We start from the raw sequence: 50,939 nt of genomic DNA, 5'->3' as shown, positions 1-50,939 counted from the left end.
CTGCTGCGACGGCGTCTCGATCGGCATCCTCATGCGGGAGATTGCCGACGGTTATGCCGTGGCGCGCGGTAAGCATGCAGCCGAAGCCGGCGCGCCGACCCGCCGCTACGCCGATTTCGTGCAGTGGCAGAACCGCCGCGCGGCCGGGAAGGCACTGGCACCGGCGCGCGAGTACTGGCAACGGCAGTTCGCGCGGCCCGTGCCACCGCTGAACCTCCCCGCCGACGGCGCGTCATCGGCAGCCCAGCCGGCCGGCACGCTCCGTGTACCGATGCCGCCCGCGCTGCTGCAGGCACTCGACACGCAGGCAAGGCAACATCGGACAACGCGGTTCACATTGCTCGTCGCCACCTTCGCGGCCCTGCTTGGCCGCTATGCCGGCGAAGAGGACGTCGTCATCGGCACGCCTGTCGCCAACCGCCAGCATCCGGACTGGTTGTCCCTCGTCGGCTTTGTCGCCAACACCGTCGCGCTGCGTTTCGACTGTGCCGCGGACCAAGCCCTCCAGGCCTTTCTCGACAAGGCGGCCACCACGGTACGCGATGCGCTGGCGCATGCGGAACTGCCGTTCGAGCACGTATTGCGCACGGCCGAAAGACCTGGCGGCGGCGCACTGTTCCAAGCGATGTTCGCGATGCAACCCGCGTCCGTCGCCACCTTCACACTTGACGGCCTGACGGTTCGCGCATTGCCGCTCCCCGCATCGCAGACGAAGTTCGACCTCACGCTGCTCGTCGAGGACAGCGCCGACGGCGCGGCACTCCTGTTCGAATATCGCGCGGACAAATACGACCCGGCCTGGATAGCCGATCTGTCGCGCCGCTATCTGTTCAGGCTGGAAAGGCTCGGGGCCGATCTCGCGCTGCCGCTCGGCCAGCTCGCTCTCACCGATGAGGACGATCTGCGGCAATTGCGCCGTGCGTGGCACGGCAATCTCACGAACGTCGTGACGGACGACGCGTCCCCCCTCGCGGACCACCGTCCGGCGGCGCCCGTGCATGCGCTCGTCGCCTTGGCCGCCGCGCGTCATCCCGACGCCTTGGCCGTCTCGTCGCCCGACGGCGATCTGTGCTATCGGGAACTGGACGGGCTGGCAAACCGTTATGCACATTGCCTGATCGCGGCCGGCGTGCGGCCCGGAGACCGCCTCGGCGTCTGCCTGGCGCCATCGGCACGTTTTCTTGCCGTCGTTCTGGCCGCCGGCAAGGTCGGTGCGGCGTATCTGCCGATGGACCCTGGCTATCCCGCCGAACGCTTGCAGGCGATGATCGAGGACGCCACGCCACCGCTCGTGATCGTCGGCGAGGAAATGCCCGCGCTCGGGGGCGTATCGCAACGGGCACTCGCGCACCTGCACCGGGATGCCGCCGCGCATCCGTCAACCGCACCTGTCATGGACACGGGCGACATCGATCCGATGTCCCTGCCCTTCTATGTGATCTTCACCTCGGGCTCGACCGGTCGGCCGAAGGGCGCCGTCGTGACGCAGCGTAATTTCGTCAATCTGCTCCATTGGTATGCCAACACTTTCGACTTCCACGCATACACCCGGGTATTGCTGTTGAGCGCGCTGAGCTTTGATCTGACACAAAAGAATCTGTTCGCGCCGTTGCTGCATGGTGGCACGCTGGTGATCAAGAGCCGCCCGGACTTCGATGCGTCGTCCGTCGTGCAAGACATTGCACGACATCACATCAGCGTCGTCAACTGCACCCCCAGCATGTTCTATGCGATCGTCGAAGCCGACGCGGCAAACGGCTGGCATGGGATCGCGACGCTGCGGCATGCTTTTCTCGGTGGCGAGCCGATCGCCGTCGGGCCGCTGCGCGACTGGCTGCTCGCCGCGCCGCAACGTACCGAGATCGTCAACACCTACGGCCCAACCGAATGTGCAGACGTATGCGCATTCAAACGACTACCGACGTCGCTCGACCACTGGCCTGCCGTTGTACCGATCGGTCAGGCACTACCCGGCGTCCAGCTCGTCGCCGTGGACGACAAGGGTTGGCCAGTACCCGACGGCGTCGTCGGCGAGTTGCTTATCGGGGGTATCGGCGTGGGCGACGGCTACCTGGGCCGTCCCGAACTGACGGCGGAGCGTTTCTTCACGCCGCCGTTCGCCGAACCCGGCGAGCGTTTCTATTGGACCGGGGATCTCGTCCGGCGCCGAACAGACGGTGATTACCTTTTTCTCGGCCGGCGTGATCTGCAAACCAAATTGCGCGGGTTTCGGATCGAACTCGGCGAGATCGAGGCGCTCCTGGAATCGCAACCTGGCGTGGCGCGCGCAGCCGCGACCGTGCAGCGCGGGGCGGCTGGGGATGAACGACTGGTCGCCTTCGTCATTGCAGAGCCTCAGGCCAACATCGACATCGCGAGTCTACGCACCGCCGCCCGACAACGCCTGCCGGCGTTCGCGGTGCCGCAAGCGATCGCTTGCGTGGCGGCGCTCCCCTATACGCCCAGCGGCAAGCTTGATCGGCGTGCGCTGGCGGGACTCGAGGCTGGCGCCACCGAACAGGGCGACCCGACCCCGTTCGAAGCACCAGCGGGGCCCATCGAATCGCTGATCGCGCAGGTGTGGCGCGAACTGATCGGCGTGGAACGCATAAGCCGACATGACAGCTTCTTCGCGATCGGCGGGCATTCGTTGCTTGCCACCCGTGTCGTCACCCGGCTCGTCAACCAACACCGGCTTGCCGTGGACATCGGCGATGTCTTCTCCGCGCCGACGATCCACGCATTGGCAGCGCAGATCGCCTCACGGTCGGAGGTCGCCGTCGTCGATGGCACATCGCCCACCGAAGGGGCCGCAATCGTAAAACGCGCTGCCCAGGGTGCCCACCCGCTTTCTCCAGCGCAGCAACGCATGCTGTTCCTGGCCCGGCTCGAAGGCGCGAACGCCACCTACAACATGTCGGTCGCCCTGAGGATGTCGGGGCCGCTGGATATCGCGGCATTGGGACAAGCGCTCGACGCGCTGGTCGCCCGACACCCGGTGCTTGCGGTAACCTTCAGCACGCAAGGTGACCAGGTACGACAGATACCGCAACGGCCTGCGTTCCCCGCCCTGGTTGCCGAACCGGTAGCGGACGACGCGCTCGAGACGACGATCCAGGCCCTGGCGAACCAACCGTTCGACCTGACACGCGATGGGACGATGCGCATTGGTTTGCTGGCAACGGCCGCCGATGCCCACGTGCTCGTGATGTCTTTCCATCACATTGTTTGCGACGGCTGGTCCGCCGGAATCATCCAGGCGGAACTCGGCCGCCTGTATGACGCGGCACGCCAACACACGCCACCCGACCTGCCGGCGTTGCCGGTCAGCTATTTCGATTATGCGGACTGGCATCGGGAATGGCTGTCGTCGGACCGCCTCGCACGTCTCGATGTGTATTGGCTCGCAAAGCTTTCCGACCTGCCCGAGGTCTCGACGTTGCCGACCGATTACCGTCGGCCCGACGTTGCCGCGCATGCGGGCCGCACCGTGCCATTTGCGCTGCCGGACGCACTTGCCGCGCGCCTGGCCGGTGTCGCACGCGAACAAGGCGCGTCGCTTTTCATGTTGATGCTGGCAGCATTCCAGACCCTCGTGGCGCGACTGACGCAACGTGACGACGTAGTGGTGGGCACGCCTGTCGCCAATCGGCTTCGCCCTGAACTCGAAGGCCTCGTTGGTTTGTTCGTCAATACGCTGGTCATCCGTCAGACCGTAGACGACAGCCAGCCATTTACGACGCACCTCGCGGCCGCGAAACAGACACTGCTCGACGCCTACACACATCAGGACATGCCGTTCGAGCGGTTGGTGGAGCAACTGAATCCGCCACGCCACCTCGGCTACGCGCCGCTGTTTCAGATACTGTTCGTGATGGACACCGGTGCGCTCGACAGCGTCGAAATGTCCGGACTCACGGTGGAACGCATCGACGCACTGCCAGGCGCGGCGAAATACGATCTGAATGTCCATCTGCTCGAACGCGACGGCCGACTTTCAGGGTACGTCGAATACGACACGGCGCTTTTCGCGCCGTCGACGATCGCGCGCCTGATCGAGATGTATTGTTTCACGCTGGCACAGATCACCGAGGCGCCCGATCGCCCCGTGCATGCATTGTCCCTGCTGTCGCCCGCGCTTGCGGAGGAGCTTCCCGGACATGCTGCCTCGCAAACTCAGATGCTCGCTCCGCCGCGTGACGCGACGGTCGTACAACTCGTGAGGGAAAGCGCCGCACGCTGGCCCGATCGGCCGGCCGTGACACTGGACGGTGTGTCGCGCAGTTACGCCGAACTTCTGGCGGCGGCCGAGACGCTGGCGGGGGCACTATTGCAGGCAGACGCCCCACGCCAGGCACCGATTGGCATTCTCATGCATCGTTCGATCGAACGGACCGTTGCGCTGCTTGGCACGCTGGTGGCCGGCTGCGCCTATGTACCGCTCGACCCTGAATGGCCGGATGAACGCATCACGCAGATCATCGGCGCGATCGGCATCAACTTCCTGATTGTCGATTCGGGCGATCGCGTGGCGGCAATCGGCTTCACGGGGCATGTGATCGTGCCGTCGGGCGTCGACGGCGTGTTACGGGCCCACCGCGATCCCACGCCCGACGATCTCGCCTATGTCATCACGACCTCCGGTTCGACCGGCATACCGAAGAGCGTGGCCGTGCCGCACCGCGGCGTCGCGCACGATCTGGCGTTTCTGGTAAGCGCACGCGATGTCGTGCCGGACGACCGTGTCCTCCAGGTCACGAACTTCAACTTCGATCCGTCGGTGCGCGACCTGTTCGGTACCTGGAGCGCTGGCGCCACCGCCGTGCTACTGCCGGACGACGTGGCCCGCGACCCCGCCGCGCTGATGACGCGACTTGCGCAAGACGGCATCACGAAACTCTTCAGCATCACCCCGACGCTGCTGCGATCCCTGCTGACGGTGGCCGAGACGCGTGGCGCACCGGCCGGCATCCGCCTGGATACGTTGATGCCCTGCGGGGAGCGTTTAACCGCCGAGGACTGCTTGCGCGCCTGGTCGGTCTTTGGCGACACGCTGTCGATCGTCAACCAATACGGGCCGACGGAAGCAACGATGACATCGGCGAACCATGTGGTAGGCCACGACGACCTGCTCCGTCCCCGGATTCCGGTCGGCCGACCCAACCCGAATACGCTGGTCTGGATCCTGGATGCGCACCAACGGGAGGTCCCGGTCGGCACCTTCGGCGAGGTCTACATCGACGGCATCGGCATCACGCGCGGCTACGCGAACGATCCCGTGCGGACACGGGAGGCTTTCGTGCCCAATCCGTTCGCCACAGGGCGCGGCTATGGTCCCCTGCTATACCGGACCGGCGATGTGGGACGGCGACTCGACGACGGCAGTATCGATCTGATGGGACGCATCGATGCCCAGGTAAAAATCCGTGGTAATCGTGTCGAGCCCGGTGAGATCGAGGCCGCGCTGGGCCGCATTCCTGCCGTCGAGCATGCGGCGGTCAAGGTCTTCGAGGACGCCGACGGCCAGCCGCAGCTGGCTGCCTACGTCGTCCTGAAAACCTCCGTGGATGAGCCGGAATACATGCTCAGACGACATCTGGCGCGCGAACTGCCGGCGTATATGGTGCCCGTATCGCTGCAGGCCATCGCGGCGATGCCCACCACCATCACCGGCAAGATCGACCGTCAGCGCCTGCCCGCCCCTCGATTGCAGGCCGCGGTTCCCGTGAGCCGCCGCGCCACCACGCCGACCGAGGTGAAAGTCGCCGCGATCTGGGCGGAGATCCTCGTCGTGCCCGAGGTCGACACGCGGACCAATTTCTTCGAGCTTGGCGGCAATTCACTGCGACTGATCGCCGTGCAGGCAGGCGTTCTCACGCATTTTGGACTTGAACTGCCGGTAGTAGAACTGTTCCGCTACCCGACCGTCGAGCTGCTGGCGTCCCGGATTGACGCGCGATCGGGCACGCAGGCGGCCCCGCATGGCGCAGGGACAGAGGTGTTTTCTACATCGGCTCGCAGGCGAATCGAACAACGCAAACAGCGGCAATCCGGCGCGCACGCGCGCCGACAGCGGAGAAATAAAGATGCGTGATGCACTCGAGGGTATCGCGGTCGTGGGCCTGTCGGGGCGTTTTCCCGACGCCACGGATGCGGACACGTTATGGCGGAATGTGGTTGCCGGCAAGGAATCCATTCATCGCTTTTCCGACGCGGCATTGATGGCGGCGGGCATACCGCGGGAACTGCTCGACGCGCCGAATTACGTCAAGGCACGACCGCTGCTCGACGACGTCAAGCACTTCGATGCGACATGCTTCTCGATGACCGCACGCGAAGCGGAAATCACCGATCCCCAGCTGCGGCTGCTGATGGAATGTGCGCACGAAGCGCTCGAACAGGCAGGTTACGTCCCTGGCGACGACCGGACCGTCGGTGTGTATGCCGGTGTCCGTTTGAGCCGTTATCTGGAAGAACACCTGATACCGAACGCCGATGTCGTGCGGTCCGTCGGCATCGATTCGCTACAGATGATCAACCGCAAGGACTCGGCGGCCACACTGCTGGCTTACCGTCTCGATCTGACCGGCCCGGCCATCAGCCTCAACACCGCCTGTTCCACGGGACTGGTCGCCGTGCATCTCGGATGCAGCGCCTTGGCCAATCACGAATGCGACATGGTCCTGGCCGGCGCGGCCGCCATCCCTGCATTCGACCCGGAGGGCTATCTCCATACGGTCGGCGGCATCCTCTCGCCCGATGGACACTGCCGCCCCTTTGATCGCGCCGCCCAGGGCACGATCGATGGCGCAGGCGTCGGCATGGTCGCCTTGATGCGCATCGAGGATGCCATCGAACGCCGCGTCCCCGTGCTGGCCGTGATACGCGGCACATCGGTGAACAACGACGGTGGGGTCAAGATCGGCTACACGGCGCCCAGTGTCGATGGCCAGGCACGGGTGATCGCGGAAGCCATGGCGACCGCGGATGTGTCCGCCGACACCATCGGATACGTGGAGACGCACGGCACGGCAACACCGCTCGGTGATCCGATCGAGATCGCCGCACTGACACGCGCGTATCGGCTCGACACGGATCGCATCGGTTTTTGCGGTATCTCATCGCTCAAAAGCAATATCGGCCATCTCGGTGCGGCCGCGGGTATCGGCGGCCTGATCAAGGCGGTGCAGGCAGTACGTCACGGCGTTCTGCCTCCAAGCCTCCACTTCCACGAGGCCAATCCCGAATTGCACCTCGATGAAAGTCCTTTCTACGTGATTCGTGAACCGCTACCCTGGCCGGATGAGCATCATCCGCGTCGCGCAAGCGTCAGTTCCTTCGGTATCGGTGGCACGAACGCACATCTGATACTGGAGCAGGCACCCGATATCGCGGCCGACGAATCGACGGCCACGCCCCGGCATGCCTGGCTGCTGCCGTTCAGCGCAACGTCGACGGCCGGTCTTTTTGAATTCGCACGACGGCTGGGACGCGTCTGGTCGCACGAAGGCGACGCGCCGCCCCTCGCTGATGCGTCGTACACCCTGCAGCAGCGCCGCATGCACCGGCGTTATCGCGGTTTTGTCGTTGCCGGCGATGCCAACGAAGCAGCGAAAGCCTTTGGCGAGATCGCCGCATTCGAACGGCCACCGCAAGAAGCGCCCGATGTGTCACCTCCTGTCCTGTTTCAGTTCACTGGACAAGGTGCGCAGCGTATCGGCATGGGGCTTGCGGCAGCCGCAGCCGAACCGCGCCTGGCTGCGGCGCTTGACGAATGCGCGCAGTGGCTGCGTACCGACCACGGCATCGACCTGCGACGTCTTATCGCCGACGGCCGCGATCCGGGCTCTGACCTCACGCTGGACGACACAGCGGGCGCGCAACCCGCGCTGTTCGCGCTTGAATGGGCGCTTGGCCGCGTTTGGCTGAACGCCGGCGTGCGGCCTGTTGCATTCGTAGGCCACAGCCTTGGCGAGCTTGTCGCCGCCACGCTAGCGAACGTCATGAGCCTGCGCGACGCCTTGCGTCTTGTCGTTGCACGCGGCGCGGCGATGCAGCGCGCCCCCGCCGGCGCAATGCTCGCCGTCGTCCTCGACGAAACCGCGCTGTCCACGCTGCTCGCCTCCGGCACCGAAGAGGTAGGCAACTGCGTCATCTCCGCGGTCAACGGGCCGAAGGCGTGCGTGGTGTCCGGCAGCTTCGCCGGCATTGCGGCGCTGGAATCGCTGCTCGACCGCGAACATCTCACGTACCGGCGTCTCAACACCTCGCACGCGTTCCATTCGCCACTGATGGAGCCGGTCCTCGACACCTATCGCGCGGCTTTCGAGGGCATCACATTGCGCCTGCCGGACGTACCGATCTTCTCGACCGTCACGTCCCGGCCGCTCGACGATGCACAGGCAACGGACCCTGCCTATTGGGTTGGTCAATTGCGTGCCCCGGTGCAATACGCGCGGGCACTACAGGCGGCTCTCGCGACGGACGTGGCAACCGGTGCCGTGGTGCTGGAGCTGGGTCCCGGCCGAACGCTGAGCAGTGCGGCGCTCGGCATCGTCGGTCCACACCATGCCGTGTTATCGAGCCTCGGCGGCGTCGCCGACGAAGGCCGGGCATTGCTCGACACCGCGGGACGTCTATGGACCTTGGGCATTGATATCGATTGGGCTGCGTGGTCGGACGACCAAGACGCCAAGATGGCCTGGCTGCCGACCATGCCGTTCGACCGCCGGCGTGCCTGGATCGACCGTGCGCGGCCCGCCGCGTCAACATCCCATGCAGCGCCGCTTTCCGTATCGACGCCGGCAGATCCGGTCCCCTCTCCCATTCAACCGACCGATGAAGGATTCCCCATGAGTCACTCCCCCTCCGATTCCGGCACCGCGATGCTCGAAGACCAACTCAGCGCCATCTGGCGCGACGCACTTGGCGACCGTCCGATCGCGCGCAACGACAGCTTCTTCGACCTGGGTGGCAACTCGCTCCTGGCGCTGCAGGTCGTCGGACGGATCAACCAGACGTTTGGCGTCTCGATCAACCCGGCGGACATGTTGACCAAGCCCACCATTGCGGAACTGGCGGATGCGATCACCGACAAGCTGCTCGGCAAGACGGACGCCGCCAACCTCGACACGCTGCTCAACGACATGTCGCATCTGTCGGACGACGAAGTCCGCGAACTACTGAAGCAGGCTTGATCTTTCCCCCTTGACGCCTCGCCAGGAATATTGCGATGACAAATCTGCATGAGCGCATCAATCAATTGACCGATGCGCAGAAAGCCGCTTTGCGCGCCCGGCTGGCGCAGAAACGCGACGTCCGTCCCTCCGTCCGACCGCTCGATTTCAGCTTGCTGTTCTTCTCGTCCGACGGATCGGGACAGGCGGGCGGCAAATATGATCTGTTGATGAACGCGGCACGACTCGCCGATGAGGAAGGGTTCAGCGCCATCTGGACGCCGGAGCGGCATTTCCAGACGTTCGGCGGCCTGTATCCGAATCCCTCCGTGCTTGCCGCCGCGCTGGCGATGGTGACACACCGCATCCAGCTCCGCGCGGGCAGCGTGGTCGCGCCGTTGCACGACCCGGTTCGGATCGCCGAGGAATGGTCGGTCGTCGACAATCTTTCCGGCGGCCGCGTCGCACTGTCGTTCGCAAGCGGATGGCATCGTCAGGACTTCGCGTTCCGGCCGGAGGCGTTCGCTGGCAGGCGTGACACGCTGGAACCCGTGATCCAGACGGTGCAACGCCTCTGGGCGGGCGAGTCCGTGACAATGCCGGGCGTGGACGGCACGCCGACGGATATCCGGACGTTTCCCCGACCGGTCCAGCCGCACTTTTCATTCTGGTTGACCGGCGCATCCCGTGATACGTGGCGCAAGGCGGCGCGGCTCGGCGCGAATATCCTTTGCCTGATGGGACCTTCGCTTGGCGATCTGCGGGAAAAGATCGCGCTGTATCGCGAGACCCGGCAGGCAGCCGGACTCGACCCGGCCGCCGGCAAGATCACCGTCACCCTGCACACGTTCATCGACGATGATCTCGCCGCGGTGCGGCAACTGGTGCGCCCATCGCTTACCGAATATCTCGAAGACTATATTCGCCAGTTCCGCACCCTCATGCCTGCCGAGGAAGTTGCCCGGCTCGAAGGGGAAAAAGCCTCGATCCTCGATTTTGCATTCGAGCGCTACTTTCAGTTCAGTTCGTTGCTCGGCGATCGGGTCAAATGCACGGAAATGTTGAACCGGTTGACCGAGGCCGGCGTCGACGAAGTCGCCTGCCTTGTCGACTTCGGCCTGCCCGCCGACACCGTCATGTCGGGGCTGCGAAAGCTAGCGACGCTACGACGCGAATTCGCGGACGCCACCGAAGCCGCGCAGACACCGCTCACGGCACCCGCGGCATGACACGCACGCGGTGGTCGGCATGGCCCCGGACCATCCGGACAAGCCTGAACGACTACCCCTCACTCATCCTGTTTTCACCGATACACCGCCATGAACACTGACCGATTAGCCGATTTGTCCCCCGAGAAGAAAGCGCTGCTGTTGCAGCAACTGACCGCGTTGAAACGCGGCGCACCAGCGCCGGCCATCGTCCTTCGCGAGACGGTCACGCCGCATCTGTCTGTCGATCGCCGGCCACTGCTGTCGCTTTTCGCGGCGGGCGACATCCCGCCGGTGGACGCGGTCGCAGTGGGTTGTCTGTCGGATCGACTTCTTCGGCAGAATCCGCAATACGACACCAGCCATTTTACCCATGCGCTATGCCACGACCTGCCGATCTTCGCAAACGTGCGCACGCTTGAGGCCGGACGTATTGCATCGGTCATTCTTCCGCGCTTCTACTCGCAAATTTACCTGGACAAGTCCGACATCGTCCGGCTCGTACGCCAGTGTCAGTCGCTTGCGAAAGTGTTGGGCGCACGGTATGTGTCCTTGACCGGACTCATACCATCGGCAACCGATTATGGCTTGGCGATTCCCGAAGACGACACGCTGCCTCCCGTCACAACCGGCCATGCGACCACTACGTCGGCCGTCGTGCTTTCGGTGCGACGCTTGCTGGCCACCGCGGGCCGGCGTCTTGAGAATGAAACGCTCTCATTCATTGGCCTTGGGTCGATCGGTTCCTCCACGCTGCGGCTACTGCTATCCGTGCTTCCACATCCACGCCGGTTGATTCTCTGCGACGTCTACCAGAAACGCGAGTATGTCGAGCAATTGATGCGCGAGGTGCGCGACGAACTCCGATTCGAGGGTGAGCTATCGTTCCATCACGAGAGCCGCGGCGTGGCACCGCAAGCCTATGAAGCATCGTTGATCGTCGGCGCGACCAATGCGCCGGATGTCGTGGACGTCAGCCGGCTCCGACCCGGCACGTTGATCGTCGACGATTCCGATCCGCATTGCTTCAATCCGGAACAGGCGATCGCCCGGCTCGAGACGCAAGGCGATATCCTTTTTTCGGAAGGTGGGGCACTCGCGGCGCCGAAGCCTTTCGACCATCTTGCCTACATTCCAACCGAGTTCGCCAAGCAATTGGCCGTCGACACCGCACCGGGTACCGATCGCCGCATCACGGGATGCGTGTTGTCGAGCCTGCTCTCCGCCGCCTGCGACTACCCTTCTACACGCGGCGAAGTGCGGCTGGAGGATTCCCTGGCCCATTATCACGGCCTGCGCGATGCCCGCTTCGACGCGGCCCCATTGCATTGCGGTGCCTATACGCTTACGCAAAAACATGTCGACACGTTTGTTTCGAAGTACAGCGCCGATGCGCTCAGGCCCGCCTGATCCCGGCGCACCATGCAGAATCTCCTACCGCATCCATCACTCGCCGAAGTCGCCGCGTATGCCACCGACGCGCGCACCGTCTCGATCGCTCGTACCGCGGAAGGCACGCCGCATATTCGCGCGGGCGACTTCGAGTCGCTCGGCTATGGTCAGGGCCACGTCGCCGCGGACGATCACGCAACCGTGCTGTACGAACACCTGACGACGCTGCTCGGTGAACGTAGCCGCTACCATGGTCCGGACGAACGCCCCGGCGATGGCGCGAACCTGGACAGCGACATCGGCTACCGCGCCCTTGATTACAGAGGCCAGGCGCAGACGGCGCTGGCGCAAATGAGTCTGCATGCGAATGCCCTCGTCGATGGTTATGTGGCGGGTTTCAATCATCGCGTAACGGCGCTCGTCGAGGCCGGCGTGCCGGTTGCCCCGTGGCTCGGCGCACCACCGCGTCCGATTACCCGGCTCGACATCGCCGCGGTGCTGCTCGCGCTCGCCGACGAGGCGAGCGGTAGGCGCTTCGTTCAGGCCATAGCACTCGCACAACCGCCCGACGCGCGGACAGCTGACGGTACGAAGCCGGCCAGCGACCAGGCGCGCCCATCATCCGTCGCCGGTACACCCAACCTCCCCGGGTATGCTGATCTGCCGATCGGGAGTAATGCCTGGGCCGTCGGCGGCGATGCCACAGCAAGCGGTGAAAGCCTGTTGCTCGCCAATCCGCACTTCGGGTTTGCCGACGGATTGCGGCTTTACCAGGTCCATCTGACGATTCCGGGCGCATTCGACGTCGCCGGCGTGTCGATCCTGGGTTGTCCCACCGTCAATCTGGGTTTCAACGCGGCAATCGCGTGGACCCATACCGTATCGGCCGCGGACCGCTTCTTGTTCCATCGCTTGCGCCTCGTGCCCGGCGACGCGACGGCGTACCTATGGCAAGACGCACCCGAAGCCATGCAGCAACGCCAAATCGCGATTCCGGTTCGCGGGGAAGCCCACGCGTATATACGCCATGTCTGGTCGAGTCGACATGGTCTCGCGCTCCACGTGCCCGGCGCCGCGGAATGGACCGCTGAATCGGTGCTTTGCCTGAGTAATGCCAACGCGGGCAACCCGGAGGTGCTGGATCATTGGCTCGCCATCGGCGCGGCGCGTTCCCTGGATGACATCGCGCGAAGTTTCACGCGCTGGGCCGGCACCAGTTGGGTCAATATCGTGGCAATCGATGCCCATGGCGAGGCATGCTACATCGATGGAAGCAACATCCCCGAAGTCGGCGACGAAACACGCGCGGCGCTGTCCAATCGTGCCCATCCGCTCGCGCAAGCGCGGAAGCAGAACGGCTTCGCGGTATTGCCGGGCGACCTGTCGAGCCATACGGCGGCACATCGGCGTCCGAGAGCGATCAGCGAGCGCCCCCACCGTCGCACACGTGCCGTCATCGCTAACTTCAACAACCCATATCAGCGTGTGGATTGCGACCGTCCGCTCCCCGAACATCATCCGCTCTTCGGTGCTTTCGATGCGCCACTTTCGCCACGGGCGCGGCGCGGTTACCGTCAGACGGCATTGCTGCAGCGGCCCATCCGGCCGGCGGCCCTCGCTCGCCTTACGCTCGACAACCACGTGCAGATGGCCGATATGCTGCTCGACGACCTGCTCGCCCTCGGGGCCAGGGCACCGTCGATCATCACGGCGCGATCCGGCGTACGAATCGATTTGACTCACGCCTTGGCGGTCCTCCGCGACTGGGATCGCAAGGATGCGCTCGATGCGTCCGGCAGCCCGCTCTTTCGGGAATTCGTGCAGGCCTACCTGGAGGAAGGACAGGGCTATGCGCGCGGCTTCGATCCGACGGCACCGTTCGACACGCCAACCGGGTTGCCGATCTGGACCGAAGCAGACCCGGCACCGGCCCTCGTCGCACTCGCCACCGCGGTCGAGCGCCTTGCCCGTCACGGGTTCGAGCCGGCAGTCACGCTGCGCACGCTCCAGTATCGGGAACAAAGCGATGGGGGGCGCATGCCACTGGACGGTGGACCGAATTTGACGGGGGTCCTGAATGTCAGCCAGGTCGGCGCGATGACACCCCGCGAGCGTCTCGCCCAGTTACAGCGCGGCCGTGTGCCATTGCCATCCGGCCTTGGCCCGCATGGTTACGGTGTCAACTTCGGCACGACCTGGCTGGCAACGATGACCTTCGAGGCGGGCAAGCCGGTTGTACATAGCGTACTCCCGCAATCGCAGCGCAGCCGTCCCGGCACGTCGTGGAGCGACGGACACGTGGTCCCTCACCTGGGTTCTGCGGCAAGCCGATTTCCTTTCGATGTCACCGAGGTGTCGGCACGGACTGTCACCCATGTCGATTTAACAGTGCCCCATTAGCCATGCGCCGGATTCTCCGCTCGATCCCCGACGCGCGTTCTCACTGGACTTCCGACGCCACGTGTGATTCGCGTCGAACCCGCACCCTGCTCACCACGACGCCATGACCGACTTTTTCTCGATGTACCGCCACGGTTTTGTCCGTGCCGCCGTTGCTATTCCGCCCGTTGTCGTTGCCGACCCCGCCGCCAACGTCGCTGAAACGATCCGGCTCATGCAGGCGGCGGCGCTCGAGGGCGCACGCTTGACCGTGCTCCCGGAGCTCGGGCTGTCCGCCTATTCGAACGACGAACTGTTCTTCCAGCGCGCGCTGCTCGACGGCGTCCGCGACGCGATCGTCCGGTTACGAAACGCGACGGCGGAGATAGCTGGGCTCGTCATCGCGGGCGCGCCACTCGAATGGCGCGGACGGATCTACAACACCGCCGTGGTGTGTCATCGTGGCCAGATCCTTGGCGTGGTGCCCAAAACATATCTGCCGAACTACGGCGAGTTCTACGAAAAACGCTACTTTGCCTCGGGTGCCGGCCTGACCGGGGAAACGATGCGCCTTGGAGAGAGCGACGTACCCTTCGGGGTCGATCTGCTTTTTCATGCGAGCGACCATGCCGACTTCACACTCGGCATCGAAATATGTGAAGACCTGTGGTCCCCCATTCCGCCATCGGCGTATGCGGCGCACGCCGGCGCCACGGTCATCGCCAATCTGTCGGCCAGTAACATCACCGTCGGCAAAGCCGAATACCGACGATTGCACGTACGCTCGCACAGTGCCCGTTGCCAGGTTGCCTACCTTTACTCCGCGGCAGGACGTGGCGAGTCGACGACCGATCTCGCCTGGGATGGTCATGCGATCGTCTGCGAGAACGGCGACATACTTGCGGAGACGCCGCGATTCGCGGACGAAGCGCAATTGCTGATCTCGGACATCGACCTGCAGCGCATCTGCCAGGAGCGCCTGCGTATGCAGACGTCTGACGATTGCGCCCGCGCTACGGCCGTGCACCCGTACCGGACCATCTGCTTTTCACTACAACCGCCTACCGCGCCGACGGGCAAACTGCGACGTAGAAGTGACCGTTTCCCGTTTGTTCCAGCGGACCTCGCCATGCTCGATGCAAATTGCGAGGAAACGCTGATGATCCAGAGCCATGGCCTTGCGACGCGGCTAAGGGCGACGGGGCTGAAGCATGTTGTCGTCGGCGTGTCCGGCGGGCTCGACTCCACGTATGCCCTGCTGGTCTGCGCGTTGACGATGGATCGTCTCGGCCTGGACCGCGCCAATATTCTGGCCTATACGATGCCAGGCTATGCGACGAGCGGGCACACACTCGACAATGCGTGGGCACTGATGCGCGTGCTCGGCGTGCACGCATCGGAAATCGATATACGGCCGGTGTCGGACCGTACGCTCAAGGACATTGGTCATCCCGCGGCGGATGGCGAACCGCGTTACGACGTAACGTATGAGAACGTCCAGGCGGGCGCGCGCAGCGCTTATCTTTTCAGACTCGCGAACGCGAACCGTGCGCTGGTCATCGGTACGGGCGACCTGTCGGAACTGGCGCTTGGATGGTGTACCTACGGCGTAGGCGACCAGATGTCCCATTACAACCTCAACGGCTCGGTGCCTAAAACGCTGATTCAACACATGGTACGCTGGCTCGCCGACCGATGCCGATTTGGCGCGGATACATCGCGCATTCTGAAACGCATCGTGGAAACCGAAATTTCCCCCGAGTTGATACCGAGCGAATCCGGCGCACTCACGCAACGTACGGAAGATACGATCGGTCCTTACGCGCTTCAGGATTTCAACTTGTATTACGTGACGCGGTTTGGTTTCGCGCCGTCGAAAATCGCTTTCCTGGCCTGGCATGCGTGGCAAGATGCGCAATCTGGCGATTGGCCCGCACTTACGACGGCACATCCTTCGTATGACCTGGCGACGATCAAACACTGGTTGGGCGTATTCGTTCGACGCTTTTTCGAAGGCTCGCAGTTCAAGCGATCCGCACTGCCGAACGGCCCCAAGGTCGCCACCGGCAGCTCATTATCTCCACGAGGCGACTGGCGGGCGCCAAGTGACTCGGTGGCGAGTGCATGGCTCGCGGAACTGAACGCATCCGTGCCAGATGGTCCATAAGCAGGGAGGTGACGATGAATGGTGTGCCGCCTATCGAACGTGCCGCTGTCCACGGTGATTGATGCGTTGCCACTGTATTATCGTGGACAGATGCTGTCAGAACCTGCGGGAGGCGGTGCTTATAAGCAGATCCCTGGGTTCGCCACCGTTCATCGCGCGCAACTCGGCATTCAGGGGTGAATCAGCTTTACAGGGTGTTGATCGAAGACCTCGGTGAATGCAACGGGAGGACGACGATCACACACCACGGTCAATGCTTCCCTTAACGGGAACGTGTTCAAGTTGGCTTGTCGCCCGAATTTCTCGATGTCGACGAGCAAGACTGGCGTGCGCGCTTGCGCACGGAGGACGCCCCGCAACACGGACTCATGCTCTTCATAGTCCATCCACCCATGCTCGAGGTCGCAAGCGGCGATTCCCATGAAAACCGCATCGAAAAAGTATCGCCGTGTGTAGGCCAAGGTTTCATACCCCACCAACGCATTGTCTTTGCTCCGCAGTGTGCCGGGTGTGAGATTCAGTCTTGACACGCTCGGGCCTAGCAGCAGCGCAATATCGACACAATTCGTCGTGATCGTCAGGTTCCTCCCGACCAAACGTCGCGCAAACGCCATGGTCGTCGTACTTGAATCCAGAAAGATGGACATGCCGTCTTCGATTAGACCATCAGCCAGCTCACCAATCCGGGATTTGCCACGACTGTTGACCTTTCCTCGCTCGACTACCGGGCGATCCTGGTCCAATCGGGGCGGCACGGCGCCACCGTGAATGCGTCGCAATTTTCCAATGTGCTCCAGTTCTTTCAGATCTCGCCGGACCGTTTCTTCGGACACCCTCAACATTTTTGCAGTCAGCGTCACGGACACGCGACCGGTATTGCGTAATTGCGACAGGATTTCGTCGTGCCTGTGTTCCGCCATGAATACGTTTACTCGCGTTGCAAATCCGGTGCGTGGCGATATCGCGTCGCGCACTCGTAGTCATAGGCCATTGCCAGCAACGTCGCCTCGCTCCAGCGGTGGCCCACAAATATTAGGTTAAAAGGCGATCCATTATTATAATGCCCCGCCGGCACGGTCACGCCCGGCAAGCCCGCGATGTTGATCTCGCAGACCGTTGTTTCATGCAACGTTTCCTCGCTGTCGATCGACGGAACCTCATCACGCAACTGCGGAAAAATCAGCACATCAATCGCCTTCGCACGCATCACGCTTGTGAAAATTTCGAGATAGCGTTCACGTAACACATAAAACGCCTCGGTGACAGGCGGTGCGGAGGGATTGGACAGCGATTTCTGAAAATCGGGCAGATACGTGATGTACTCGAGGACCCCACCTGGTCCAAACGCGTTCTCGTGCCTTGTCGCTTCTGAAAAAGCAGCCCAGGATTTTAAACCGGCCCCGGCTCCCATCCGTTCAAGATATTTCTCCATATCGTGCGGAACGCATTCCATGCCACGTGGGTCGAAGTGATCGGTACCCTTCGCGGGCTCGCCAAGATCGGCAAATCCGCTGCCGGCGAATGGATCATCGACAACCACCGCGCCACGCGCCGCTAATTCACGCTGGGCGCGTTGGTAGAGCGCCATGGTTTCCGGCGACAACGCCCGGTTACGCCACCCGGGACCATAAAGCCCGACCCGCTTTCCAAGCAAGGCATCCTCACGCAGATGCGCGCTGTATCCGCCAGCCGGGCGCATGCCTGCAGCGGCGACCGTCTTAGGATCTTCCGGAGAATAACCGGCGATGACATCCAGCGCCAGCGCCGCATCACGTACACAGCGGGCGATGGGGCCTACGACGTCGCGCGTGCTGCCCGCCAGAGGCATGACGCCGGTGTTGGGCACCAACGCAAAAGTCGGTTTGATTCCCACGAGCCCCTGGGCAGAAGCCGGATTCTGAATCGACCCGCCCGTCTCTTCGGCAAGCCCCAATACCGCCATGCTGGTGCCAACCGCGGTGGCCGTGCCCGCACTGCTGCCACCGGGCATCAATCCGGCATGGGCGGCATTCAGTGTAGGGCCAGCCCAACTGTTGTTCGCATGGGTGCCCGTAGCACTTAAGATTGGTACATTGGTTTTCCCCAGAATGACACAGCCGGCTGCCCGCATGCGCGCCACGACGGGCGAATCCGTATCCGGCATCAAATCGATCCCGCCGGTCTTGCTATACAGCAAAGACCAGCCACCGGTGGTTGGGAACCCCTTCATGTCCATCGTGTCTTTGACCACGACGGGTACCCCGGCCAATGGGCCGAGCGGTTCGCCAGCCGCACGACGGCGATCGATTTCCCGCGCGTCACGCAGCGCGTCGGGATTCATGAATATGATTGCGTTATAGCGCGGATTGTATGTCTCTATGCGTGCCAAAAAAGCCTCGCATAGCGTTTCTGCCGTCAACGTGCCGTTGGCGAAGGCTTCCTGAACGTTTTCAACTGTCATTTCGACAACGTCGATCGCATCGAACGTCTTTGTCATGCGAGGCTCCTATATGGCGCGCTGATTCTGGAGGACGTCACGCGTGTTGGTCGATCCCAACGAACTCGTCAAGCAACGTGGGATCGTGCGCGACTTCAGGCGGCACTTCGCGCGTGATCGTGCCTTTCTGCAAAATAAGGATGCGATCCGATAATGCGGAGATAAAGTTGAGGTTTTGCTCGACCAACAGCACCATTAGTCTTCGTTGAACGGCCACCGCTTTTAGTGTATCGATCATCTCTTCTATGATGGATGGTTGAATGCCTTCCGTCGGTTCATCCAGCAAAACAATCCTCGGCTCCGCACAGAGGCAACGCGCTAGCGCAAGCAGTTGTTGCTCGCCGCCAGAAAGCGCGCCGCCAGGGCGATCCAGGTAAGCCTTCAGTCTCGGGAACAACGTCAAAATATCGTCGATCGTATCGTTCTCGTTCCGGCTGGATAACAAGCAGCCTACGCGGAGGTTCTCCATGACGCTGAGCGTGGGGAAAATCTCTCGGCCTTGGGGAACGTATCCGACGCCGGCCTTGGCTCTTGCCGTAGGCGATAGATGGGTAATCGTTTTGCCTTCAAACGAGACCGCGCCAGCAGTGGTGGGCAAATGGCCGGTCAAGGCCTTGAGCAACGTCGATTTGCCCATGCCGTTATGTCCGAGAATCCCGACTCGCTCCCCGACACCAACAGACAGGTTCACCTGACTGAGGATGGGTATGCGGCCATAGCCAGACCCGAGCCCCTGCACGTCGAGACCGGCCGCGGCACTTCCGCTGGCAGCGTGTGTCATGCCGCTTTCCTCCCCAAGTACACATCCCTGACCCGCTGATCCGACAACACGGTATCCACGGGCCCTTCAACCAGGACCTGTCCTTGTGCAAACACGGTAACCGTGCGCGCGATCATGCGGATAAATTGCATGTCGTGTTCCACAACGACAATGGCTTGCGTCTTATTGATCTCCTGAATCAGTTCGGCGGTGCGTAACACCTCCTCATTGTTCATCCCCGCCGCGGGTTCATCGAGCAAAATCAGTTCGGGTTCTTGCGCGAGTACGGTGGCGATTTCAACCCATTGCCTCTGTCCATGCGCGAGTTGACCGACGGTTCTTCCCGCGATCTTTTCCAATCGCAATCGTGTCAGCGTCTCATCGACGATCCGCTTTGCATGCGCGAGCGACTTACGTCGGCCGGCACCGATAAAGATGTTTTCCTGAACGGATAAACCATTAAATACGTTTGGCACCTGCGTCTTGATGCCGACACCCAATCGTGCAATCTGATGCGAGCTGCTGGCGGAGATGTCCGACGATCTAAAATGAATCGCCCCCTCGGAAGCACGTAACTGCCCGGTCAGTATTTTAAAAAACGTGCTTTTCCCCGCGCCATTCGGACCGATCAAGCAACGCAATTCGACTTCCCGCAGCGTGAAGTCCACGTTACGTACCGCAGTAACACCGCCAAATCGCATGGTCACGCCTTTTGCTTCGAGAAGCGGCCGTAGCGTCCCGGCATGATCGATCTGATGACTCACAGGCGCGACTCCTCGCTGATCTTTTTCACGGATCCGATACCGGATTGGCTGCTGGCATGTCTCCCACGCCAACGTCCGATCATCTCTTGAAAAACGGGTACCACGCCCTGCGGCACCAACAAGACGAATGCAACCAATACGATGCCCAGGCCCAGACTCGGATCTATCACATGCTGGGTACCGGCCAGGTTGATCAGATATTGAATGGCAACCGCGCCTAGAATAGGGCCTATCAGCGTCCCCAATCCGCCAATCAACACGGCAATGATGACCTGCGCGGACATTGTCAATGCAAAAACGGTGGGGCTGATGAAGCCGCCCCACGTCGCGAATAACGCGCCTGCCGCTCCCGCGATGGCAGCACCGATGACAAACGCCACGAGTTTGTATAGCCGCGGGTCATAACCGATGAGCATTGCGCGTGTCTCGTTCTCGCGAATCGCGATGACCACACGACCAAACCGGGACGCGAGCACGCCTTTCAGGAACACATAGACAATGATCACCGCACTCATCGCGACATACCAGATCCCATCTTGATCAAGCGGTTCATCCGGCTTTCCAGGCGGCGTAATCGGCGGGATTGCGGGAATACCGTTGAAGCCGCCTAATGCAACGCTGCCGATGTGATAGGCACTGCCGGATGTCGAGTTCATCAATTCAAACAAGATCACCGATACCGTCAACGTAATCACACCGATATAGGCATCGCTGATCCGCCCGTAGAACATGAAGTATCCGAGCAATGCCGCAAACAACATTGGAACGATCAAGGCAAGCAGGATGGCGCTAGTCGTGTCGCCGATGTTCATAGCCACCACTGCATAGGTGTACGCTCCGATGCCGAGAAACGCCGCCTGCCCGAATGACAGAATGCCAGCAAACCCCCACACAAAGCCTTGACTGAGGCCGAATACCGCCATGGCGGCGAACAGGGTCGCCTGCATCACGCCAAACTCGCTTATTGCCTTGGGCAGGAGAAATAGAATCGCAAGGCAGATCACGACAATCGCAGTCGCACCGCCCCCGGATCGTAGCGCTTTCATGAACTCCGCCTCAAGAAACGGCCAGTGATACCTTGCGGCAAGATGCGAATCAGCACGATCGCAGACGCCAATAACGCGATATCACCAATCACGGGTGTCGACAGGAAGGAGACAATTTCATTGATAAAGCCGAAAAGGCCAGCAGCCAGGCCGGTACCGGCAATAATCGCAGGACCACCGCCTAATACCGTAATGAAGGCCTTTGCAATATACGCCGCGCCCATGCCCGGAGACACCCCTGAGATGGGAGCGAGGATACCGCCTGCCAGCCCCGCCAGTGCGGCACCCATGCCAAAGGTCGCCATATACACAGCGGCAGGCCGAATCCCCAAGGATGCTGCCATCGACGGATTTTGCATCGTTGCTCTCAATATCAAACCGAATCGGGTCTTGCGAAGCAAAAACAGCATACCCACCATTACGAGGAGACAAACGACGATAATCACGACGTTGAACGCACTGGTGTGATATTGCCCTATCGAAAAGCTGCCGACTGGCATGGCAACCGACTTCACGACATTCCCGAAGATCGACGTGATCAAACCAATCAAGCCAAGACTGATGCCCCATGTAGCCAGCATGGTGTCCATCATCCGCCCATACAGGAACCGGATAACGGTACGCTCGAGAATCAACCCTATCGCGCCGACGACAATGGGCGGCAGCACCAGCATGGCAACCCAGATATTGACGCCATGCGCGCTCGCCACGACTGCGGTATAAGCCCCCAACATCATCAGTTCACCATGTGCGAGATTGATGATCTTCATCATCCCGTAGATCACGCCCAGGCCAATCGTAATGATGGCCAGCGTCGCAATGCCGGTCAGCACGTTGAAAGCGAGCAAGCCTGTGAGGTCCATGGACACGCCCCCGATCAGATTGACGGTGTGAATTGCTTGTTGGTCCGTGGATTCTTTATCAAATCACACTGTCCCCCGGTGTCGGACGGCGCCTGATTCGGGAAGGTTTGCAAAATGTCCCACGCCCGTGCTTTCGGTCGTGCGAGGTAGGTATTGCGGATCGTGGCGTGCGTGGCAGGGTCCAGCTTTACCGTTCCGCTTGGCCCCTCGATCGATATGCCTGACTCCAACGCGTCCACGACCTTATCGTGCGCGACGCTGCCCGCCTTCTTCACGCCGTCTGCCCACAGCATGATGCCCTCGTATGTCGCGGAATCAAGTTCGCCCAGATCGGTCAGATCCGCACCGTACTTCGCCTGCATGCCCTTCACAAAGGCATTGGCGGCAGGCGTGCCTAAATTATTGTAAAAGCCGTAACATGTAATGATGCCGTCGGTGATGCTTGGGTCCATCGTGGTGAGCTCGTCCCCGAGTCCGAACACCGTTGCGCCAACTGGGATTTTTGCCTTCATTCCGGCAGCGGCCCATTGCCGGTAAAAGCCGAGATGATTGGCGCCGACCAACGCGGAAAGCACCATGTCCGGTTTGGCCGCTTGAATCCGGCTGATCGCCGAAGAGAAATCGGTCACGTCCAACGGGAAAAAATCCGTGCCGGATACGGCGCCTCCGCCGTCCTTGATGAACTTCGTCATCCAGCTTGCAGTGATATGGCCGTAGTTGTAATCCGCCGCGACGATATAGACCTTCTTTCCCCAATGTTTCAATGCATAGTCGACAATGTGATCGACCGTTTGCGCTGGTGTGCTGCCAGTGCAGAATACATTGCGATCACAGACGCCGCCTTCATATTGCGTATTGTAAAAGTACAGTGTCTTGCTGCGATCGAAGATCGGGCGGATCGCTTCCCGGGATGCGGATGTGATACCGCCCTGGATCACATCCACTTTCTCTTGAAAGACCAGTTTTTGCGCGTATTGCGTATAAAGTTGGATGCTGCTTTGCGTATCGTACGCAATCAGTTGAATTTGCCGCCCGAGCAAACCGCCCGCAGCGTTGATCTGATTGACCGCGTATTCCGTGGCCTGGATCATCCGGCGCCCTTCAAGACCGAGCGGGCCGGTTCCGTCCAGCAGACTACCAAGCTTGATCGGCTCGGCCGCGAACGCGCTTTTTGTGAGATACGATCCTGCCAGTGCACCCACCGCTGCTGCCGCCCCCAGCTTCAATGCTTTACGGCGCGTTCCGAAATCAGCTGTCATCTATTTGCTCCCATGCAAATGTGTGATTTGACCGATTCAGTGTAGAACAGACAAAATTAAATCGGTCAAATATCAAAAATCCCACATTCCCACCGGATGACGTCTATCCAGACACTGTTTATTTTGCATCGAGCGATCTCGCGCCATGCCACGAACTGCCCGCCAGCGAAGAAACAGCAGGGAAAAAGATTGATGAAAATCCGGATATCGACACGGCCGCTCGTAACGCGAGACTAAATAAGCACTACCTTGTTTGAGCAACGCGGTATCGCGCTTTGTCAACAGCAAGCGGTCACGCCAGACGTGTCGTCGGGCGCTATTTGATCTCTGAGGATATGAAGGAAGGACGCAAACAGTGATTCAGCTTGGGGGGTGGGTGAACGGAAGCGCTTCGCTATTGAGCGACGCCGCTTAAAAATAAGGAGATGAACAACCTGGACAAAATAGGTCGACATTGGGGCTCGTGCGTCTTGAATTTGTGACCGTAGCAATGGTCAATTTCAAAGCAAATCCATTGCTATCGATGGCGTCCAGTCCGTGATGCGTGCATTGCTGATCGCTGGTTTACTCCAGTTCACGCAAGTTTTCGTGCAGCACTTCGACGCGCTGCAAGTGACTGCCGCCTCGATCAAGCAAGCGTTCCGCGACCAGCGAGCAAATCAGGTTGACCACGCATGTCATCCCCGACATGCTGTCGAACAGCATCAAACCATCTGTATGGCATCGTATCACCCAGCGCGCCAGCCGCGCCGGTCTCCCCGCGATCACGTCCGACATATAGAGAATCGGGACACCGGCTTCGGCCAGAGCGGCGGCGGTCAGGCCCACCGCCGAAACACGGCGACGCAAACCAATGACAACAGCGACATCCTTCTCGTTCAGATCCGCGAGGTACTCACCGACGGTATCCCCAGGCGCGGGCAATACCATCACATCCGAGCGCACCTGAATCAGTTCGCGACGGATCATCGTGGCGATCGTGTGGCTATGTCGATAGCCTATGATAGCCACGCGTCGCGCCTGCGCGATTGCATCGACTACCTCGTTGAGCACTTGCGTATCGAGCGAACGATAAGTGCTCGCCACGTTTTCAACTTCATGCTGCAAATGGGCCTGGATCACATCGTCGAGTCTTGAACCGGCCGTCTTGCGTCCCCTGTCCTGCAAATAGAGCGGCGAGCCACCGACCTGTGCCGCTCGCGCAATAGCCCTGGCATCTTCATAAGAGGCATAACCCAACTTTTGAAAGAAACGGGTTGCGGTCGCTTTCGATACCTGCGCGGTCGTCGCCAATTCCGTGGCGGTTTGCATCGCCAGTTGTCCAGGCGCGCTCAAAATGACATCCGCGAGACGCTGATCGATCTCGGAAAGTTCGTCATAGCACTCCGCAATCCGGCTTTCGATCGATGGCGGGGATCGCTTGTCTTTTTTTATCTGTGCTTTCGACATTTCCGTTCTTGACTACCTTGATTTCCGTGATGGTGCGATTTTGGCACCGAAAATGTGCATTCAGGTTGCCCTGCACGAAACAAGTGCGGACCAGGACCATCGCATCGGCTTCATTATAGACGCAGCATGGCGATGCGTGAAATCAACGTTTCTTGAAATCTATCTAAGAAACACATGTTTTTTAGCGTAAATATCAGAAACATCTATTTCAGATATTCCACTGGTACGGTTAATGCATTACATCCGGCATCGTTCACCTGTTCAAGGGAGTTCCACCGATGTCGAAGCGCCGCCTCTCCAGCATGGCCCTCGCCGCGTTGTTGCCATTCGCCGCGTTGATTCACACGATCTCGGCGAGCGCCGATACACTCGACGACATCAAGCGTCGCGGCACGATGACCGTAGGGATCGATCCGACTTTTTCGCCATACGAATACACCGATGCGAACAACAACATCGTCGGCTTTGATCCGGCCATACTGGCAGCGGTAGCGAAGCATCTCGGCGTGAAGATCGAATATCAGCGCATGGCATTCAGTGGGATTATTCCTGGCCTGCTCGCGCATTCGTTCGATATCGAGGGTTCGGCATTGAACGTGACCGCGGAACGCGCCAAGCGACTCGCTTACATTGTCCCCACCAGCAAGACCGTCAACGGCGCACTCGTACGTGCCGATTTCAATAAGATTCCAGCACAAGCCACCGTCGAATCGCTTGCCGGCCTCACCGCGGCAGTCAAGAGCGCCAGCGCGCCCGAGCAGATCATCAAGCAATTCAACGAAACGCTGAAAGCGAAAGGGCTCGCCCCCATCACGTTAGTCAGCGTGGACAGTGTGGATCAGACGATCGCCGCATTGATGACACGTCGCGTGGACTTTGTGTTCGACGACATGACCGTGCTCGCGGACGTCATCAAACATAATCCTGGCAAACTTAAATCCACAGGGGAACTCGGTCCGTCGCAATGGATCGCCTGGGCGACGCGGCCGGACGATGCGCGCCTGAACAAGGCCATCAGTGACGAAATCATCGCCATGAAAAAATCAGGCGAACTCACCCGTCTGCAAAAAACACATCTGGGCGTGAGCTTCGATACACCCACGTCCAACTTCGTTCCTCAGCAGTAAAAGCGAGCAACTCAACAGCAATGACCGATCCAGTTCTGAATATCACCGTTAAGGCGGGGCATGGCCGTACTTTCGAAGTGAAGGCGGGCCAACGATTGACCATCACCGATGTCGAAGGCCAGCAGGCCGCCGATTTCGTCGCCATCGTCGCCGGCGACCATCGCGAGAAGCTCTCGCCAACCCACACGCGTCGGCAGCTTCACACCCTGTTTTTCAATATCGGTGACGCATTGTATTCGTCGCTGGGACGCCCTCTATTGCGGGTCATCGAGGACACGGTCGGTGTTCACGACGCCAACGTCCCCGCGTGCGACGACACCCGCTTTACGGTTGATTTCAACGTGGCAGGACATCGCAACTGTCTCGACAACATGCACGCCGGACTTGCGCTATATGGATTAGCACCATTCGATGTCCCCGAACCGTTCAATCTGTTTCAGAACGGGCCAGTCACCGCCGACTGCCGCATGCAGGTCACCGATCCCACCAGCAAGCCGGGGGACCACATCACCTTCGACGTACTCGAAGACCTGGTGTGCGCAGTGTCGTCATGCCCGCAAGACATTATTCCGGGCAACGGCCTCAAGGTCACCGACATCGCCATTTCCATCTTGCCTGCGACCCGCGCCGTCGCCTGAACCGACACATTATGCTGCTTCTAAAAGATCCGGCCTCCCGCCCTGCACTGCCGCCGCAAACCGTCCTCGTACCGGCCGGGGAAAGCGGCGCTATCAACGTAAAAGCCGGTCAGATCCTGCGCATTGAAGCGAAAGCACCCGGTGCGGTCGCGTCCATGTTCGGATTCAGTCAGACCAACGACGACGTCTACCTGTCAGTTCATCACACGCGAGTGTTCAGTAATTCGTACGTGTTGCAGGCCGGCATGCGTCTCGTCAGCAATCGTCGCCGCGCCATGATGGTGCTGGGCAAGGATTCCAGCGGCAAGCACGACTTATTGCTCCCCGCATCCACGACCGCATATCTCGCCGAACAAGGCCATGCCGGACAGACAGGTTGCGTCGAGTCCGTCAAGGCGGTGATCGACGCACTCGGCCTCAAGCCGCCGAAGATACCTGACCCGATCAACCTCTTCATGCATGTCGCGCTGCATCGTGACGGCCGCATCGAACCGCTGCCGAACCCCACGCGCTCGGGAGATTTCATTGCATGCCGTGTCGTCACGGATATGATTTTTATCGTATCTGCCTGTTGCACTGGCATTTCAGGTAACGACACCCCTGGCGCGATCGCACTTTCGGCTGCGGAAGAACTCGACGAACTCTGATCTCAGGAGGGCGCCGCAATGGGCCTCGACCCGCAAGTGATCCACAGCCTGCCTACGCTGATCGACGGCTGGTTGCTGACCGTGGAACTGACGCTATTCGGCGTGACGGGCAGCGTTCTGTTCGGCCATCTCGCCCTGGCGATGCAACTGACGCGTATCGCACCGTTGCGCTGGGCCGCCCGCCTCTACATCAGCTTTATGCGGGGGACCCCGGCGCTCGTGCAACTTTTCATCCTGTTCTTCACGCTGCCCCTTATTGGTCTGGGCGGTCGACCGATGTTGGCAGCGGCGCTAACTCTCGGACTGAACAGTGGCGCTTACACCGCCGAAATCCTCCGAGGAAATCTCCGGATCGTCACGACCGGTCATTATGAAGCGGCGATCGCACTCGGCATGGCGCCCTGGCGTATCGCATTACGCATTGCGCTGCCGCAGGTGCTGAGGGCGAGCCTGCCGGCGCTGATCAACGAATTCACGATCCTCCTGAAAACCACGCCGCTGGCGTCGGTCGTGGCGGTGACCGAACTCACGTATGCGGGACAAATGGTGATCGCCCGCACCTATACGTCGACGCAAGTGATGTTGATCGTCAGCGTTGGCTATCTAGCGGTCGCGCTTCCGGTGATCTACGCCGCGCGACGCATTCAGCAGAAGCCGCGCATGGCGCACGCCACGCCTATTGCTACGGGAGCGACACGATGAGGTTCGACCTCGACGTTCTCTCCGGACATTGGAGCGACCTCGCACAAGGATTTGGGGGCACACTCTGGCTCTGCGCGGCCGGGGCGGTAATGTCCAGCCTGCTCGGTGGGTTGCTGACCATGGGTCAGCGGTGCGGCGCACCATGGCTTGTAACATTGATTCGCGGCTATACGGCGTTGACGCTGGGTTTGCCCTTGCTCGTATTACTGTATGTGACGTTCTTCGTCTTGCCGGACTTTGGCGTGCTGTTGCCTGCTCCGCTGGTTGGCACCGCCACGCTCGCGATCTATTATGGCCCATACGTCGCGGAAGTCATGCATGCGGCTATCGACGCCGTGCCTGCGGGCAGCATTGAGGCAGGGATTGCAATCGGCATGTCGCCGGCAAAAATCACGCGACGCATCATTGCGCCCCAAGCGCTGCCGCTCTTACTTCCCACGTTGACCGGGCTGTTAATCGGTCTGCTCAAGGATTCCGCACTGCTGTCCGTGATCTCGGTGCATGAGTTCATGTTCGCAGCGAAGGCCGTCGTGTCCGACACCTATGCGCCACTGGAAGTCTACTTCGTCGTCGCGCTGGTCTACTGGGCCGCGACGTCTGTCATCCACCTCTTGACCCGCCATTGGGAACGCCGCCTCGACAGCACCCAACGAGTCGCCTTGTCCCGGTGAACAGCATGAACCTATCCGGCACCACCGTGCCCGTAGCATTGAAGGCAACCGGCATCGTCAAATCGTTTGGTCCGAACCGCATTCTGGATGGTATCGATTTGACCGTACGCCGTGGCGAAACCGTCTGCGTCCTCGGCCCATCCGGCTCCGGGAAATCGACACTGCTGCGCTGTATGAATTGGCTGTCTCCGCCCGACGAGGGCGGCATCTGGATCGGCGATGAGCGAATCGGTTTGCGTGAAAACGCGAACGGGTCGACCACGCCGCGCCCCGACCACGAGATACGCGCGCAGCGCAGCCGTATCGGCATGGTGTTTCAAAGCTTCAATCTCTGGCCGCACATGACTGTGCTTGAGAACGTAAAGGAAGGCCTGCTATCGGTCAAGCGGATGAACAGCCTTGCCGCAGGTGAACGTGCTGTGGAGGCCCTGCGGCAAGTGGGTTTGACTGGCAAGCATACCGCGATGCCCGCCAACCTGTCGGGCGGACAGCAGCAACGCGTGGCGATCGCTCGCACCCTTGCGATGGCACCGGAAGTGATCCTCTTCGACGAGCCTACCAGCGCGCTCGACCCGGAACTCGTCGGCGAAGTACTCGCGGTAATGCGCGGTCTCGCCGCAAAGAACACCACGATGATTGTCGTCACGCATGAGATAGGTTTCGCACGCGATGCTGCAGATCGCGTGATCTTCATGGATGGCGGTTGCATCGTCGAACAGGGTCCGCCTGCAGAAGTACTCGATGCGCCTTCGTCGCCCCGCCTGCAGCAATTTCTCACTCGCTTCAACCAGGAATCCAAATGTCCATGAACGACACGAATCAACAGACGTCGACCGTTCCCGCCGGTCACGGCAAGGCGGTTCGACTGAAGACAGGTCAAGCTGTACGCATCGTCAACACACATGGTACCCAGGTAGTGGATTGTTGGGCCTGGAATGCGTATGACCTCAACGAATACATGTGCATGGAGACCACACGCGTATGGAATCAACGGCTGAACCCGATCCTCGGCGACAGCTTCGTGACCAATCAACGTCATCCTGTGCTGACTCTGGTCGAGGATACGACACCAGGCGTTCACGACACCTTCATGGCTGCCTGTGATCGCAAGCGGTATGAACTGCTAGGCGTACGTGGCTATCACCGGAACTGCTGCGACAACATGTTCGAAGGCATGTTCGAACTCGGCGTGACCCCTCCGCGCCCGAACCTTGCGTCCTTCAACATTTTCATGAATATTCGTGTGCAACCAGACGGCATTACCCTGCTTACCTTGCCTACCGTGACGAAGGCCGGCGAATACATTACATTGCGCGCGGAAATGGATTGTTTCGTCGCGTTTTCCGCCTGTCCGCAAGATATCGTCAAGATTCAGGGCCAGGGCGACAATACGCCCAAACCCGTGGAAATTACGATACTGGAGAACATCGGGTCAGACCTGCCAGGTACACAGTCGTGGGTGCCGTCCTGCTAAGATGTTTAAGACGTTTACGCTCTCCTGGCATGGCCTGGAGGTGGCGGCCAGGTGCCGGCGCTAGAAGCTTTCGCCAGCAACGATCAATGCGCGTTTATTACGGCGCGCCCGTCCACTTTTGTCGCCAGTCCCCAACCACAGAGGATCCTGAACTTCTAGTCTTATTCGCAGGAGCACGCGCGGCTTCGCCATAGGTTGATCCGGCGATCGGCATATTCGATCACTTTCCCTATAGAAATGGTATTGAATTGCCGAACGCTTTGGATTATCGCAATCACGGCGGCGACTGCAACTTGATAAATAGCGCACGTGCATGATGCTTTGTTGTAGAGATTCGATTACGCCGAAACGACTTATTAACAGGTGATCGTAGATGGCTAAAGCTGGCGCTGGCAGTGGTGCAAAATTTCGGCGTTGGTGAAAAATCATATGATTCTTGCTATCTTTAATGAGCATATCTGATATTTTTTGCCTATTGCTCATTAATCTCTATTCACTGGCAGCACGCGTAAAGCCCTATCACTCGCGCTATTTAAGGCCTTGAATCAACACTCGCATGACCAATCATGTAATCCGAGAAGCGTTCAGAGTAAAAACAGTTAATTACAATAATCTTTCATAGAAATTACTTTCTCTGACGATAGACACTCATCTCTAATTGGCGTCAGATAGCCAAGCGCACGACGCATCGATAGTCATATTTCGTCAATCGGAAAATAGTTCATTGAAAAATACAATAACCATTTTTTACCGATTTACTAAATTTTAAAAACGCCCTGCCGCTAAACGACAAACAAACGTTCGACTACTCGTCAGGAGCGAATAAAATGAAAGGATTGAAAGTATCGTCCCGACTTGCTTTAGGCTTTGGGCTCGTTCTTGCGCTCTTGGCCCTGCTTTCCGCATTAGGCTTCTATTCAGAAAAAACGTTATATACCAAGCTAGACGAAATTGCGCGCATCAACAATACAGAAGGAAGACTGGCAAACGCTCTCAAATCAACGGTGCGTGATCGCGCGATCGCAATCCGAAACGTAGCGTTACTCACCGATCAGTCTCAAATCACGCAACAAATAGCGCGCATCGCGGCACAAGACAAGACCTATCAGGATACGTATGACAAGCTCGGACAAATATTCGCCCAGGAATCAGGCACTACGGAGCGAGAACATAGGCTCTTCGCCCAGCTAAAGATAGACGAAGGCGCCACCAAACCGATTTGGGTCAACGCCATCAACCTCGCCCAGGCAAACGACCAGGCGGGCGCGACCGAGGTGTTGATCAAGCAAGCTTGGCAAAAAACGTCGGACTGGATATCTCGCCTAGATGAACTTGCCAATTTTGAAGACGAGCTCAATGAACAAGCTGCCGCCGAGGCAGCGGCGACCTATGCGACGATCAACAGCGTAACGTGGGCGGTCATCGCACTCGCAATGGCAATTGGCGTCGTGGCCGCTATTTTGATTACTCGAAGCATCTTGCGACAGTTAGGGGGGGAGCCAGCCGACGCGCAAACGGTCGCCCGCGAAATTGCAGGTGGCAATCTTATGGTTGAAATGCATCTAACCGAGGGTGACACAGGTAGCCTGATGGCATCACTCGAATCCATGCGGAGGAATCTAAGCGAAATCGTCACCGGTATCAAAGTCTCGGCGGAATCCATTTCCGTCGCCGCGGGCGAGATCGCGCAAGGTAACGTCGATCTGTCACAGCGGACCGAAGAACAAGCAGCTTCTCTGGAAGAAACGGCTGCGAGCATGGAAGAACTCACTTCCACTGTCCGCCAGAATACGGATAATGCGCGCCAAGGCAGCACATTGGCGGCGACAGCGTCACAAATAGCCGCCGCGGGTGGCGAAGCTGTCCAAAAGGTAGTATCAACCATGGAAGACATTTCAAACAGCTCGACGCGGGTAGCCGAAATTATCTCGGTCATCGAGAGCATTGCATTTCAAACGAATATTCTCGCTCTTAACGCTGCGGTAGAGGCGGCGCGTGCCGGTGAACAAGGACGTGGTTTCGCCGTCGTCGCGGGTGAAGTACGCACGCTCGCGCAACGTAGCGCGACCGCCGCGAAAGAAATCAAGGATCTCATCAGTGCTTCGGTAGAGCATGTTAGTGCTGGATCACGCCTCGTTCACGATGCAGGCGGCACGATGAACGAAGTGGTTCGCTCGGTGCAGCGTGTGACCGACATCATCGGAGAAGTAGCGTCTGCGTCAACAGAACAGAGCACCGGGATCGAACAGGTGAACGTTGCCGTCAACCAAATGGATGAAGTGACGCAGCAAAATGCAGCGCTGGTAGAGCAAGCCTCGGCCGCAGCGCAGGCCATGGCAGATCAAGCGCAGAGCCTGCGCGACGCGGTAGCTATTTTCCAGGTGAAACCGCAAATCGCGACTCAGCAGCAGTCAGTGCAAAAACCATCAACCGCTCGTCGGGCGTCGCCCAAAAAGTCGCTCTCGCGTGTACCTGCCCAGGCGCCCATGACTGCATAACGCCGACAACCTCGGCACACCGTTCGCCGATCGGTGCATAATTTGAAGATGGCGCGGATAATCGATAGAAAATAACTGGCGATTACATCGCGTTGTCTTCCATGCCGAGGCGCGCTTCGCAGTTACTTTCCACATGTTCAGGCTGCCCTCCTCCTGTTTGGCGGCCACGTCTTGTCAGGCGATTTGAAGTGATCGCCTTCTCCGTAAGTAATTTCTGCCCCCCCTCTTCGCGACCGCTTATCTCCACGCATTGGCATAGTCAAAGAAATTGAACCGAAAGCCCAGCATCTTTACTTGGTTGGCTTACCCTCTTTACTTTGCATAACTACCCAAAAATAGAGAGCGGCATGTTGGTCTGTCAGATCGCCACTATTAAAGATGTCATACATCATATCTAAATGTCTCATGGACCATCATATGCAACTATTATTTTGCGATCGTCCCATTTTGGATCGCTAATTTTCTTAGAAATACACCTTACACATTGCAATAATGACGAAATTTCGTGCTGCATGACTAGGGTAGACACGTACGTTCCATTTATCGCAACGCGCGTATGATTCACCTGTCGTCGTATGACTGAAGTGTTGTGCTGCTAACGCGTATACATCGACAAAATTACAAAACCAAGACGGAGACAGCAGTGACCGCCCCCAATCTCGACGCGACGTCTAACGATCACAAAACACACATACCATTTAGGATTACTAGACGACATTTTCTTTGCTATAGCGGTGCAGTAATGGGAAGCCACTTACTTGGTGGCTGCAGCGGTACCGGCACATCAGGCGATCCTATCTGGGGACCAACGGGTGCCGCGACAAATATCATTTCGTCGCTAAGCGGCATTACCCAGTCCGCCTTTCCAGCCATCGATTTCTCGGTCGTGAACTACGGCGCGCAGCCTTGTGCCGTGATTGCCCAGACGAGCCCGTACACCGACGCGACAAAGTCCCCCGTCAGCCCGGGCTCGGGCGTCACTCAGGCCAGCGGCGCGTTCGACTCGCGTCCGGCCTTCCTTGCCGCGATCAATGCCTGCACGGCTGCTGGCGGAGGACGCGTGGTGGTGCCGGCTGGAAATTGGTATTGCGCTGGGCCGATCGTATTGCAAAGTAATGTCAACTTTCATCTCAGTGCAAACTGCACGATCTTCTTCAGTCCTAACCCCGCCGACTACGCCAAGGATGGACCCGTCAATTGCGGCACAAATGGCAATCTTTTTTATAGCCGCTGGCAGGCCAACGACTGCCTTAACTTCGGTGCACCTGTCTACGCGCGCAATGCCACCAACATCGCGCTGACAGGCGAGGACGTGACCTCCATCCTGAACGGCCAGGCAATGACGCCATTCACCGGATCGGGCAACACGGCAACCTGCTGGTGGACATACAAGGGAAGCACGGGGACCTATGGTTGCACGAGTTCATCGACGCCCTCGCAATCCTACGCGAACCCTAACAACGTTGACCTGCAGACAAAGGTTCCTGGCATTTCTTCATCACTATATGCATTACTAACTAATTCCGCAACACCTTGGCAACAGGATCAGAACTATCTCCCAGCGCTATCCGAAGCCGGCGTGCCCGTCGCGCAGCGCATCTTTGGGCTAGGCCACTACCTACGCCCTTGCATGGTCGAGTTCATTGGTTGCACCAACGTGCTGATGGAAAACTACCACACCCAAAACACGCCGTTCTGGCAGCATCACCCTACAGATTGCACGAACGTGGTGATCCGCGGCGTGATGGTGGACAGCATCGGGCCGAATAACGACGGCTTCGATCCCGACGCTTGCAATAACGTATTGTGCGACAGCATGACCTTCAACACTGGCGACGACTGCATCGCCATCAAATCCGGCAAGAATCTCGACACGGAATACGGACCCGCTCAAAATCATGTGGTTCAGAACTGCACCATGAACAGCGGGCACGGCGGTATTACGCTCGGCAGCGAAATGGGCGGTGGCGTGGAAAACATTTACGCGCGCAACCTGACGATGCTAAATCAGTTCTGGGCAACCAACTCGTTGAACATCGCGATCCGCATCAAGACCAATATGAACCGCGGTGGTTTCGTTCGCAATTTCTACGTCGACGGTGTCACGCTACCCAATGGCGTAAGCCTGACAGGTGGTGGCTATGGCAGCAAGCTACTGGCAGGCAGTCCGATCAACAGCACCGTACCGCTCGGTGTTGCGACCGCATCCGCGAGCAACCCCTCCGCATCGCAGGGTGGCCTGATTACCTTCGATTGCGATTATCAACCGGCCGGCGACGCGATTCGCACGCGCCCAGCGCAAGTGCAAAACGTCAATATCACCAACGTCACCGCGAGCAACGTCACGCTTAGCGGCAGTACCGGTTCATGCTTCCAGGCAATCGTCGCGCAAGGCCCGGTCGCCTTCGACTATAACGGCCCTGCACCAACACCCGCGATCCCCCCCATCAGCGGCGTGACGATCTCGAACTGCGACTTCGGCTCGCCGACCGCGGTCGGTCCCGCCAGCGCCACCGTGCCGGGACCGATCTACGCGTGGAACGTCAACGGGATCACGTTGCAGAACGTCAAAATTGCTGGACAGCTCTACAACAACACCACTATCACCGACACGCGCTGATTTGAAACGCTTTCGGCGCTACGGCTGCACCAGGTAGTACCTGGGGTCCGGACCTGACCCCAGTTGAGGTTCCCGACGGCGGGCATTGATACACGGGTTGCGTGATGTCAATCGCCTGCCGAACCCGGTGTCCCCTCGTCCATTCGAAAACAAGGAAAAAATCATGGAAAGAAAAAGCAGTATGCGGATAGCACTGACGCTATCCGCATTCACCGCGATCGTCGTGCAAGTACCGGCGCAGGCTGCAACCTGTACACCGCAGTGGAGCAGCTCATCAAGCACCAATACGACAAACCTTCAGAACGCCATCAATAAGTGCGTCGGCACTAGTGGCAGCCCGGGCCTGATCGACCTTACAACCAACAATGGCGTGTCGACGGCGGTTATCACAACCGTGAACCTTGCCAGCAACATCGTCCTGAAAATCGAATCGGGTTTCACGCTGAAAGGCTCTCCATCGCAGCCATCGAGTGGCGCCATGCTGGTTGGGAACAATGTCAGTAATGTGACCATCACCGGTACCGGCGCGATAGACGGAGACGGCCAGACATACTGGTCGGCCGCAGTCGGCCAGGATAATACCGCACGCCCGAAGCTCATCGCAATAACGGGCTCGAACCTGCAGGTGGGATCGAACTTTACCGATACCGGCAAGGCGCAATCGATTGTCACGTTCCCGAGCGCGTCCAATGCGACTGGCAATGCGCTGATCATCCGCAATTCTCCGAAGGAGCAATTGGTTATAGAATCGGGTTCCAAGAACGTCACCATCGATGGCGTATGGATTTACGCAAACCCAAACCGCAATGCCAGCGGCGATAACCTGGCGCCGAACACGGACGCGATAGACATCATTGGCACCCAGACGGCGACCATCAAGAACTGCCTGCTCGACACAGGAGATGACGATATCGCCATTAAATCCAACGCCGGCGCTGCCGCCACCTCCAACGTCAACATCAGCAATTGCGTAGTCGGAGGCGGACACGGCATATCTATTGGTGGCCAGGAAGCAGCTGGAAATACCATTGCAAATCCTGGCGTATCCCAGGTCACGGTTGACACAGTGCAATTCAGTGGCACGGATTACGGCTATCGCATTAAAACCGACCAGACCGCTAAAGACAGCGGCGCGACCACCGGGGTTACTTACCGGAACACTTGCATGCGGAACGTGCAGCAGCCGTTTTTGTTCACCTACACCTATGCATCGGGCACTGGCGGCAACTTGCCGATTATTGCTAATGTCAGCATCGACAACGTGATCGCCACCGCCAGCAAGACGCAAGGTGCCATCGTCGGCCTTTCGAATAGCCTGATGGGCGTACCTACTACGGACAATAACGGGATTCGCATCACCAATAGTAAGATCACAGGCGGTAATGCGTTCTCAGTGACCAATGGCGAGCTGCAAGTGGGTAGCCACAGCACCGTGACAACCTCGATTGGCTCAAACGGCCAAGTAGTGCCGATCACCGATACAGGCTCGACCCTGTCTTGCCCTAGCAGCATCACCATTCCTGCACAGATCTGAATAAAACGATCGACGATGACTTGATCCATCACTTTCGTGCGCTGGATTAACGCGTCGTCTCTTTCACGGCGCGATTTTTAAAGAAATGACACCTCCTCACTTTGCAAGTGAGATTTTGCGACCCTGCTTCCCAAGATTCGTTCCCTCCCAAGCTCCCGTGAATTTACTATAGTGATTGAACGCGGCGGGCATCAGTCTGACGTTATCCCCCCGACGCTTACGATGACCTCACGAGGACCGAATGACCTTTCATCATCCGGATGCAAAAAAGCAGAAAAATTGTCTTGCCGACGCAACGCAAAACAATGAAACAGAAATAGCTGCGTCAGGTTCGACAGGATCGCTTCGCGGCACGTTACTACTGCCAGCGGCAAAAGATGCTCCGATCGTGCTTATCGTTCCCGGTTCCGGGCCCACGGACCGGAACGGAAACGCCCCGTACGGTCTTCACGCGTCAACATACCATTTACTTGCACACGGACTAGCGCAATGCGGAATTGCGACCGTGCGCATCGATAAACGCGGTATGTACGGTAGCGCCTCCGCACTGGACAATGCAGACGATGTGATAATTCACGACTATTCGAATGACTTGCACGCATGGGTCAGGGCGATAGGTGAAAATTACCCAACCAGATCGGTATGGCTGCTAGGTCATAGCGAGGGTGGATTAGTTAGTCTGGTAGCGGCTCAGAGCACCCTAGATATCCATGGAATTGTTCTGGTCGCTACACCCGGCCGTCCTTTGCGAGATGTACTGCGTGCGCAACTAATGGCAAATCCGGAAAATGCACCAGTTATGAAAAATGCATTGTCGGTGCTTGATTGGCTTGCCGCTGGAGAATTCGTGGATGCGAGCAAGATAGATCCGGTTTTGATGCCATTGTTCAGGCCAGCGATTCAACGCTTTCTAATCAGCGAGTTTGCGCTCGACCCGGCTGAACTATTGACCAACATCACGAAGCCAGTGCTCATTGTTCAGGGACTCCGAGATATACAGGTAGGCCGCGAAGACGCCGAACGACTAAAGCAGGCGAATCCAAAAGCGGAACTTGCATACCTCGTCAACGCCAATCATGTTCTGAAAGCTGTTGGCACAGACGATAGAAGCGAAAACATCGCAACCTACAGCAATCCGGAACTTCCGTTAGCTGACTGTGTGGTCGAGACAATAGCCAATTTCATGTTGCGGCCGGTGGATACGTCTTCATAGACATGACGTTTCGGAACGGTGTTTCAAGCTAGGTGATTTTCGTGCTTTGACATGCCCGATCGGGGACTGTCGGCCGATTCACGCTCGAACATTGGGGACACCAACGACCCTAAGGTCTTATTCTGCCTATCAGCCAGCGGAAAGTCCCGCGTTGCGTGACGCAACGACCGATGCGCCCTGTTCGGCCAGATCCCAGAACAGTCCAGCCATCACCTGCAACGATTCCCGTGTCGTACTAGCGAGGATATGTTCGTCCGGTGCATGCTGAGAACAGGCGGGATAGGAATGCGGCACCCAAAGAGTTGGCAGCCCAAGAATGTCGGAGAAAACTTCGTTCGGCAACGAGCCTCCAAGGTTCGGCAGCAACGCAGGCTTCTTACCGGTGGTCTTCGCAATCGACGTCAGCCCCCAGTTCACCCAAGGATCGGTCGGATCGAGCCGGGTTGCTGGCATCATCGTCGAAGTGATCTTCAATTCGATATCCGAATATCCAAGTGAATCCAGATGATCGCGAATATACTGGAGAAACTGGCTGCCATCACTTCCCACCACATAGCGCACCTGGCAATGGGCGTACGCATACCCGGAGATCGCGTTCGCTGGCGCTTCCGGATTACCGGTCTTGAACGCCATGATATCGAAGGAATTCCAACCGAATACCTTCTCCTCCGGCGTCAGTCCGGGTTCACCCCATTGCGGATCGATTTCCGGATCCGTGGGACCGCCCCCCACATGAATGTCCTTCAGCGCGTCACGTACGCTTTGCGGCAGTCCGGACGGACGGAGTTTCTCGACAAGAATCTTTCCTGTCGGACTCACCATGCTGGCCAATGCGTTCGCCAGACGAATGCCAGGACTGCGCAGCAAGCCGCCCCAGTTGCCTGAGTGATGCGCCCCATCACGTAATTCCAGTCGCATCTCAAAATTAAAATTACCACGCGATCCAAGAAACAATGTCGGACGAGTCGCGTTGAGACGTGGACCGTCCGATGCAAGAAACAGGTCGGCCGCAAGCACTTGCTTGTTCGCCGCGCAGATTTCGCCCAGGCCCGGAGAGCCGATCTCCTCTCCCATCTCGAATATCGCCTTGACGTTATAGCCCAGTACGCCACCACGTTCGGCAATGACCTCCGCCAGTGCAACGAGGTTGATTGTGTGCTGGCCTTTGTTGTCCGCAGTTCCCCGGCCGTACCATTTATCGCCTTCCACCACGATCTTCCATGGGCTCAACCCGGTACGCCATTGCGCATCATAGCCACGCACTACATCCCCGTGACCATAGGTCAGGACGGTGTAGGTCGCGCCCGGCTCTATCCGCTCCGCAATCAGGAAAGGACTCTTTCCCGCTATCGGATTCTCTAGCACCGTCCAGGTAAAACCAAGTGCTTCCAGCGCTGGTGCGAGTTGCTCTCTCAGATAACCTAGCAGAATCGATAGGCTCTCGCTGTCCTGGCTTTCCGTCTTGACAGCGACGCGTCTTTGCAAACTCGCGTAAAAGCGACCGTCGTCAAAGTAGGCGCTGACGCGCTCGATAGCATTCGCTCGGCTATTGTGCAGGCTCATGATCAGGGTAATGGTGGCTCAGGAAAGTACTTCAGACATCAGGTCGGGCAGTCCCAACCCGGGTTCAGGTGTCAGCGCGGACGCGAGCAGGCGTCGCGTATAGGCTTGCTCGGGTGCGGAAAAAATCAGCTCCCGACTTTGCAATTCGACAATCTTTCCCTGGTGCATCACGGCGACACGATCCGCCAGATGTTCCACCACGCCGAGGTCGTGGCTGATGAAGAGATAGGTCAGGCCAAACTCCGCCTTCAAGTCAAGCAGCAGGTTCAGTATCTGCGCCTGCACCGACACATCGAGCGCCGATGTCGGCTCGTCGCAGATCAGTATACCGGGGCGCAAGATCAGCGCGCGCGCAATGGCGACACGTTGCCGCTGCCCGCCTGACAACTGATTTGGGTATTGGCCGTGCGTGCGTTCCGGCATGCCGACTAACTCGAGCATCCGGCGCACCTCGGCATCGCGCTGCATCCTGTCGCCAACCCCATGCAGCATCAATGGCAAACCCACCAGTTGGGCGACAGTCTTGCGCGGATTTAATGACGAATAGGGATCTTGAAAAACCGGTTGGATACGTCGTGCGTTGGCGAGTCGATTGCCCGGATCGATTTGCTTACCGTCGATCAGTACATCTCCCGTAGTGGGCGGCAGCAGTCCTAGCAGGATTTTTGCCAGCGTGCTTTTACCACAGCCTGATTCACCCACCAAGGCCAGCGTCTCGCCACGCATTACGCGTAATGACACGTTGTCTATCGCTTTGAAAGGCATTGGTGAGCGGAAGAGACCACCATTCAGTTGAAAAACCCGACTGATCGCGCATAACTCGAGCGCGATCGGAGACGCCAGCTTGTCCGACGACATGACAGAACCGTCGCCTTTCGAAAAAGCGCTCGTCCGTTGTGCAAAGGAATCCGAGGTAGACGCTCTGACCATCAGACGGCCTCCCCTACCATATTGGAGCATGGTATCGCGGCCGGTAGTACCCCACTCGATTTTGCAAGCACGCACCGAACCTGATGATTCGGACCCACTGATAACTCAGGAGGCGTTTTCTCGCACGCTGCATGTGCGTTCGGACAGCGGTTACGGAACGGACAACCGGTGATTTCTCCTACCAATGAAGGCACCGTACCGGAAATCGCCGCAAGATGGCTGCCAGGCGCTGTTTTACCTCGCACGGGAATACAGTTCAGCAGTCCCTGTGTGTAAGGATGGGAAGGCGTTGCAAACAGTTCGTTCACGGGTGCGGTTTCGATGATCTGCCCGGCATACATCACGGCAACGCGGTCGGCGATCCGCGCAACGACACCCAAATCATGCGTGATGAACAGGACCGCGGTGCCGAACTCCTTCTGCAGTTCGCGAATCAGCTTGAGAATCTGTGCTTGAACAGTGACGTCGAGCGCGGTCGTTGGCTCGTCGGCAATGATCAGATCAGGTTCGCACATCAACGCCATCGCGATCATCACGCGCTGGCGCAATCCACCCGACAACTGGTGGGGGTACTGCCTCATCCGTACTGCGGCCTGCGGTATGCCAGTGCGCTCCAGCAAGTAGACGGCCCGGTCGCGCGCCACTGTCCGACTCACCTTGCGATGTTGCAACAAGGTTTCGCATAATTGGTCGCCCAGGGTAAATGACGGATTCAGTGAGGTCATCGGCTCCTGGAAGATCATCGACATGCGCGCGCCGCGCAACGCATTCATCGATTTCGCTGACAAGCCGGGCAATGTGATCGAATCGAAACGCAATTGCCCAGAAGTGCGCACCGCTCGTCTCGGAAGTAAATCCATGATTGCCAGTGACGTCATGGATTTACCACACCCCGACTCGCCGACAAGGCACAGCATTTCGCCGCGATCGATATGAAAATCGATTCCCCGCACCGCGTGCAGCACACCATTCGGCGTGGGCAGATCAACACGCAGATCTTGAACCTCGAGTAGTGCACTCATATCCGCGCCTCTTTTTCCATTGGTCGTCCGTTCGCTGCGGGTTCAGTTGCGGCCATCGGGCGCGTTCAGGTCGCGCAGCCCATCGCCAAGGAGATTGATCGCCATCACCAACACCGCCAGCGCCACGCCCGGAATCATGATGATCCAAGGTTGGAAGAACATGTATGACTTCCCTTCCGCGATCATCAGCCCCCAGGACGGCATGGGCGGCGGAACACCCAACCCCAGGAACGACAACGTCGCCTCAAGCAGGATGGCATGAGCCATTTCCAGGGTAATTACAACGGTCAAGGCACCTGTGATGTTCGGCAACAACTCGCGCAATAGAATAAAAGGCGTGGATGCACCAAGCGCCTTGGCCGCCGCAATGAATTCCGCGTTACGCAACTGCTGCGTGACCGAGCGGGTGACCACGGCAAACCTATCCCATAAAAGAAAGCCCAGCAGCAGCACCACGGTTTTCAGAGAACCACCGATCAATGACGACATCGCCAACGCCACAAGCACGACCGGCAATGCCAGCCGGGTTGTCAGGATGTAACTCACCACCGCGTCGACGCGTCCACCGAAATAGCCGGCGAGTACGCCAAGCGTCGTACCGATCGCGCCTGAAATCAGCGCGGTCAGCAAGCCGATCAGTAGCGAGACACGAGCCCCGAACAAAAGACGGCTTAGATAGTCCCGTCCGAGTTTGTCGGTTCCCAACACATGCTCCCAACTACCACGCGCGTTCCAGACGGGTGGAATCAATCGCGTGCCCAGGTCCTGGTTATAGGGATCATGCGGCGCAATCCAGGGAGCGAGTATCGCAGCCAGCACGATGATGAACAGAAGGGCCGCACCGAGTACCAGTCCATGCCTGCCTAGAAGGCGAGATAACCCGTGCCGCCGCGGCTGGACCAATGGCAGGTCCATCTGCAATGGCATGGCACCGCCGGACGCGGGAGCCTGCACCACGGGTGCCGGAGAGGACGACTGTGCAGCGGAGCGGGATGATGTCATGGTCATTCGCGTTCCTAGCTACGCAAGCGCGGATCAAGCAGCGCATTGATCACATCCGCAAAAAAAGTCAGCCCGATGTAAATCAGAGCAATGATCAGGACGACCGCCTGGACGATCGGGAAATCGTTTCGTGAAATCGCGTCCCAGGCAAGCTGCCCCAGACCTTGCAAAGAAAACACCGACTCGATCACTACGGAGCCGCCCAGCATGAAACCCAGCTCGACGGCGGCTAGCGCAACCACCGGAATGATGGCGTTGCGCAATGCGTGTTTGAAAATCACCCGGGAGGCACTGAGGCCTTTGGCCCTGGCAGTACGAATGTAGTCGGAACCCAGCACGTCAAGCATGCCGTTACGGGTCAACCGCATCATCGAAGGGGTTGCGTAATAACCAAGCGCCACGGCAGGAAGTACGAAGTTTTTCCACGAGGCGTTGCCCGCGACAGGAAACCAGTGCAAGCCCACGGCGAACAATAGAATCAGCGTCAGCCCAAACCAGAAACTCGGCATGGCTTGGCCAATGACCGCGATCAACAAGGCAAGACGGTCGATCCACGTATCGCGATACATCGCGGCGAGAATACCCAACGGGATAGCCAATAGCGTGGCCATCGCCAGTGCGCTGCCGCCTAACTGGAGCGTGATCGGCAAGCGGGCCGCAATCAAGGACATCACACTGGCCTGAAAATAGAAGGAGCGGCCAAAATCGAGATGCAACGCCCGCCACAACCATTCCACATATTGCGTCACCAACGGTTTGTCCAGTCCGAGTTGATGCCGAAGCGCATCAACGGTCGCCGCATTCGCCTCGGGCCCCGCAATCGCCGTTGCCAGATCGCCGGACAAATGCAGCAAGGTAAAGCTGACGACGGACACCGTGAAACAAACGGCCAACGCGATCGCCAGACGTCGCAACAGATAGGCAAACATCACACGTTCTCCCGATTATCCGGCCGCAACCGCTCGGCTTTTGTCGCTGATACAGGGTGAACGCCGTCGCTCATCACGCATGGATAGGGATAAATGAGACGGCAGGGCAATGACACCAACCTACTTCCAGCTCGCTTCATAGAAACGTGGCAACTCATCGGGATAGGCTTTGAAATTCAGCGCGGAGTTATAGGCATAGTTCGTCGAATACGAGAACAGCGGAACCCAATATGCCTGGTCACTGATCCGCTTCAATGCCTTCGCGTAATTTGCCTTGCGTACGGCTGGATCATTCGACGTGTCGGCGGTCTTCAGCCATTGAATCACCTCGGGATCTTTCGCGACGTCGTCCGGCCCGCCTTCGAACCAATTGCCGACGAAAGCCGAGGCATCATTGATTGAATACGATCCCCAGGCCTGGAAGGTCAACGGCGTCTTGCCGTCGCGTTGCGTAGTGCGCAGGGTCGCGTATTGCACGTAGTGCAGGCGCGCGGTAATACCCACTTTTCGCAAATCACCCACTAATGCCTCCGCGTATTCGCGCTCGCGATAGGCATAGAGATCGGTTTCGAAACCATTCGGGTAACCGGCATCTTTCAGCAGCGCCTTCGCTTTTGCAGGATCATACGGGTACTTGGTTACCGCTGAGTCATCACATCCGAACTGCGTTCTGAAACAGGCTGCCCAAAGCGGTTGGCTCCCGCCACGCACCAGATCTTTCGCCATGCCGGCTCGGTTGATTGCGTAATTGACAGCCTGACGCACGCGAACATCCTTGAACGGGGAATGGGGTGTGGAAGTGCCTAGCGCATCCATGGACATGAACCCGACGCGCATCGTTTCGCCGCCGATCACGGCGATATTTGGCATTTGTTTCAGAGAGTCCGCTTGATCGGGGGGCACGCGCCATATCCAATCCACTGCACCCGTCATTAACTGCGCGGCGCGCGTTTCCGGATCAGAGATCACCAGAAACTTGACGGTGCCGATGTGCGGCGTGCCGATCGGACTTCCCTTGAAATAATGCTTGTTGATCACCATCGTCACACCCTTGCCGGGCGTGACTTGCGTAATCGTGTATGGCCCCGTGCCAATCGGCGCCTTGCTATAACCTTCGAGCCCAACTTTCTTGAAATAGGCCGCCGGGTATATCGGCGTCGGTCCAGCCAGATATTCAAGTGCCGCCGGGAATGGCGCCTTCAACACCAGACGTACTTTGTAGTCGTTGATTTTCTCGGCAGTCTTAATCCAATCCGTGTTCTGCCGCGAGACGGCTCTCGAATCCGGTGAGTTGATGTAGTTGAATGTGAAGACTACGTCATCCGCGGTAAATGGATCACCGTTTTGGAACGCCACATCCTTGCGAAGATCCAGCACCAGCGATGTGGGTGACTCCCAGTTCCAGGCCGTGGCCAGATCAGGCAGATATTTACCGGTATTCGGATCTCGATAAATCAAGGTGTCCCACGCCATATGCGCAAGTATTACACCTTCGCGGACATTGTTATGGTATGGAGACACGTTTTCCGCTTCGCTGTCTGATGCATAAATCAATGTGTTATCGGCTTTGCTTGCGTGCGCCGTCAATGGTGCAGTCAACGGAATGGCAAGCGCGGCGACAAGCACACCATGCCACATCCGGTCATGCATCGAAATGTTGAACGTGGCGCGCATGATCGACGAAAACGGACGTCGTACCGATTGGAGCATGGATAACAGGCGAAGCGGAACGGCAGCAGCTTGCATCTCTCGTATTCCTTTATCAACAGGGGCAGCGTGTCGGCCATCGTAGGGCCGGTGCCCGATCCCATGAAATCGAGCTTATCAGCGAATTATTTTGCGACTAATATCAAATAAATAAGTTTGCGTTGCCGAAACGGCATACCGTCGACGACAGCACGGATGCACGTCGCTGTCCCACGCCGATCGACCATTTGGTGTCGACACCCTGGAAATCGGTTTTGATCGCTTTTTTGACTTGCTCGTTTAATGAAAGTCCATCACTTACAGGAAACCGCGCTGCGCTATTTCGTTGAAGTCGTACGCTGCGGCTCCATCACGGAGGCATCGATTCGGCTTGGTGTTGCCGGCTCCGCAATCAGTCGGCAGATCGCGCATCTCGAAAACGTACTGGAGACCAGTCTCTTCGATCGGCGACCACGCGGCATGGTGCCAAGTGCTGCCGGTAACGTACTGGCCGCGCATGCGTTCAAGGCAGCGCTCGATGCGGATCATGTTATTCAGCAGATTGCGGATTTACAAGGTGCGAAAGGCGGCAGTATTCGCCTCACGTCTTCGGAGGGCTTCGCAATCGAGTTCCTGCCGGGCGTCATTACCGAGTATCAAAAGCACTATCCGGGAATAACATTTGATGTCACCGTCACCGAACCGGTCCACGTGTCCCGACGCATTATTGAAGGAGATGCCGATATCGGCTTCGTATTCAGTCGGACACCCCAAAAAGAAATCAAGGTCGAACATCGTCAACCGGCACCCGTTCTTGCCGTGATGCGGCCCGATCATCCGCTTGCGGACCGGGATTACATCGATTTGGCCGAGATGATTCAATATCCGCTGGCGCTTCCGGACCAGAGCACCACGGTACGGCAGCTATTCGACATTGCTTGCAGCCTGCGACAACTGCTAGTCGAACCCGCGATCACCAGCAATTTCATTGTTTGCCTGCATAGCTTCGTTCGTGCGGGAAATGGCATCACCGTGTCAGGCGAAGTATCGGTGAGAAATGCTTGCCGCCGCGGAGACCTGGTGGCCAAATTGATTCGGGACAAGGCGCTGGACGCACGTAATCTCGAGTTGCAAACCTTGGTGGGACGTACACTTCCAAAGCCGGTACAGCTTTTCCTGGATTTTCTGCGCAATACACTGGAGTTGGAACAGTCTCCATTCGCGCGTGAGGGCCGTCCTTGACGGTCTCGCAACGGCGGAGGCGGCGGGCGTCGCAGGTGCCAAGCGGATGCGCTCGGCGTTTGATGCCGCGGCAGGCAGCGCGACGATAGGCGCGTTTGCCACCGTCTTACCACTGATTCGGGGCCGATCACCCGCCGTTACTGCGCTGCATTCCGCGAGGAAGTCACCGCCAGGACATGGTTCGCGAGGCGTGCTTCACCTGAATCAGACATCACATCCCAGCCGCCTCCCAATGCTTTATAAAGCGCCACCAAATCAGTGGAAACCGTCGCGGTACTGTCGACCCACTGTTGCTCGTAGGTAAGGACGTTTTTCTGCGCGCTCAGTACATCGAGGTAAGTGGTCAGCCCTCTCGAATACCGTTGATTCGCGAGATCCAACGCGCGCTTTGAAGCATCGACGCTTGCCGCAAGGCTATCGCGGCGCTGCTGCTCCGTACCGAACTGCGTTAACGCGTCATCTACTTCCTGGAAAGCGGATAGCACTGTTTTCCGATAGGTGATTGCCGCCTCCTTCTGCTGCGCATTGCGCAAGGCAAGGGTCGCACGTAGCTTGCCTCCCTCGAAAATCGGCAGTGATATGCTGGGACCGGCGCTATAGCTCCGCGCCCCCCAACTCCCCATATTGGAGAACTGCGTAGCCTGAATGGCAACGCTACCCGACAACGTGATCTTCGGGAAAAAGTCGGCCTTCGCGGCACCGATGCTGGCCGTTGCCGCGTGTAATTTTGCCTCCGACTCGCGTATGTCGGGCCTGCGACGTAATAAGTCGGACGGTAGGCCAATGGGTACACGCGGTGGCGCGACCGGTATTGCCGCCGGTTCGCGTAGCTGTACGGCAAGCGTTTGAGGATATTCACCGAGCAATAGCCCGATAGCGTTGATCAGTTGCGCCTCCTGCTGTTCGAACTGGGGAAGGTTCGCAGCTGTCGTTTCCGCCTGGCTTTCCGCATTTGCGACATCCAGATCGGTCGTCAAGCCATGTTTCGCCCGTTCACGCGTCAGCTGGACCGTGCGCCGCGCGTAAGCAAGATTCTGCTTTGCAAGCGCAAGTTTCTGTTGCGTGCTTCGAAGGGTAAGATAGTCGCGTGCGACTTCCGCAGCCGTGGACACCATCACGTCGTGCCTTGCTTCTTCCTGCGCTTCCGCTGTCGCGCTGGCGTTCTCCGCGGTACGCCGCACTCGGCCCCACAGATCAAGCTCCCATGACGCGTCAAATCCATATTGATAGAGATTGAACGGTGGCAGCCCACTCGACGTAACGTCTTGTGTCGGCACCCCACTTTCACGGCCGCCTAGCCCATTCGTAGAGGTTGCGGCCGATGAGCCGCTACTCTCAAGCAGTCCGACCACCCCGTCGGCACTCTGCAACTCCCGCGTATAGGAGGCGTTTCCGTTCAATGTTGGCAACGCGCTCGCGCGCGCCTGCTTGAATTGCGCGCGAGACTCCGCCACGCGTGCCGCCGCAGCCTGGATATCGAGGTTGCTGTTCATGGCACGCGCGACCAACGTGGTCAGTAACGGATCACCGAAACTGTTCCACCACGCAGGCGCAACAGGCTCCTGCACGGCAACCGCATGCCCTGTATCCGAAGGTGTCGGCGTTTCCGTCCATTGTGCTGGCGTCTGTAGCGCCGGCCGTTGAAAATCCGGGCCCATCGTACATCCGGAGACCAAAGCAATCGACGAAATCAACAGGGATGGCAATCGATAATCAATGCGCATTGATTGGCGCTCCCTTCGGCAGCTTGGGCAAGAAAAAACAGATGGGCGCCAGCACCAATGAAATGACCCCCAGCACGATGAAGACATCGAGATAACTCATGACAGATGCCTGCTGTTCCACCGTTGATGCGATCGAACGAAGCGAACCGGTAAAACCGTTATAAGGCGTGATATGTTCAGCGAGCCGCGCATGATGGAATTGCTCCCGCCACGCCAATTCGGTTGTCACCAACGATACGCCGAAACTGCCACCTAGATTGCGCGTCATGTTGATCAGCGCCGACGCATTGTTATTTTCGCTTTCCGGTACGCCTACAAACTGAACCGTCGACAAAGGAATAAAGAGGAAAGGCAACCAGATGACCTGATAGAGACGCGACAACGACACATATTCGAAACCGATATTCAAATTGAGCCCTGCCGTGTGGAGCAGCGCGATACCTGTACCTGCCAGGGATACCATCACGAGCCATTTCGGCTGAAAAACACGGCCGGTGACGACACCGGCAATCGGCATGATGAAGACCGTCATGAGCCCACCGAGGCCGAGCGTCAGACCGGCGTTGGTCGCGTCATAGCCTAGTAATTCCTGCGTGAATTGCGGCAGGATCTGTGTCGTACTGTTGATGATGAAACCGAATGCGAACATTACGGTACAACTGATGGCAAAGGCACGCGATTTGAATAAGCGAAGGTTCACGATTGGCTGGTCGGTCGTCAACTCGCGAATAACGAGGGCGATCAGTGCGATGCCTGCAATAGCAGACAGCGTGCAGATGAAGTTCGATGAGAAGCCGTCTTCACGCTCGAACTTATCCAATACGATCTGCAGGCAACCGAAGCCAATCGCGATAAGAAAAAAGCCCAGGTAATCGACCTTCACACCTTTATCGAGCAACGCCTGTCGTTCCTGCTTCACCAATTTGCTGTCGCTGACGAATAGCCAGGTCAACACCAACGACAACAAACCGACCGGCAAATTGATCAGGAAAACCCAGTGCCACGAGAAATTCTCGGTGATCCATCCCCCGAGCATCGGACCGATCGCCGGCGCCGTGACAACGGTAAATCCGTAGAGCGCGAACGCCAGCGCACGCTTCTCGACCGTAAACGTGTCCGCGAAAATACTTTGCTCAACCGGGGCCAGGCCGCCCCCGCCCAGACCTTGCAACACCCGGAAGACGACCATCATCGTCAACGACGTTGCAAATCCACACGCAACAGAGCTGACCGTGAAAAGCACCACGCACATCATATAGAAGCGCTTACGTCCAATCACGTTCGATAGCCAGCCGCTGATTGGCAAGATAATCGCATTACTCACCAGGTAACTGGTGGTGATGTACGTACTTTGATCCTGGCTTGCCCCTAATCCACCGGCGATATGTCTGAGGGCCACATTGGCGATCGTGGTGTCCAGTACCTCCATGAAGGTCGCAATCGACACGATGACGGCGATCAACCAAGGGTTGTAGTCACCCGCGGCCGACCGCGGCAAGGCGGTATTATCGGTCGCCATGACTATCTCACCGTCACGCGCGGCGTGACTGATAGTCCCGGTGCCAGTTGCAGATGACGCCAATCATCGTTGTCGAAGACAATTTTCACTGGCACGCGTTGCACGACTTTTACGTAGTTTCCGGTGGCATTCTCCGCCGGAAGGGTACTGAATACCGAACCCGTTCCACGCTGTATGCTATCGACGTGTGCATGAAGCACGCTTTCCGGGTAGGCATCAATGTGTACCTCAACGGCCTGCCCCACGCGCATATGCGTCAGCTGGGTTTCCTTGAAGTTGGCCGTCACCCACATGTCGTCGGGAACGACAGCGACCAATGCCTGGCCCGGCGTGACATAGTTGCCAAGATTGACCGTACGCCTTGTCACCTTGCCGGCCTGCGGCGCTCGTATTGTCGTGTAGCTCAACTGCAGCATCGCGTTCTCGACATCGGCGTCATATTGACGGACCTGCGCGAGCGCTGCATCAATCTTCGTTTTCTGAGACGCGACCTGCGCCTCGCCAGCCCGCACGGCATCCTTGGCACTATCGAGACGCGCGAGCGCGCTCTTCGTACTTGCCTGGCTTTGCTCTAATTGCTGGCGCGTGATTGCAGCGGGATCCGTGCCAGTATAGCGGGCAAGGTCTTGCTTGGCCTGCGTCAAATCCGCTTCCGCAACACGCACCTGTGCAACCTGCTGCGAAAGCGTGGCCGTCTGGTACACCAAATCGGCACGCGCTTGCGCGACCTGCGCTTGGGCATTCGCGTCCTGTGCCTCAGATTGCTTCAAGCGCACTTCGAAGTCGCGGCTGTCTATCCGAAGCAGTGGCTGATCTTTGTCCACATGCTGGTTGTCGGCCACCAGCAATGCAGTCACGCGCCCGCTCACCTGCGAAGCAATCTGACTCTGGTTGCTATCGATAAACGCATCGTCGGTGCTTTCATAGTGACGACTGTGAAGCCAATAGGCCAGGCATCCCGCCACGAGAATGATCAGCAACACCCCGCCAAGGAGCGCGTTCCGGCGCTTATGCTTCGGGCCCATCGGCGCAGATGACTTCTGCATGTCACGCGGCCCCTGCTCGTTATCTGACGGAGCAGGCGGGTTCTCCCGACCTGACCGAGAGGCGCTGTCGTCTGCGCTATCGCTACCGGCCATCACAATCTCCAAAAGGCTAGGCAGGGTATACTACAATAAAACGACTCCGTTTCGTTCTATTTTTGAGATTTGGGATAATGTGCCAGGAACGCATTATCTAGTGAGGCGCTTTCGTGAGCC

38 protein-coding genes (1 of these 38 only partly in view) are annotated in these 50,939 nt (G+C 58.7%); 20 read left to right on the top strand and 18 right to left on the bottom strand.

All coding sequences use genetic code 11. From position 1 onward, the window contains the following. The 7 genes from WM40_RS12055 to WM40_RS30095 form a co-directional block, all read left to right on the top strand. Positions 1-6,094 (top strand): non-ribosomal peptide synthetase (locus WM40_RS12055; protein WP_157685778.1); only part of this gene is annotated, 6,094 nt, incomplete at its 5' end. Next, on the top strand, positions 6,087-9,197 hold the full coding sequence (locus WM40_RS12050) for a type I polyketide synthase (RefSeq protein WP_046152956.1): 3,111 nt from the start codon (positions 6,087-6,089) through the stop codon (positions 9,195-9,197). The genes WM40_RS12055 and WM40_RS12050, both read left to right, overlap by 8 nt. 35 nt (positions 9,198-9,232) lie before the next feature. Beyond that, complete coding sequence (locus tag WM40_RS12045) at positions 9,233-10,405, top strand: MupA/Atu3671 family FMN-dependent luciferase-like monooxygenase (protein WP_052738297.1); 1,173 nt, start codon at positions 9,233-9,235, stop codon at positions 10,403-10,405. A 90-nt stretch (positions 10,406-10,495) separates the two neighbouring features. Continuing rightward, positions 10,496-11,794, top strand: coding sequence for a hypothetical protein (locus tag WM40_RS12040; RefSeq protein WP_024905427.1), 1,299 nt, complete (start codon positions 10,496-10,498; stop codon positions 11,792-11,794). A gap of 12 nt (positions 11,795-11,806) precedes the next feature. Further along, positions 11,807-14,176, top strand: a complete 2,370-nt coding sequence (locus tag WM40_RS12035; protein WP_046152955.1) for a penicillin acylase family protein — start codon at positions 11,807-11,809, stop codon at positions 14,174-14,176. A 103-nt stretch (positions 14,177-14,279) separates the two neighbouring features. Next, the gene (locus WM40_RS12030) at positions 14,280-16,322 is read left to right on the top strand and encodes an NAD(+) synthase (RefSeq protein ID WP_046152954.1); all 2,043 of its coding nucleotides are present in this window, start codon (positions 14,280-14,282) and stop codon (positions 16,320-16,322) included. Between the two features lie 18 nt (positions 16,323-16,340). Further along, positions 16,341-16,502, top strand: a complete 162-nt coding sequence (locus WM40_RS30095) for a hypothetical protein (RefSeq protein ID WP_157685183.1) — start codon at positions 16,341-16,343, stop codon at positions 16,500-16,502. Here the strand turns inward: WM40_RS30095 and WM40_RS12025 are convergent. The 8 genes from WM40_RS12025 to WM40_RS11990 all read right to left on the bottom strand — a co-directional run bounded on the left by WM40_RS12025 (position 16,493) and on the right by WM40_RS11990 (position 24,939). Then, positions 16,493-17,242, bottom strand: coding sequence for a DeoR/GlpR family DNA-binding transcription regulator (locus WM40_RS12025; protein WP_024905430.1), 750 nt, complete (start codon positions 17,240-17,242; stop codon positions 16,493-16,495). The genes WM40_RS30095 and WM40_RS12025 overlap by 10 nt on opposite strands. Before the next feature lie 8 nt (positions 17,243-17,250). Further along, positions 17,251-18,798 (bottom strand): amidase, encoded by a 1,548-nt coding sequence (locus tag WM40_RS12020; protein WP_024905431.1) that lies wholly within the window; start codon positions 18,796-18,798, stop codon positions 17,251-17,253. Between the two features lie 37 nt (positions 18,799-18,835). After that, a complete protein-coding gene (locus WM40_RS12015) occupies positions 18,836-19,579 on the bottom strand; it encodes an ABC transporter ATP-binding protein (RefSeq protein WP_024905432.1) in 744 nt (247 codons plus the stop codon). Next, the gene (locus WM40_RS12010; RefSeq protein ID WP_236693485.1) at positions 19,576-20,322 is read right to left on the bottom strand and encodes an ATP-binding cassette domain-containing protein; all 747 of its coding nucleotides are present in this window, start codon (positions 20,320-20,322) and stop codon (positions 19,576-19,578) included. Before WM40_RS12010 ends, WM40_RS12015 begins: the two co-directional genes overlap by 4 nt. Beyond that, entirely contained in the window at positions 20,319-21,368 is a 1,050-nt protein-coding gene (locus tag WM40_RS12005; protein WP_024905434.1) for an ABC transporter permease subunit, read from the bottom strand. The genes WM40_RS12010 and WM40_RS12005 overlap by 4 nt, the downstream gene beginning before the upstream one ends. Then, the gene (locus tag WM40_RS12000; RefSeq protein WP_024905435.1) at positions 21,365-22,231 is read right to left on the bottom strand and encodes a branched-chain amino acid ABC transporter permease; all 867 of its coding nucleotides are present in this window, start codon (positions 22,229-22,231) and stop codon (positions 21,365-21,367) included. The genes WM40_RS12005 and WM40_RS12000 overlap by 4 nt, the downstream gene beginning before the upstream one ends. A gap of 14 nt (positions 22,232-22,245) precedes the next feature. Continuing rightward, complete coding sequence (locus WM40_RS11995; RefSeq protein ID WP_024905436.1) at positions 22,246-23,490, bottom strand: urea ABC transporter substrate-binding protein; 1,245 nt, start codon at positions 23,488-23,490, stop codon at positions 22,246-22,248. 564 nt (positions 23,491-24,054) lie between these two features. Continuing rightward, positions 24,055-24,939 (bottom strand): MurR/RpiR family transcriptional regulator, encoded by an 885-nt coding sequence (locus tag WM40_RS11990; RefSeq protein ID WP_046152953.1) that lies wholly within the window; start codon positions 24,937-24,939, stop codon positions 24,055-24,057. 278 nt (positions 24,940-25,217) lie between these two features. Between WM40_RS11990 and WM40_RS11985 the strand changes: the two genes are divergently transcribed. From WM40_RS11985 to WM40_RS11955, 7 genes are read left to right on the top strand one after another with little or no spacing between them, the layout of a single operon-like run. Further along, positions 25,218-26,066, top strand: a complete 849-nt coding sequence (locus tag WM40_RS11985; protein WP_046152952.1) for a transporter substrate-binding domain-containing protein — start codon at positions 25,218-25,220, stop codon at positions 26,064-26,066. 20 nt (positions 26,067-26,086) lie between these two features. Then, entirely contained in the window at positions 26,087-26,704 is a 618-nt protein-coding gene (locus WM40_RS11980) for a DUF1989 domain-containing protein (protein ID WP_046152951.1), read from the top strand. An 11-nt stretch (positions 26,705-26,715) separates the two neighbouring features. Further along, complete coding sequence (locus WM40_RS11975; protein WP_024905441.1) at positions 26,716-27,351, top strand: urea carboxylase-associated family protein; 636 nt, start codon at positions 26,716-26,718, stop codon at positions 27,349-27,351. 18 nt (positions 27,352-27,369) lie between these two features. Continuing rightward, complete coding sequence (locus WM40_RS11970; RefSeq protein WP_046152950.1) at positions 27,370-28,053, top strand: amino acid ABC transporter permease; 684 nt, start codon at positions 27,370-27,372, stop codon at positions 28,051-28,053. Further along, the gene (locus WM40_RS11965; protein WP_046152949.1) at positions 28,050-28,724 is read left to right on the top strand and encodes an amino acid ABC transporter permease; all 675 of its coding nucleotides are present in this window, start codon (positions 28,050-28,052) and stop codon (positions 28,722-28,724) included. Before WM40_RS11970 ends, WM40_RS11965 begins: the two co-directional genes overlap by 4 nt. A gap of 5 nt (positions 28,725-28,729) precedes the next feature. Next, entirely contained in the window at positions 28,730-29,533 is an 804-nt protein-coding gene (locus WM40_RS11960; protein ID WP_024905444.1) for an amino acid ABC transporter ATP-binding protein, read from the top strand. Next, entirely contained in the window at positions 29,530-30,198 is a 669-nt protein-coding gene (locus WM40_RS11955) for a DUF1989 domain-containing protein (protein WP_236693483.1), read from the top strand. The genes WM40_RS11960 and WM40_RS11955 overlap by 4 nt, the downstream gene beginning before the upstream one ends. Positions 30,199-30,258: 60 nt before the next feature. Here WM40_RS11955 and WM40_RS30090 read toward each other — a convergent pair whose 3' ends face one another. Next, entirely contained in the window at positions 30,259-30,681 is a 423-nt protein-coding gene (locus WM40_RS30090) for a hypothetical protein (RefSeq protein ID WP_157685777.1), read from the bottom strand. A 344-nt stretch (positions 30,682-31,025) separates the two neighbouring features. Between WM40_RS30090 and WM40_RS11950 the strand changes: the two genes are divergently transcribed. From WM40_RS11950 to WM40_RS11935, 4 genes are all read left to right on the top strand, one after another. After that, entirely contained in the window at positions 31,026-32,696 is a 1,671-nt protein-coding gene (locus WM40_RS11950; protein WP_046152948.1) for a methyl-accepting chemotaxis protein, read from the top strand. 742 nt (positions 32,697-33,438) lie between these two features. Next, positions 33,439-35,316, top strand: coding sequence for a glycoside hydrolase family 28 protein (locus WM40_RS11945; RefSeq protein ID WP_176025992.1), 1,878 nt, complete (start codon positions 33,439-33,441; stop codon positions 35,314-35,316). A 163-nt stretch (positions 35,317-35,479) separates the two neighbouring features. Then, positions 35,480-36,850, top strand: a complete 1,371-nt coding sequence (locus WM40_RS11940; protein WP_024905290.1) for a glycoside hydrolase family 28 protein — start codon at positions 35,480-35,482, stop codon at positions 36,848-36,850. 241 nt (positions 36,851-37,091) lie between these two features. Beyond that, positions 37,092-38,063 (top strand): alpha/beta hydrolase, encoded by a 972-nt coding sequence (locus WM40_RS11935; RefSeq protein WP_024905289.1) that lies wholly within the window; start codon positions 37,092-37,094, stop codon positions 38,061-38,063. Between the two features lie 129 nt (positions 38,064-38,192). On the opposite strand, the gene WM40_RS11930 is transcribed toward WM40_RS11935, so the two are convergent. The 6 genes from WM40_RS11930 to WM40_RS11905 all read right to left on the bottom strand — a co-directional run bounded on the left by WM40_RS11930 (position 38,193) and on the right by WM40_RS11905 (position 45,147). Further along, the gene (locus WM40_RS11930) at positions 38,193-39,626 is read right to left on the bottom strand and encodes a M20 family metallopeptidase (protein ID WP_024905288.1); all 1,434 of its coding nucleotides are present in this window, start codon (positions 39,624-39,626) and stop codon (positions 38,193-38,195) included. A gap of 18 nt (positions 39,627-39,644) precedes the next feature. Then, complete coding sequence (locus WM40_RS11925) at positions 39,645-40,484, bottom strand: ATP-binding cassette domain-containing protein (RefSeq protein ID WP_024905287.1); 840 nt, start codon at positions 40,482-40,484, stop codon at positions 39,645-39,647. Between the two features lie 71 nt (positions 40,485-40,555). Further along, on the bottom strand, positions 40,556-41,578 hold the full coding sequence (locus WM40_RS11920) for an ABC transporter ATP-binding protein (RefSeq protein WP_046152947.1): 1,023 nt from the start codon (positions 41,576-41,578) through the stop codon (positions 40,556-40,558). A 42-nt stretch (positions 41,579-41,620) separates the two neighbouring features. Then, entirely contained in the window at positions 41,621-42,505 is an 885-nt protein-coding gene (locus WM40_RS11915; RefSeq protein ID WP_046152978.1) for an ABC transporter permease, read from the bottom strand. 89 nt (positions 42,506-42,594) lie between these two features. Further along, a complete protein-coding gene (locus WM40_RS11910; protein ID WP_024905284.1) occupies positions 42,595-43,509 on the bottom strand; it encodes an ABC transporter permease in 915 nt (304 codons plus the stop codon). A 120-nt stretch (positions 43,510-43,629) separates the two neighbouring features. Beyond that, positions 43,630-45,147 carry an ABC transporter substrate-binding protein gene (locus tag WM40_RS11905; RefSeq protein ID WP_046152977.1) on the bottom strand — a complete coding sequence of 506 codons (1,518 nt, stop codon included), beginning with the start codon at positions 45,145-45,147 and terminating at the stop codon, positions 43,630-43,632. Positions 45,148-45,498: 351 nt separating this feature from the next. Here WM40_RS11905 and WM40_RS11900 point away from each other — a divergent pair, with 351 nt between their 5' ends. After that, positions 45,499-46,437: a LysR family transcriptional regulator gene (locus WM40_RS11900; RefSeq protein ID WP_024905282.1), complete on the top strand. Its 939-nt coding sequence runs from the start codon at positions 45,499-45,501 to the stop codon at positions 46,435-46,437. 137 nt (positions 46,438-46,574) lie between these two features. Here the strand turns inward: WM40_RS11900 and WM40_RS11895 are convergent, their stop codons facing one another. Genes WM40_RS11895 through WM40_RS11885 form a run of 3 tightly spaced genes read right to left on the bottom strand, consistent with a single transcriptional unit; the run spans position 46,575 to position 50,726 of the window. Beyond that, a complete protein-coding gene (locus tag WM40_RS11895) occupies positions 46,575-48,161 on the bottom strand; it encodes an efflux transporter outer membrane subunit (RefSeq protein WP_046152946.1) in 1,587 nt (528 codons plus the stop codon). Continuing rightward, a complete protein-coding gene (locus WM40_RS11890) occupies positions 48,151-49,680 on the bottom strand; it encodes a DHA2 family efflux MFS transporter permease subunit (protein ID WP_046152945.1) in 1,530 nt (509 codons plus the stop codon). The genes WM40_RS11895 and WM40_RS11890 overlap by 11 nt, the downstream gene beginning before the upstream one ends. A 2-nt stretch (positions 49,681-49,682) precedes the next feature. Beyond that, on the bottom strand, positions 49,683-50,726 hold the full coding sequence (locus WM40_RS11885; protein WP_046152944.1) for an HlyD family secretion protein: 1,044 nt from the start codon (positions 50,724-50,726) through the stop codon (positions 49,683-49,685). 206 nt (positions 50,727-50,932) lie between these two features. On the opposite strand from WM40_RS11885, the gene WM40_RS11880 reads away from it, so the two are divergent. Continuing rightward, positions 50,933-50,939 carry the 5' portion of a TetR/AcrR family transcriptional regulator gene (locus WM40_RS11880; RefSeq protein WP_024905278.1) on the top strand. The gene runs 707 nt beyond the window's last position, so 7 of the gene's 714 nt are visible here — the first part of the coding sequence; the start codon lies at positions 50,933-50,935; its stop codon lies beyond the right edge, outside the window.

The sequence above is a fragment of the Robbsia andropogonis genome (genome assembly GCF_000970345.1).
GTDB classification, from domain to species: domain Bacteria; phylum Pseudomonadota; class Gammaproteobacteria; order Burkholderiales; family Burkholderiaceae; genus Robbsia; species Robbsia andropogonis.
Note: the sequence above shows the minus strand (reverse complement) of the source record. Positions and strands in the feature narration are given on the sequence as shown.

What these genes read in the sequence shown, in the direction of transcription:
- WM40_RS12035 (WP_046152955.1), top strand. Translation starts at nt 11,807, where the DNA reads ATGCAGAATCTCCTACCGCATCCATCACTCGCCGAAGTCGCCGCGTAT.
- WM40_RS12005 (WP_024905434.1), bottom strand. Translation starts at nt 21,368, where the DNA reads ATGAAAGCGCTACGATCCGGGGGCGGTGCGACTGCGATTGTCGTGATC.
- WM40_RS12030 (WP_046152954.1), top strand. Translation starts at nt 14,280, where the DNA reads ATGACCGACTTTTTCTCGATGTACCGCCACGGTTTTGTCCGTGCCGCC.
- WM40_RS11915 (WP_046152978.1), bottom strand. Translation starts at nt 42,505, where the DNA reads ATGCCATTGCAGATGGACCTGCCATTGGTCCAGCCGCGGCGGCACGGG.
- WM40_RS12045 (WP_052738297.1), top strand. Translation starts at nt 9,233, where the DNA reads ATGACAAATCTGCATGAGCGCATCAATCAATTGACCGATGCGCAGAAA.
- WM40_RS11945 (WP_176025992.1), top strand. Translation starts at nt 33,439, where the DNA reads ATGGGAAGCCACTTACTTGGTGGCTGCAGCGGTACCGGCACATCAGGC.
- WM40_RS11990 (WP_046152953.1), bottom strand. Translation starts at nt 24,939, where the DNA reads ATGTCGAAAGCACAGATAAAAAAAGACAAGCGATCCCCGCCATCGATC.
- WM40_RS11890 (WP_046152945.1), bottom strand. Translation starts at nt 49,680, where the DNA reads ATGGCGACCGATAATACCGCCTTGCCGCGGTCGGCCGCGGGTGACTAC.
- WM40_RS11960 (WP_024905444.1), top strand. Translation starts at nt 28,730, where the DNA reads ATGAACCTATCCGGCACCACCGTGCCCGTAGCATTGAAGGCAACCGGC.
- WM40_RS12015 (WP_024905432.1), bottom strand. Translation starts at nt 19,579, where the DNA reads ATGACACACGCTGCCAGCGGAAGTGCCGCGGCCGGTCTCGACGTGCAG.
- WM40_RS11940 (WP_024905290.1), top strand. Translation starts at nt 35,480, where the DNA reads ATGGAAAGAAAAAGCAGTATGCGGATAGCACTGACGCTATCCGCATTC.
- WM40_RS11905 (WP_046152977.1), bottom strand. Translation starts at nt 45,147, where the DNA reads ATGTGGCATGGTGTGCTTGTCGCCGCGCTTGCCATTCCGTTGACTGCA.
- WM40_RS30095 (WP_157685183.1), top strand. Translation starts at nt 16,341, where the DNA reads ATGGTGTGCCGCCTATCGAACGTGCCGCTGTCCACGGTGATTGATGCG.
- WM40_RS12000 (WP_024905435.1), bottom strand. Translation starts at nt 22,231, where the DNA reads ATGGACCTCACAGGCTTGCTCGCTTTCAACGTGCTGACCGGCATTGCG.
- WM40_RS11985 (WP_046152952.1), top strand. Translation starts at nt 25,218, where the DNA reads ATGTCGAAGCGCCGCCTCTCCAGCATGGCCCTCGCCGCGTTGTTGCCA.
- WM40_RS11965 (WP_046152949.1), top strand. Translation starts at nt 28,050, where the DNA reads ATGAGGTTCGACCTCGACGTTCTCTCCGGACATTGGAGCGACCTCGCA.
- WM40_RS30090 (WP_157685777.1), bottom strand. Translation starts at nt 30,681, where the DNA reads ATGAGCAATAGGCAAAAAATATCAGATATGCTCATTAAAGATAGCAAG.
- WM40_RS12040 (WP_024905427.1), top strand. Translation starts at nt 10,496, where the DNA reads ATGAACACTGACCGATTAGCCGATTTGTCCCCCGAGAAGAAAGCGCTG.
- WM40_RS11980 (WP_046152951.1), top strand. Translation starts at nt 26,087, where the DNA reads ATGACCGATCCAGTTCTGAATATCACCGTTAAGGCGGGGCATGGCCGT.
- WM40_RS12020 (WP_024905431.1), bottom strand. Translation starts at nt 18,798, where the DNA reads ATGACAAAGACGTTCGATGCGATCGACGTTGTCGAAATGACAGTTGAA.
- WM40_RS11920 (WP_046152947.1), bottom strand. Translation starts at nt 41,578, where the DNA reads ATGAGTGCACTACTCGAGGTTCAAGATCTGCGTGTTGATCTGCCCACG.
- WM40_RS11900 (WP_024905282.1), top strand. Translation starts at nt 45,499, where the DNA reads ATGAAAGTCCATCACTTACAGGAAACCGCGCTGCGCTATTTCGTTGAA.
- WM40_RS11925 (WP_024905287.1), bottom strand. Translation starts at nt 40,484, where the DNA reads ATGTCGTCGGACAAGCTGGCGTCTCCGATCGCGCTCGAGTTATGCGCG.
- WM40_RS11970 (WP_046152950.1), top strand. Translation starts at nt 27,370, where the DNA reads ATGGGCCTCGACCCGCAAGTGATCCACAGCCTGCCTACGCTGATCGAC.
- WM40_RS11885 (WP_046152944.1), bottom strand. Translation starts at nt 50,726, where the DNA reads ATGCAGAAGTCATCTGCGCCGATGGGCCCGAAGCATAAGCGCCGGAAC.
- WM40_RS11935 (WP_024905289.1), top strand. Translation starts at nt 37,092, where the DNA reads ATGACCTTTCATCATCCGGATGCAAAAAAGCAGAAAAATTGTCTTGCC.
- WM40_RS12050 (WP_046152956.1), top strand. Translation starts at nt 6,087, where the DNA reads ATGCGTGATGCACTCGAGGGTATCGCGGTCGTGGGCCTGTCGGGGCGT.
- WM40_RS11930 (WP_024905288.1), bottom strand. Translation starts at nt 39,626, where the DNA reads ATGAGCCTGCACAATAGCCGAGCGAATGCTATCGAGCGCGTCAGCGCC.
- WM40_RS11995 (WP_024905436.1), bottom strand. Translation starts at nt 23,490, where the DNA reads ATGACAGCTGATTTCGGAACGCGCCGTAAAGCATTGAAGCTGGGGGCG.
- WM40_RS11975 (WP_024905441.1), top strand. Translation starts at nt 26,716, where the DNA reads ATGCTGCTTCTAAAAGATCCGGCCTCCCGCCCTGCACTGCCGCCGCAA.
- WM40_RS11895 (WP_046152946.1), bottom strand. Translation starts at nt 48,161, where the DNA reads ATGCGCATTGATTATCGATTGCCATCCCTGTTGATTTCGTCGATTGCT.
- WM40_RS12025 (WP_024905430.1), bottom strand. Translation starts at nt 17,242, where the DNA reads ATGGCGGAACACAGGCACGACGAAATCCTGTCGCAATTACGCAATACC.
- WM40_RS11910 (WP_024905284.1), bottom strand. Translation starts at nt 43,509, where the DNA reads ATGTTTGCCTATCTGTTGCGACGTCTGGCGATCGCGTTGGCCGTTTGT.
- WM40_RS11955 (WP_236693483.1), top strand. Translation starts at nt 29,530, where the DNA reads ATGAACGACACGAATCAACAGACGTCGACCGTTCCCGCCGGTCACGGC.
- WM40_RS11950 (WP_046152948.1), top strand. Translation starts at nt 31,026, where the DNA reads ATGAAAGGATTGAAAGTATCGTCCCGACTTGCTTTAGGCTTTGGGCTC.